This is a genomic window from Terriglobales bacterium (genome assembly GCA_035764005.1).
GTDB lineage: Bacteria > Acidobacteriota > Terriglobia > Terriglobales > Acidobacteriaceae > Gp1-AA112.
This window is the reverse complement of the sequence record DASTZZ010000117.1, coordinates 1-47,267: the sequence shown is the minus strand read 5'-3', so window position 1 is coordinate 47,267 and position 47,267 is coordinate 1. Positions and strand designations below refer to the sequence as shown.

The window sequence follows — 47,267 nt, the reverse complement described above, 5'->3', positions numbered from 1 at the left end:
CGCCGGCGAATATCAACTCTCCAGATCAGATTGTGATTTCCGGCAGCAAAGCTGCGGTGGAGCGCGCGGCAGAATTGGCGAAACAAAAAGGCGCCAAGCGCGCCGTGATGCTGCCGGTCAGCGCTCCCTTCCATTGCTCGCTCATGCAACCGGCGCAGGACCGGCTTGCCCAGGATCTTCGCAATCTGCACTTCGGGACGCCAGCCGTTCCCGTCGCCACAAACGTCGATGCAAAGTTTGTGAAGGGTGGCGATGTGGCTCGCGACGCTCTTATCCGTCAGGTGACTGGAGCCGTGCAGTGGGTGCGCTCCATCCAGCTTCTTATTGGGAGCGGTGTGGAACGCTTCGTGGAAGTGGGGCCAGGGAAGGTGCTAACCGGACTCCTGCGTCAGATCGACAGATCGAAGACGGGACTGAACGTGGACAATGAAGAGTCCTCGCAGAAAACAATCGCTGCTCTGGCTAACTAGGCTGCGTGCTCCTGAAGCAAATAAAAAACCGGCTGCGCCTCCCCCAAAAAGGCACAGCCGGTACAAGCAACCGAGAATGAAACCGTCGAGAAGTTAGTCTCCCGTAGCTGTGGCTGCACGTGACGCAACCACCGCAGGAGCCGGAGCCGTCTCCTTAGCACCACTGAAGTAGTGCTTATAGGAGTGGAAGACTCCGAACATCACAGGCAGCACGAAGAGCGGAACCTGCCAGCCGATCTCCGCCGTAGCTGCGAGCACCAGTCCGGCGATTGCGGCGCTGGCGACGAAGTACGGGAACGAGAGCTGGAAGATGTGTCCCCACACCTTCAGGGCGTTCTTGGCTTCGGTGAGTGAAATTACGATCGCCACCGGCACAGTGTTGACCACGAAGAATCCAGCAGCGGCCAGCGCCAACAATAACGCATGTGACGGGACAGCGTTATTGAAGGGCGGGAAGCCGAAGATGAATCGTGTTGCGGCAACAGCCAGCGCCATATTGGCGAAGTTGAACACGGCCTGAACCGTGTTGAATTTTTGCGTTGCGTGCGGCAAGCACTGCACGAACGTCGAGAAGCAGGCAACTGCTAGCGCTTCCGACGAGCTCATCTCGGCCGCTGCGACCAGGATGAACGGCAGGTTTACCGACATGCGTCCTGTCAGACCCGGCAGCTTAACTTTCAGCCGCGCCGCCAAACACGCCACGATCAGGAATGAAGCAACGCGGACGTGATCAGCCGAGTGTGCATGCAGGACCGCTTCTACCAAAACTGCGAGTCCTGACAGGACGACTAGAGCGACGAAAATCTTAGCTGAGGTTTTCACAGCGTACCTCCCGTCGTGCTCGTAGTCGTGCTCGAATCGGGTGGATTGACTGTGTCGGAATCAGTGATCGTGCCACCTGAGTCCGTAGTATCGGCGTCGCTGGCGTCACCAGGATCGCCATCACTCAGAGCGTTAAGAGCATCGCTGAGCTGACCCCAAACCACGCTCTGGCCCCAAACCATGCTGCAGGCATCGGTGCCGTACTGTCCCCAGACTACCGAGTTGCCCCAGACCACAGCCGTGGCATCAACCGTAAACTGACCCCAAACAACTGAGTCAGCGAACAGCGGGCTTTGGCCCCACACCACGCTCTGTCCCCAAACGACCGAGGTGCCGTTGACCAGCGTCGCGGTCTTGGTGAGCGGGTTGAAGACTACCGTGGGCGAAGTCGCACCACCGTTGGCGACGCTGCTGTCACCCATAGCGGCTTGGATATCAAGATATCCAGAACCGATGGTGAAGGCGTCGTATTGCGATAGGTACGTATTGCCCCATACATCGCGTCCCCAGCTGTTGCCGCGGGCCGGATAGCCCTTCCACGCCGTCTTCATCAAACGCAACTTGATGGTGTCGGGCGTGATATTCGGATTGCTCTGGATCATCAGCGCAGCGCCACCGGCGACTACAGGCGTTGCCATGCTGGTTCCGCTCAACTGCAGATATTGCGGACCAGGCGAAGTTGCGCCGCAACTGGTTTGACCAGTGAATACATCGCAAAGCCACGAGAGCTGCGTCGGCTTAATGACCGCTGTCAAAGGAGCGATCTGGCTCAAGGTCGACCCAGGCGAAAGCAGAGAAGTGATCTTGTTGCCTGGAGCCATAATGTCCGGCTTCAGGATGTGGTCAAGCAACGAGGGACCCTTCGAGCTGTAGCTGGAGACGATGTCGTCAGTGCGCGTCCAGGTTCCCTGCGGGCTCATTGCGCCGACCGTAATCACGTTCGGATCATTGCCGGGCGCTTCGATGGTTGCATAGCCCTGCTCGCCGAAGCTGTTGTCACGACCCATATTGCCGGCCGCTACCACGACGACGATTCCCTGCTGCCAAGCGGCTTCCACTGCCTGGCAGAGAGGATCAAGCGTGTAGGACTCATACACCGGACGTCCGAGTGAGAGGTTGATCACGCGGATGTTGTACTGACCCTTCAACTGGATGGCGCGATTGATAGCCGCAATCACTTGGCTATCGGAGCCGACGCCATTGGCGTCGAGTACGCGCAGGTTGATGATGTTGGCGTTCGGCGCGACACCGAAGAAGCGGCCAGCCGAGTCGTGACCGTCTCCGGCCAGAATTCCGGCGACGTGTGTGCCGTGTCCGTATGCGTCGTTGGTGCTGGGATCTCCCGGCACGAAGCTTTCGCTGTACACGACGCGCGAAGACTTCATGTCCGCGGTCTGCAGATCATCGTGCTGATAGACACCACTATCGATGACCGCGATGCCGATTCCAGTTCCGTCAACGCCGAAGCTTTGGCGCGCCTGCTGGTCGTTAACTGGCTCAGGAGCGTCGTCCCAAGCCGACTTGTTCGGACGGTCGGGCGATACATACTTTACCCAACCCTTAGACAGCAGCTTCTCCAATTCGTCCACCGGGACATTGGCAGCTACTGCATTAATTCCGTTGAGATTTCGGTTGATACTGCGGGCGAATTGCTTGACCTGCCCTGGAGGGGTATTCGGCGCAAGCTGGACGATCACGCTGACTGTACCGTCCGCATTCACCGTAAACCCGTCGAGGTCCGGCGCAGCTTTCGGCCCGTACTTGCCCTTTCCTGGAGCTGCGAACGCTGCTGTCGCGAAAACTAGCAGCATCGCGGCGACCAGGTGCAAGCGCCAGAACTGGCCTACTGCACCTTTCGTTTTCGTATGCGGTTTCATTAGGGTTCTCTTTCTTAAACTCCCTGCAAATTTTGTGAAGCTCTGGGGAGGTTCACTTTCACTTGCTCCGCGCCATTCATCTCTTGCGCGGTTTATCGCAAAGTCCATGCTTAGGAGCCCCACACGGCGGAGGCAACCGTGCTAAGCACGTGCTTTACTTGAGGGGAGGAAAGGTTGAACCCAGCCATGACAGCCATCAGGCTGAGCACGAAGACGATGGTTTTGCTGCACTTGGACATAGTGGTGACTTAACCTCGCCGTCGTATAGTGCACGCCGGAAACCAGACCTGTGGAAATAGATAAGTGGCTTGTTTTCTATCGAGTGACAAAGATTGTCAGGCCACTTAATTGCGACACTTCGTCTGGCCGAACCGTGGGATCAATTGATTAAAGTCGATGTAAGTAGATGAAAATATGAATGTTATTGGGATTTGCGCCGAAAGAGACATTTTGTCTCAGTTTTTTGGCGCAATGAATGCGGCTATACGGTGACGGGATTGCTCCTCAGGGCAAGCTGGGAGGCCGCAAACCAGGCTTTTGGGTAAGGGCCCTTTACACTGTTCTTACCCTGATACCGGAAATTACAGGGTATTGTTCAGCGTAAAAAACAGCGTAACTCCAACGAACGCCCATGTTACATAATTCTGCCCAAAATGGGCAGGTCGAGTTGCCGAGCAGGGAAAGAACAGGGTAAACAACAGGGAATCACACGGATCCTGGCCCTCACTGTGGGTTTGGCTTTTTTTGGGCGCAGCAGGAAGGCTTTCTGAGACAACAACGTGGGTCTTTGAGCCGAGTTGAAGGGCCTCGTCTGGCCCTTGATAGGTTGGCTCCGGCAAGTCCGCCGACAGGATTTCACGGACGGACAGCTAAGTTTCGCAGCCCAACACCTCTGTTCATTTTCGGACATTTTCATTCAGGCGTGAACACAAGCCCCACCCGAAGGCTGCGAAATGCAGGAAATAAGGCAAAAGTTTTCAATTAGTTACAGAAGAAAACCTTTTGGCAGGCGAAGCGCACTAGTAGTGCGTAGTCATGGATATACAGAGATCAGCGAGTGTAGCGGCCGCGAAGCGCAAGCGCCGCATCATTCTTTCAGCATTAGCCATCATTTTTATCGCCGGCGTCACGTTAGGCTTGTCCCGGCTGAAGCCTGCCGCGCCCACCGTCGAGCGCTCCACCATCTGGACTGACACTGTCAAGCGCGGCCCCATGATCCGCCAAGTCCGCGGCCTCGGCACCCTGGTTCCCGTCGATATTCGCTCTATTTCGGCCCTCACGGACGCCACCGTCGAGCGTCGGCGCATTCTCCCTGGCACCCAGGTAAAAGCCGATACCATCATCATGGACCTGAGCGATCCGGTGACGGAACAGGCAGCTAAGGACGCCGAACTCCAGCTTAAAGCCGCCGAAGCCGACTACAAGAACCTGGAAGTAAAGGTCCAAAGCGACCTAATGACTCAGCGCTCCAATGCCGCGACCGTGAGTGCTGATTACAGCGATGCCAAAACTAAAGCGCGAATCGACTCTCAACTGGCCAAGTTAGGCGTGATTTCCGGTCAGGCACTGGAGAGTTCCGAAGGCCATGCCCAGGAGCTGGCTACAAGAAATCAAATTGAAGAAGAAAGAGTTGCTATCAATACCAAGTCTGTCGCGTCTCAATTGGCAGTGCAACAGGCGAAGATCGACGAACTGAGAGCCCTTTACGAGCTGAAGAAGAAGCAGCTCGACGCGCTGCATGTCCGCGCCGGTATCGATGGCGTGCTCACGGAAGTTCCCGTAGTTGAAGGACAGCGCGTCACCGCAGGCACGAACATTGCGAAAGTAGTCGATCCTACCCATTTGAAAGCGGAATTGAAGATCGCTGAGACGCAATCGAAGGACATCACCTTCGGCCAGCCCGCATCGATCGATACGCACAACGGACTGATTGACGGTACGGTCATGCGCATCGACCCGGCGGTGATCAACGGAACGGTTACAGTCGACGTAAAACTCGACGGCCACGCACCGGGCGAGCGTCCCGACCTGAGCGTCGATGGGACCATCGATCTCGATCGCCTCGCGAATGTCGAGTACGTAGGACGTCCGGCCTTCGGCCAGGAAAACAGCACCGTAAGCATGTTCAAGCTCGATCCTGACGGCAAAGGCGCAACGCGCGTGACCGTGAAGTTAGGACGCAGCTCAGTAAATGCAGTAGAAATTCTCGGCGGACTGAACGAGGGCGATCAGGTAATCCTCTCCGACATGTCGCGCTGGGACAACGTAGATCGAATCAGGTTGGAGTAGCTTCGAAGCCGCGAAGCCACGGAGCTTCGAAGCTTGAGTATTTCAGGCCTGTAACTTTGTTTACGTATTTGAGTATTCAAAGTTCTAGCAAAGTTTCTGAAAACGACCGCAAGTCACTTTTCGGCAAGACGCGGTCGAACGGCAAAAAACAAGCTTCGAAGCTTCGCGGCTCCGTGGCTTCGCAGCTCACCCGAGGAGAATACATGGCAACACCGAACGGCCGTCCGCTGATCACGCTGGAGAACGTCACCAAGATCTTCTACACCGACGAAGTTGAAACCCACGCGCTCTCTGGCATTCACCTCGAGATCCGCGAAGGCGAGTATGTCTCGATGGCCGGCCCTTCGGGCTGCGGCAAGTCGACGCTGCTGTCGATTATCGGCCTCCTCGACACGCCGACTGACGGCACCTACATCCTGAACAGCAAGCCGGTGCAGAGCCTCGACTTCGCCGACCGCGCGCGCATCCGCAATCAGGAGATTGGCTTCATCTTCCAAAGCTTCAACCTGATCGGCGATCTCACCGTCTATGAGAACGTCGAGCTGCCGCTCACCTATCGCAAGATGGGCGGCGCCGAGCGCAAGGAGCGCGTCCACGGTGCTCTCGAAAAGGTCGGGATGTCGCACCGCATGCGCCACTATCCTTCACAGCTCTCCGGCGGTCAGCAACAGCGTGTCGCTGTAGCTCGCGCGTTGGCAGGTAAGCCGTCGATCCTGCTGGCGGACGAGCCAACCGGAAACCTCGATTCCCGAAATGGTGAAGCGGTGATGGAACTTCTGCAACAGCTGCACCGCGAAGGCGCAACCATCTGCATGGTGACGCACGATGAGCGCTTCGCCCGCCACGCCGAGCGCACGATTCACCTCTTCGACGGCAAGGTAGTCGAAGAAAGCGTCACTGCGGTCTAAGCGGTTTTCCTGTCATTCCGAACGAAGTGAGGAATCCCTACGGTCGGAGTGTGTCTAGGGTTTGCGAGTTCGTCGCCTTCGCAGGGGCGTCGAGCTGGACGTAGTAGGGATTCCTCGCTGCGCTCGGAATGACACCAACGAAATGGAAACGGTCTTCCAAGACATCCGCTACGCCGTTCGCCAGCTTGCCAAGTACCCAGGCTTCAGCGCCGTTGCAATCCTGACACTCGCTCTCGGCGTTGGCGCTAACACCGCCGTCTTCAGCGTGATTCATGCGCTGCTTCTGCGCCCGCTGCCATACCCCGATGCTGACCAGCTTGTGCGCATCTACGACGCCAACCGCGAGAGCGGTGAGCTTCACGGCGTTTTCTCTCCGCAGGATGTCGATGATCTGAAGCAATCGCAAACTGTCTTTGAGAGCTTTGCTTCGTTTGCGTTCTTTCCCGGCAACTCCGGCGGAACGTTACTCGATGTAGGAGAACCGCACTATCTCTCCACTGCTTACGTCTCCGGTGACTTCTTCTCAACTCTGCAGATGAGTGCCGAATTGGGACGCACACTGCAGCCGAGCGACGATGTAAAAGGCCAAAACGCCCAACTCGTGCTGTCTTATGGGCTGTGGGAGCGCCAGTTCGGGAAAGATCCGAACATCGTCGGCAGAAAAGTCACGGCTGACCGGATCACGTCGAACCGCATGACCTACACGATTGTCGGCGTAATGCCGCCATCGTTCGACTATCCGTCGCCGCAAGTCGAAGCCTGGGCTCCAATTTCGCTCGAAACCGACGATATGGTCCCACACCGCCGCGGCATTCGCTGGATGAACGTCATTGGCAGGCTGAAGCCGGGCGTCACAGTTCAGCAAGCCCACAATGAAACTTCGCTGAAGCTGAAGCAGCTTGAAACGGCTTACCCGGTCACGAACAGCGGGTGGGGATCGTCGACGGTAGTCTCTCTGCGCGATTCGATCGTAGGCAGCGTCCGCCCGGCTCTGCTCATTCTGTTCGGAGCCGTCGCGCTGGTTCTGCTGATCGCTTGCGCCAACATCGCGAATCTCCTCCTGGCGCGCGGCACGTCACGCACCCGCGAGATCGCCGTGCGCAGTGCCTTCGGCGCTGAGCGTGTACGACTCGTGCGCCAGTTGCTGACCGAAAGCCTGCTCCTCGCTCTCCTCGGCAGCGCCGCCGGATTGCTTCTGGGATACGGAATGCTGCAGGTGCTCGTGGCCATGAGCGCGGGCACGATTCCGCACGCGAATCAAGTCAGCATCAATCCGGTGGTCATTGCCTTTGCAGTTGCTGCGGCATTGATCATCTGGCCGATCTTCGGACTGATGCCGGCATGGCGTTCATCTTCGGTGAACATCGTCGACGCCCTGAAAGAAGGCGCTCGGGGTTCGAGCTCCGGACGCCAGCACAAAGGCATGCGCGAGCTGCTCGTGATAGGCGAGACCGCTTTGGCAGCCATGCTGCTGGTCGCCTCCGGCCTTTTGCTGAACAGCCTCTATCACCTGGTCAACGTCGATCCCGGATTCAACTCTGATCGGGTGTTGCGAGTTCATCTCACAGTTCCCACGGGACTCTCGCGGAAGGATCGAGCCGACATTCAATACCGCAACAACATGCTCGATCGAGTCGCCGAAGTTCCCGGGGTAGTTGCCGTGGGCGGCAGCAAGACTGTTCCGCTAAACGGTGGAGGCGAGCCATATGAGTTCGATCTCGCGCCATTCAAGGATCGCGGATCGATTCGTCCTGGCGCGGGCGTGTTCATTGTCACGCCCGGATATTTCGAGGCGCTGCAGGTTCCGATTCGCGCCGGACGGGCATTTTCCAGGCAAGACGAAACCCGCCAGGACTGCCAGTTGATGGTGAATGAGAGTCTGCAGAAGAAAGTCTGGGGATCGGAGAGCGCGCTCGACAAGATTTTGTACCTCGGCACCACGCCATGCCAGGTGATCGGAGTAGCCGCCGACGTGCACAACGAAGGTCTCGCCAATCAGGCGCGCGACACTGTCTACGTCCCCGAACGCATCTCGCCGCGCAGCAGCCTGAACCTGTTTATTCGCACCAATGAAGACCCGCTAACGCTGATTCCGACGATCCGCCAGGCGATCTGGTCCGTCGATAAAGAGCAAGCCGTATCCGACATCGCGACGATGCAGCAGTTGATGCAAGACAACATCGCGCAGCCGCGCTTCTTCACTGTGCTGCTCAGCGTCTTCGGCGCACTCGCAGTCCTGCTCGCTGCGATCGGCGCGTACGGAGTGATCTCATACTCCGTTCGCGAGCGCACACAGGAATTCGGAATCCGCATTGCGCTAGGTGCAGATCGGGCAGAAGTTCTCGGGTTGGTGATTCGCCAGGCAATGGCGCTGGTGGCAATTGGACTCGGTATCGGGCTTGTAGCAGCGCTCGCCAGCACACGAGCACTGAGCAGCCTGCTGTTCGGTGTGAAGCCGCTCGACGTGCCCACGTTCGCCGCAGCAGCGATCGTGCTCATGCTCGTTGCGCTGCTAGCTGCGTATCTGCCGGCCCGAAGCGCGATGAAGGTCGATCCGCTGGTTGCGCTGAGGTACGAGTGAGATCTGTTTTCTGTCATTCCGAACGAAGTGAGGAATCCCTACGGACTGAGGGAATTCTCTGTCCATGGCGAAAAGTAGGGATTTCTCTCTCCGCCTCTCCCAAACACCGGGAGAGGCTCCGCTCGGAATGACATACAAGGAAAACAACAATGGATCAATTCCTCCAAGACATCGCCTACAGCTTCCGCACGCTGCTGAAGACGCCGGGTTTCACTGTTATCGCGGTGCTATCTATCGCGCTCGGTATTGGCGCGAATAGCGCGATCTTCAGTTTGGCCGACGCGCTGCTTTTGCGTCCGTTGCCGGTCTATCAGCCAGGCTCGGTGCTTACCATCAGCACCGATCTTGATGCGGAGACGATGGGCGGAGTTTCGTATCCCGACTATCGCGACTTTCGCGACAAGGCTCGTTCTTTCGACGGCATGGCGGCATTCGATTTCACCGGCGTCAGCGTAGCCAAATCAACCAGGGACGATGCTCATCTACGTGGCGCGCTGCTGGTGAGCGACAACTTTTTCCAGGTACTCGGAGTTCAGCCGACGCTGGGCCGTGGTTTTCTGCCGGAGGAAGGCGCTGTTTCCGGACAGCATCCGGTCGCGGTGCTTGCATATGACTTCTGGCGCACCGAGTTCGGCGCCGATCCCTCTATTCTCGGGCGCACAGTGCGCATCAACGGTTTCGATTTCAACGTTGTCGGGATCGCTCCTGAGAGCTTCACCGGAGTTGACCAGTATGTTCGTCCCAATCTGTACATTCCGGCGGCGATGTCACAGCGCTTGACTGCCAGCCCCGACAATCGAATCGAGGATCGCAGCAATCACGGCTTCAGCGTAAAGGGCCGCCTTAAACCTGGCGTCAGTCTCGAACAGGCGCAGACGGAGCTCACGAGCATATGGAAAGGGCTGGAGCCGCTGCATACCGCGACTGATCGCGGTCGCATCGTCAGACTCCGGACAGAACTTCAGGCGCGCGTGGTGCAGGACACGGAAGATGCCCGTCTCGTCGCGCTCCTGCTGGCACTAGTGGGAGTAGTCCTGATCATTGCCTGCGCAAACGTCGCGAACCTCCTGCTCGGTCGCGCTCGCGGACGCACCCGCGAAATCGCAATCCGCACGGCTCTGGGCGTGACTCGCGCAAGACTTGTTCGCCAACTGCTCACGGAAAGTCTGCTGCTGGCTTTTATCGGAGCGATCGTAGGCCTCGGCTTTGCTTACGCCGCCATTCGCGTCTTCCAGACGCTTCAGATACCGACGGATCTTCCGATCAGCATCACTCCACAGCTGGATACTCGCGTACTGCTCTTCGCTTTGCTTTGCGCGATTGTCAGCGCGATCGTCTTTGGTCTCGCTCCAGCGTGGCAAAGCTCGAAGCCCGATTTGGTACCGGCACTGAAGAATGCCGAATCGGGTCAGCCGACGTTGCGCCGCCTCACCGGTCGTAATGCGCTGGTCATCGCGCAGATCGCCATGTCGATGATTCTCCTCGTAGCTGCAGGTATGCTCCTGGGTGGATTTCGCCACATACGTGTGGTGGATCCCGGGTTTCGCATCGACCACGTTTTGACGATGGGGTTCGATACTTCATTCGGTCGTTACACGCCGCAGCAGACCCACGATTTCTATTACAACCTTGTCGAGAAGGCTCAGGCGCTGCCAGGCGTCCGGGGAGTCGCTCTCGCCAGTTCGGTACCTCTCTCGTCGAATGTGAACATGGACAACTTTGCCCCTGAAGGGCACGTATTTCCCAAAGGCCAGGTGGCGACCGCCGTCTTCGACAGCGTTGTTGATGAGAACTACTTCGATGTCATGCAGACGCCGATTGTTCGAGGACGCGCATTCACCGCACTGGATAAAGAAGGCGCGCCCCTGGTGGCGATCGTGAACGAGCAGTTTGCCAAGACGTACTGGCCCGGCCAGGATGCGATCGGAAAGCGGTTGCGCCTTAACACCAAGAAGAATGAATGGATGCAGGTGGTTGGAGTCGCCAAAACGGGAAAGTATCTCTGGGGCGGCGAGCCGCCAACCTCGTTTGTTTATTTGCCGTTCGCGCAGAATCCCCGACAGTCGATGTCTGTATTTACATACACGTACGGCGACCCGGCTTCTTTAGCCGCGCCGTTGCGGGAAATGGTACACGCCCTCGACCCCGACCAGCCGGTGTTTAACGTGCGCACGATGCGTGACTTTTATCAGGTCCGCGCGATTGCCAACATACGTTTGGTGGTGGAGATGGTCGCGGTAATGGGAGGCGTGGGTCTGACGCTCTCCGTGATCGGTCTATACGGGCTCATCGCGTATTCGGTCGCGCGCCGCACCCGAGAAATCGGCATTCGTATGGCCATTGGAGCGCGCCGAAGCGATGTGCTCGGTATGGTGCTGCGCCAGGGACTCGCGCTATCTCTGGCCGGGATATGTATCGGAGGCCTCGTCAGCATAGCGGTGGCACGAATCTTGACTGCAGGATTCGTGGGGCTTGGCGATCCGAACGCGGCAACATTTTTCATTGTGCCGGTGCTGTTGTTCCTGGTGACGATGGCCTCGTGCTACGTGCCGGCGCTACGCGCGTCGCACGTGGATCCGATGGTGGCGCTGAGGTACGAGTAGGTTTTGCCTTTTTTTGTCATTCCGAACGAAGTGAGGAATCCCTACGGACTCGCAACCCCTTACGTGTCTGGTGAAAGTAGAGATTCCTCTCTCCGCCTCTCCCAAAATGCGGGAGAGGCTCCGCTCGGAATGACACATAGGAGACGACATGGACACTCTCTTCCAGGATCTTCGCTACGCACTGCGCTCTCTGCGCAATAGCCCCAGCTTCACCATTGTCGCGCTGCTTGCTCTCGCACTCGGCATCGGCGCGAACGCGGCGATGTTCACCATCGTCAACGCCGTCGTCCTGCGGCCGCTGCCGTATAAAGACTCCGGCCGGCTTGTCTACTTGATGGAAGCGTTCAAGCACCGCCCCGGAATGTCATTTTCTTATCCTGAGTTTCGGGATTATCACAATCAGAATCACGTCTTCGACAGCATGGCGGCGATTCAGGGCGAAGCCTTCATCCTGAGCGGTGGAAGCACGCCGCAGCATTTGCATGGCAGGAACGTAACCTCCGAATTTTTCGGCACGTTGGGAGTGAAGCCACTGCTTGGTCGCGACTTTGTGGCCTCCGATGACCAGGCCCAATCCGCCCCGACGGCAATCATCGGCTACGGTTTGTGGCAGCGGAGATTCGGCGGGGATCCGCAGATCGTCGGAAAAACGGTCACCATGAACGATCGGGATTACACGATCATCGGCGTTCTTCCGCAAGGCTTCACCTACCGTGACCAGGAATACGATGTGTTTGTTCCGCTGGGTCTCCACGCTGGTGAGGAGGACGCGCATCGTCGCAGCAGCCACGGCGGCATCTACTGCGTTGCCAGGCTGAAACCCGGAGTCAGCCTTAAGCAAGCTCAAGCTGATCTCGACGCCATAGCGGCGGCGCTCGAACAACAGTATCCGCAGTCGAACAAGAACGTCTCCGTCGCCGCACAACTACTGCAGGACCGCGTGGTGGGCGGCGCGCGTCCGGTGCTGCTGATGCTGTTCGGCGCGGTCGGCTTCGTTCTGCTGATTGCCTGCGCAAACATCGCGAATCTCTTGTTGACGCGCGCCAGTTTGCGCGAGCGGGAGTTGGCCATTCGCTCCGCGCTCGGTGCTGCACGTTCTCGGATCATTCGTCAGTTGCTTACGGAGAGCGTTCTCCTCGCCCTCATCGGAGGAGTAGGAGGAATTGCGCTTGCCATTGCGGGTGTGAAGTTCGTTGTCGCTTCCGCACCGGATGCGTTGCCGCGGGTGCAGGAGATTCATGTTGACGCTGCTGTGCTGCTCTTCACTCTGACAATCTCCGTCGTGACGGGAGTCCTGTTTGGAGTGCTGCCGGCGCTGCAAGCGAGCGCTCGGAGGTTTGCCGGGTCATTAAAAGAAGGAATCACCTCTTCCGCAGGAATGCGCAAGCAGCGGTTGCGGAGTGCTCTCGTAATCTCGGAAATTGCGCTGTCGCTAGCGGTGTTGGTAGGCGCTGGATTACTGATTCGCAGCTTCGTGCGCGTCCTTCATGTTGATCCGGGATTTGATTCACGCCAGGTGTTGACGGCAGAGATCGCGCTTCCGGAAAAGAAATATTCGACGCCGGAGCAAACGGAAGTCTTCTTTGACGAGGTCCTTCGCAACCTGCGCACCCAGCCGGGAGTGAAGACCGCGAGCGCCATTTGGCCGATGCCGCTAAGCGGCAATGAATGGGATACGGATTTCTTGCTCGAAGGCAAGCCTGTGCCGTCGGCCGGAGAAATCCCAAGCACGCGCATTTACCATGCCAGCCCAGGCTACTTCACAGCCATGGAAATTCCCATTTTGGAAGGGCGGCAGTTTTTGGAATCGGACAACGATTCGACACTTCCAGTGGCTCTGGTCAGCCGCGAGTTCGCGCGGCGGAACTTCGGCGGCATAGATCCTATCGGACGGAAGTTTCGAATTGGCGGGCCCCCAGAGCTGATGTCTGCTGACCTGAAGAAATCTCCGTGGTTAACGATTGTCGGCGTTGTTGGCGACGTGAAGCACGACAACCTCGAAGCAGCGACCCCGATGGAAATTTACGTTCCCTTCGCGCAGCACACAGGCAGGCACGCATTGAATTACCGCATGTTGATGTTGCGAAGCGCCGGCAGCGATCCGCTCTCGCTCACATCCATCGTACGCAGCGTAGTCATGCATGTAGATCCCGATCAGCCAATCGCTGGGACAGAGACTATGGATCAAATAGTCTCCGATTCGCTGGGATCGCGGCGAATTTCGATGTCACTGTTGATGACCTTCGCCGGCCTCGCTCTGATTCTGGCCGTAATCGGCATTTACGGAGTGATGTCGTACTCGGTCACACAGCGAACGCAGGAGATCGGAATTCGGATTGCGCTCGGCGCCGATCGCGAGCAGGTGATGCTGATGATTGCCAAACAGGCGTTCCGATTGATCGCTGTTGGCCTGGCGGTTGGGATCGTTTTGGCGGTCGGGCTCTCGTTTGGTTTGTCGCGTGTGTTGGCAGATCAACTGTTCGGAATTAAAGCAACCGATCCGGTGACGTTCATGGCGGTCGCGGCGACGCTCGCGTTCGTGGCCTTGCTGGCGAGTGGTGTGCCTGCCCGCAGAGCGACCAGGATCAATCCAGTGCAGGCGTTGAGACACGAGTGAAGGAATCGGGTGAGCGGGCCATCGGGTGATCGGGTGAAGTTGAGGCAACACCCGATGACCCGATGAGGAGCTTATGGAAACTCTTTTCCAGGACATCCGTTACGGATTTCGCATGCTGGCCAAGAGCCCGGCCTTCACTGCAGTTGCGGTGATCACTCTGGCCCTCGGCATCGGAGCGAACACCGCGATATTTACGTTCGTGAATGCGCTCTTGCTGAAATCGCTCCCAGTTAAGTCGCCGGAGCAATTGGTGATCGTCGGCGATCCTGCGCTGGTGAACGATCGCCAGAATGGCACGCCCGAGACAAACTATTTCTCTTATCCGCTATACCGAGAACTGCGCGATCACAACGATGTCTTCAGCGGTCTGCTCGCTGCGGGGACGCAGCACCACATCGAAGTTGATTCAAGCAGCGTGGGTGGTGCTTCCGACGAAGTAATTGCCGGACGACTGGTGAGCGGGAATTACTTTTCCGTGCTCGGCGTCGATGCCGGTGCCGGGCGTCTATTCACAACCGGCGACGACACTGCCGAGAATGCCAATCCCGTTGTGGTACTCGCCTACGGCTATTGGCAGCGAAAGTTTGCTCTTTCGCCGGCAATTATCGGTAAGGAGATTCGCCTGAATGGATATCCATTCACGGTTGTCGGCGTGACTCAGCCTGGCTTCAGAAGCGACGTGGTCGGCGATCAGATTGAGGCCTTCATCCCAATCACGATGCAGCAGGAGATCATCCGCGGAACCAAGCTGCTCAAGAACCCGAACGCATCGTGGCTCTCGGTGATCGGCAGACTCAAACCGGGAATAACCGTAGAACACGCAAAAGCGAATCTTACGGTTGTGCTGCAGCAGGCGTTGAAAGGCAGTTACGGTGCAAGCATCACGGAACAGGACCGCAAAGACATCGCCCAAGAAGGAATCAAAGTCGCAGCCGGAGGAGCAGGGCTGTCGGAATTTCGCGGCGATTACGAGACGCCTCTTCTCCTGTTGATGGGCATTGTTGGGCTAGTACTCCTGATTGCCTGTGTAAACGTCGCTAATCTTCTGCTGGCGCGAGCGACGGCGCGCAGCAAAGAGATCGCGGTGAGGCTGGCGTTGGGAGCAAGTCGAGGAAGGCTGTTGCGGCAGTTGCTGACCGAAAGCATTCTGCTCGCGCTGTGCGGCGGCGCCTGCGGCGCCACGCTTGCGATTTGGGGAGTGCGCCTGCTGGTAAAGGTGTTCGGCTCCGGCGACGCCGCCTCACTGCCGATGTCGCCAGATATCAGAGTGCTGGCGTTCACCTGCGCCGCGTGCATCCTGACCGGCATTCTGTTTGGACTTGTGCCTTCTTTACGCAGTCTCAAGGTGCAGGTCAGTCCCACGCTCAAAGATAGCTCTGCGGCATCGCAGGAGCCGCGCTCGCGTCTTGGCTGGGGAAAAGGATTGGTCGCCGGGCAGGTCGCGCTGTCGCTCCTTGTTCTTTTCGCCGCGAGCCTGCTGGTTCGCAGCCTGCAGAAGCTGCTCACCCAGGATCTCGGCTATGACAGCGGACACATCGTTGTCGCCTCGGTAAGCCCGTCCGCAGTTGGCTACGAAGGTGAACGTTTACGGCAGCTCGCAACCCAACTCGCCGATCGCCTGGCGACGATCCCAAGTGTGCGCGGCGTCAGCTATTCCCGTAATGGAATCCTCGGCGGAGGGGAGACCAACAATCAACTGACCGTTCCTGGCTTTACCTCAAATGAGCGCCAGGGCCGCGACGCAAACGAGGATGAGGTCGGCACTGACTATTTCGCGGTGATCGGCGTTCCGATCTTGCTCGGACGCGCAATCGGCCCTCAGGACACGCTGACTTCCACACGCGTCGCAGTGATCAACCAGGCGATGATGAAACACTTCTTCCATGGCGAGAATCCGCTGGGACGGCAGTTCGAGATCGATGATCCGAAAGAAAAAGGCAAGCCGTTCACGGTGATCGGCGTCTCGAAGAACACAAAGGATCATGGCTACTTCCTCCGTGAAGCGGTGCCGCCGCGCTTTTACTTCGCGTTTCAGCAGGACGCGACTCCCTTGCGGCTTATATATGAGCTCAGCACGCAGGGAGATCCAAATGCGGTGTTGGCGAGTGTGCGCAAAATGATCAAGGAGACCGCGCCAGATTTGCCACTAACTTCGCTGCACACCGTCCGTCAGAATTTGGAGCAGAACCTCGACAGCCAGATCGTTCTGGCGAGGCTCTCGACGTTCTTCGGTGGATTGGCGTTGCTGCTGGCGTGCGTCGGGCTTTACGGAATCATGTCGTACACGGTTGCCGGTCGGACACGAGAGATTGGCGTGCGCATCGCGTTGGGAGCCGCGCGGAATGACGTGCTCGAACTCGTTCTGCGTGAGGGCATGTGGCTGGTTGCCCTTGGTTTGGCGATAGGGATTCCAATATCGCTCGCCAGCGGCCGTTTGCTGCACAGCTTCCTCTTCGAGATGAGAAGTACCGATCCGATTTCGCTGCTGGTTGTGATCGGGCTGTTATCGCTGGTCGCTGCTGCTGCGGCGTTCGTGCCGGCGCGGCGAGCGACCAAGGTCGATCCCGTCGTGGCGCTGAGGTATGAATAAATTCGTCTTGTCATTCCGAGCGCAGCCCTGTCCCGTCTTTTGGGAGAGGCGGAGAGAGGAATGCTATAAGAGCCAGCGCTGGCTGAAATAGGGATTCCTCGCTTCGTTCGGAATGACAACCAGGATGATTATGGAAACGTTATTGCAGGATCTTCGCTATTCTCTGCGCAATCTAGCCAAGTCTCCTCTATTCACCGCCGTCGCGCTGCTCACGCTGGCGCTTGGCATCGGCGCGAATACTGCGATCTTCAGTGTTGTGAATACTGTGCTTCTGCGCCCGCTCCCGTATGCCGATCCAGACCGGCTGGTCACCTTCATTCGCGAAGGACACAGCGGTCAAAGTTCCGCGAATTTTCTCGATTGGAAGCGCGACAACCATGTTTTTGAAAACATGGGCGCGGTCGAGGGTTGGAGTCCAAATCTGACCGGCATCGACAAGCCGGAGCAGGTCAGCGCGATGCACGTCACGTCGGACGTATTTCCCGTCCTGGGAGTTAAGCCCATTTTGGGAAGGACATTTACGCCCGGCGAAGACCGCGTGGGAAACGATCACGAGGTTGTGCTCAGTTATGGATTCTGGCAGCGCCATTTTGGCGGAAGCAAAGATGCGCTTGGCCGCACCCTTGAGTTCAATGGCGAGCCCTATGCAGTGATTGGCGTGATGCCGGCCACATTTCGATTTGCTTTCCCATCATGGGCAAATCGCACCGAATTGTGGGGACCGCTTCCGGTCAATCCGGAAGACCGTGTCGTGAACAGCAAGCGGCTGTTTGCCCGCCTAAAGCCTGGAGTGTCTTTGGAGCAGGCGCGAGCAGAGATGGCTACGATCACAGCGCGGCTGGAAAAGCAATTTCCGGGAACTAACAAGGACTTAATCGTGACGCCTCTTAAAGAGGAGGTAGTTGGCGATCTTCGTCCTGCGCTGCTGGTATTGTTAGGCGCGGTCGGGTTCGTGCTGTTGATTGCATGTGCCAACATCGCCCACATGATGCTGGCGCGCGCCTCTGCTCGCGGGCGGGAGATCGCAGTGCGTACTGCATTGGGTGCAAGCCGAGCGCGGATTCTGCGTCAGTTTCTGACCGAGAGTGCGGTACTCGCGCTGAGCGGCGGTATCATCGGCGTCCTGATGGCGCATTGGGGATTACGAGCTCTGCTCGTTTGGGCTCCGGATGAGATCACCCAGTTCGGCTCCATCACACTTGATGCTCGAGTGCTGGTCTTTGCGATTGCGATCTCGATGGCGACTGGCATTGCATTTGGCCTCGCTCCCGCACTGCAAAGCTCGGCGGTGAACCTGATTGATTCTCTAAAGGAAGGCAGCCGAGGCGCAGGTTCGGGTCGCCACACTAGCCGGGTGCGCAGCTTGCTGGTGACTTCTGAATTCGCCTTGGCCCTTGTACTGCTGGCGGGCGCAGGGCTGATGATTCGGACGTTCGTCGCCTTATCAAACATCGATCCCGGCTTCAATCCTCACCATCTGCTCACCATGATCGTCTCTGTTGCCGGAGCGAAAGATGTTGCCGCAAAAGACCGCAGCGCGTTTTATCAAGGCGCATTGCAGCGGGTGGCGACTCTTCCCGGAGTGGTATCGGCGAGCGCTATTAATCATCTGCCGCTGGCGGGAGATGATTGGGATTTGCCTTTCTTCATCGAGGGTCGACCTACGCCGCGGCGCGGTGAAGGACCTGATGGAGTCTATCGCGTTGTGCTGCCGGGATACTTCCGGACCATGAACATTTCGCTGCTGCGTGGCCGCGATTTCTCTGAACATGACAATCAGAGCGCGCCCGGAGTGATCATCGTCAACGAGTTTCTCGCCAACCGCTATTGGCCGGGAGAAGACCCGATTAGCAAGCGGATCGCCGTGGGCCTTGACCAAAATGGGAATCCGAGCAAAGTCTGGTTCACGATCGTGGGCATCACGCAAAACGTCGTGCGCCATGAGTGGAATGCCCCAGCCGACGGAGAATACTACCTGCCGTTTCTGCAGAGCCCAACGTACAGTGGCGGCGCATCGCCGTTCTCGAAGTACATGACTTTCGTCGTGCGCACCGCCGGTGATGCCGCGGCGCAAACCGCGGCAGTCGAAAATGCGATTCGTACGCAAGATAAAACGGTGACCATCTCGGAAGTGCAGACGATGGAAGAAGTTGTCGCCGAAACGAATGCGCAGCCGCGGTTCTACCTGTATTTGCTTGCGGCATTTGCGGCCGTGGCACTCGTTCTGGCAGCAGTTGGGATCTATGGCGTGATGAGCCACTCGGTCTCGCGTCGCACGCATGAGCTGGCAGTGCGTATGGCTCTTGGCGCGCAGCGAGCAGAGGTCATGCGTATGGTCGTGCGCGAAAGCATGCTGCTGGCGTGCGTTGGAGGGGTGGTTGGCTTGATTGGCGCTCTTGCGCTCACGCCGCTGATGAAGTCGCTATTGTATGGCGTGCACGCTGCCGATCCGGCAACCCTGACAATTGCCGCCGGCGCACTCGCGGTCGTCGCCCTGCTGGCGAGCTACATTCCCGCGAGGCGCACCACCAAGGTCGATCCAATCGTGGCGTTGAGATACGAGTAAAGGTGACAGGGGACAGTCGAGGGAGCGTGTCCTGTTCCCTGTAACCTGTCCCCTGTTCCCTTCGTTACGGAATTCCCGAAAAGAAACTAAGCCTATTTCCTCTTCCGGCTCGATTTCTTCTTCGCTGCGCCGCGCGATGAAGATTTTTTGCGCGCGCCGCCGGAGCTGCGCTTCGACGCCGATTTTTTCTTTCCCGCCGACTTCTTCTTTGCTGATTTGCCTGAACTCTTTTTGCGAGCAGCGCTTTTCTTCTTTGCGCCGCCTTTCTTCTTCGCGGAACTCTTCTTGCGCGCGCCTCCGCCTCCACGCGTGGCTCCTCCGCCACCGCCGCCGGATTCACCGCCGCCACCGGTCTGGCCCCCGAAGCCGCCACTAGCCGTGCCACCGCCTACGGCAGCGCCTTCACCGGCGACTTCTTCTTCCTCTTCTTCCTCGTCGTAGCCTTGATCCATGGACTCTTCGTCCAGGCTCGAATCTCCGTAATCGTCCATCTCATCCTCACTTCGCCCATAGAGTGTCTGATCGTCGAAGCTCATTTTTCCTCCTGAATGTTGAGCCCATCAATGACGTGATGAATGCTCGCGCACCACAAAACAACGCAGGCGCGGATTATAGCAACTCGCGCTGTTCGTGTGTCAAATCGGATTTGATGATGCGCGAAAATTACTTGCTTTCTGGTGACGATACTTCAGCGAAGACCAGCAGCAGCCCGCTCAGATGCGCCACTTGCGGTTGGTACAGAATCGGTCTTGGCCGTGGAAGCCTTGCTTGATTTGGAGTTCGAGGTGGTATGAGTGGAGGCTTTCTTGGCTGAGAGCGAGGTGTGACGTTTGCTGGAATGCCGCGAACGATGACGACTAGGGCTATTGATAACCGGATCGTCCAAGGCCATTACCGGGCGATAGATCACCAGCATTCGCCCTGAGGTCAAGTGATCGCCTTTCAGGCGATTCCAGCGGCGGAGGCGGTCGGCAGGAACGCCGAAATCGTCTGCAACGGAGGACACTGTATCGCCCCGACGAACCTTGTAGCGCGTCGGCTTGCGCGAATAGGCCACAGTGCGCGCCTCCGCGGAGCGGCCGGCGGTGATGGGGATAATGATCTTGCTGTCCGCCTGCAGTTCCTCACCTTGCAGGTTGTTGACCTCGCGAATCGCGCTCGGGCTGGTGTGGTAGTGGCGGGCGATGCTGTCCAGGGTGTCCCCGGCGGCTACATGGTGATACCGCCAGGCCACGCGCTTATCCACAGGAATGGCCGCCATCGCCTGTTCGAACTTATCCTTGGTGCCCAATGGCAGGCGGAGATCATAGGTGGAGTCTTTTGGAGTGGTCAGACGCAGGAGGCTAGGATTGAGCTGAGTGAGCGTCTGCAGGTCAGTATCCACGCACTCGGCGACCAGGCGAAGATCGACTGGGTAGTTAATCCGAACTGTATCGGTTTCCAGTGGGAGAGCAGGCTGAATCTTGTCCAATCCGTATTGTGCCGGGTTCTTTGCCATCACTGTGAAGGCCAGAATGATCGGCACGTAGTTCTTGGTCTCTTTCGGCAGGACATTGCGCTTATAGAGCTCCCAGAAATCGGCGTAGCCGGTCCTGCGGACGGCTTGCTGTACGTTGCCCGGGCCGGAGTTGTACGCGGCCATCGCCAGGTACCAGTCACCGAACTGGTTGTAGAGATCGCGTAGGTGGCGTGCAGCGGCTCGCGTCGACTTCTCGGGATCCTGGCGCTCGTCTATCCACCAGCTTCGCTGGAGTCCGTATCCCTTGGCGCGGCTGCCCATGAATTGCCACATTCCCCGCGCTCCAGCGCGGGACAGCGCGAGCGGCTCAAATCCAGACTCGGCCTCGGCCAGGTAAATCAAATCCTGCGGCACGCCTTCTTCTTTAAGGACGCGCTTAATCATGTCCTGATATCGACCGGAACGTACCAGCGCACGCTCCAGAGTGCCGTGGCCGCGCGTCGAGTAGAAGTTGATATACGAGGCTACGAAATCGTTGATCACCAACGGCAGGTCAGAGCGCGTTTCTCTCACCTGTTGCTCAGCCCGAGCTTTCAGGTTCGGGTCGACTGGGAAAGTAACGTCGTTCGCCTCATCAATCGGCGCCGGCTCGGACTTCTGCTCAGTGAATCCGTCCCCCTGCTGAAGAGCTGCGACTTCGAGCTGGTTCACGCCTTCCGAAATTTTGTCTAGTTCACGCTGGAGGCGTTCGTCTGAGCGGACGTCAATGTCACCCTCAAGCAGTATGTTTACTGCTTGGTCGAAGCTCTGCTTGGCGGCTTCCAGATGGCCAGCCGCGTATTCCTGCTGGCCTTCCTGGTATTGCTTTTCGGCTTCCTCGACCAGCTTGTCGACAGGGTCCGCCTGGTTCGGAGCAGCAGGAACCTTCGCTTGCGCAACCTGGATGGGATCTGATTTTGGATCCGCCGACGATTTGAGAGCCTTAGCGGTTGAGATCGTCGGCGCGTGTGCCTGCGCGACTGGATTGCTGTGGATCTTTTTTTCTGAACTCTCACATGCGGTGGCAAGAAGGGCGAGCGCGCAGCCGCACGCCAGCAAACCGCAGTCGCGAATGATTCTCTGACTCATTCTGCCCGTAGACCGGTCCAGCTTCAGCTCTGTCCAGAGCTGAAATGGTTAGACGCTCAAAACGCGTCAAGGTGCTTCCCTGAGCTCTCAAGAATTCCGAGGCTCACGATACCGTATCGGCCCTTAAAACTACGAACATGAGGCCAAAACAGAGACAACTACGGCTCGGTAAAGTATAGCCCTACTAGCCCTTATTGCTTGTAACGTCAGGACTTGTACTTCCGTCAGTAAATAGACCTACGGGGCTCTAAGGTGTCGATCTGCCCACAGCACCAGGTTTTGTGCATTCAGCAGCCCCGGCATGGTTTATCTCTGCATCCCATTTGTTGAAGAGAGTACGTCTCGCAGGTTCCCTTTATATGCCCAAAATCAAGGTCCTCCGCCCAAGCTGGCGATCGCTGCTGCATCGCCATAAGTTTCTGCAGCTCCCGGCAGCTCACGATGCGCTCAGCGCAAAGCTGATTGAGCAGGCCGGATTTGCGGCCTATCAGGTTGGCGGATTCGCTCTAGAAGGCGCTCGCTTTGGAGTGCCCGACATCGATCTCATCCGCTTCGGCGAGAAGTCGGAAGCAGTGCGCGAGATCGTTAAGGCATCGAGTCTTCCTGTCCTGGTCGACTGCGACGACGGCTACGGCGACGTTAAGAACGTGACGCACACGGTGAACGTGTACGAACAAATGGGAGTCTCTGCCATCTTCATCGAGGACCAGAAAGCGCCAAAGCGCTGCGGGCATATGGCGGGCAAGGAAGTTATCCCTCCCGAGGAGATGACCGGGAAGCTTCGCGCGGCATCAGCTGCGCGGTCCGACAGAGATTCCATGTTCCTGATCGCCCGCACCGATGCAGAAGATCCAAACGGACTCGACGATGCCATGCGCCGTTGCGAGCTGTACCTGAAAGCCGGAGCCGACGCCATTTACATCGAGGCCGAGCACAGCGAGAAGGACTTGAAACGAATCGGAAGGGAGTTCAAGGGCATTCACAAGGTGGTGAACGTTTTCGAAGGTGGCGGTAAATCGCCGTGGATGACGCCAAAACAGCTTCAGGAGCTTGGTTTTGATATGGCCTTGTATCCGACGACGATCTTGTTCCGGATGACCCATGCTATCCAGGATGCGCTCGAGACTCTTCGCTCAGGCAAGCAGATGGACAGCAAGCGTGCCGTGACCATGAAGGAATTCGAGGTAATCGTCGATCTGCCACATTGGGCCCTGGTTGAATCGAGGTTCCGTTCTGGGCCGATGGCGAAAGTGCGCAAGGTCCTGGACAAGATTCGAGCGTGAGGCAAGCGGATTGTAGTGGCGGCTGCATCTCAACTTGAGTCTGCTTGGGCTATATTGCTGCTGAATCGCCTGTCAACGCATCGCTAGGGTGACTACCGTAACTGGTAGCCCGTTCTGAGTTCGCGGAAAATGGGCCCAGAGTGGCCGAGACATCCATAGCGAAGAGCAACAGCCCAGCACAGCCCGGAGACGCGAAGAAAGCAGACGAAGCTCAGCCTGTCGTCGTCAGTCGGTTGCGAAGGGCTTACAACCGATTCATGCGGCTGCCCCGCAATTTTCGGCTTGCCGCGCTCGCTCTGCTGCTCTTTGTGGCGGGGGCAGTACTTTTCGCTCGTCTTTTCTCCAATCCTGCAAAGGTCACAATTGTCTGCCAGCACGGATTTCGCACTGCCGATTTAACAGTTTGGGCCGATGGCGATGTGATCTATTCCGGCACCGTGAACGGATCATCGAAAGGACGTTTAGCTTTTCTGGGGAGCAAGTCGCCGGGACTGTATAAGACGATCGAGGTTCCCGCGGGCCGTCACAGCATCCGCGTTCGCCTGGATGCCGAAAACGACAACTACGACCAAACGAAGCTTGTCTCGGCAAATTTCGGTGAAGGCGGCGACAATTCTGTGAGCATCAGCGCGGGCCGTCATGGCCTGTCTGTCGTGGCTCACGGTGCACCTGAGGCTACGGACGACAACGGCATTGTCTCTTCATCGCGCAGGCTGGCCAGCTCCGTCATGCTGAGCATATTTGGATCAGGAATGTCCGCTGCAATCGCGTTCCTGGTTCAGGAATTTATGCGTGCGCAGAAAGCGCGTCTCGTCAGCCCTCCGACTGAAATTAAGGGCTAGCAGAAGTCAAGAACAGCGAACACGAAGGTCACCAAGGAAAAAGAAGAGGTAACAAAGAACTCTTCGTGACCTCAATCTGTTGCCTCCGTGACCTTCGTGTTCGCTCTTCCCGGATCACTCTCCACCGAATCGAAATCGCAATCCCGCACGGAAATTCGCCTTGAGCGCCGGAAATCCCGCAGCTTCCTCGTAACGCTTATTGAGCAGATTCTCAATCCCCAAGAATGCCGTGACATGCCGCTGAAGCTCATACCATCCGCTTGCGTCAGCGCGGACGTATCCAGCCGCGTGGTCTACATGTGGCACAAGGCCGAGGAAGTCCGAATCGGTCCTTCGTCCAATTCCTACAGCGCTTAAATTTGCACCCCACTTCCGCGAGAAGTAGTTGACGGTCGCCGAACCGGCATGGCGCGGTCGCCGCAGCAATGGCGCTCCTGCTTCGAGCAACGGATCCGTTGCCAGGGGCGATTGCAGGATCTGGCTGGAGGTGTAGGTGTAAGAAGCATCGAAGCTCAGTCTTGCTGCCGGTCGGCCATGGAATTCGACTTCCGCGCCATCCGCCAGCGAGCGATTCAAGTTGATGAATTGACCGACGAACGTGGTGGGATCGGAGGTGAACTCGATCTGATTGCGGAAGAGGTTATTGTAGTAACCCGCCGACAACGAGTAGCGATCGCCGAAGAAATTCTGAACTACGGCAGCTTCGAGGGTGCGGCTCTGCTCTGGCCTCAGGTTCGGATTGGAAATAATAAAGAACGAGCCAATGCCAAAGCTCTCATCAAAGCTCGGTTCCTTGATGCCTTCGCCATAGGCAAAGCGCAGCCGCGTACCGCTGAAGGTTTCCCCTCCGCGCAGTGCGAGGAAGGTAAGCGCTGCACGCGGTACTCCGCGATTCCCGAAGCTCTCGTTGTGAATGAAGCGTCCACCGCCTATCAGAGAAAACCGCGAGAACGTGAAGATCTGCTCGCCGTAAACGGCGTGGTTGCGGCGGAGACCATGCGTTAGCGGTAGGGCGGTTAAATCACCGATGAAGCCGTTCTCATCTTCGAATTCATATCCATAGTTGGTCCGCACCCACAGCCGCGGATCGAATTCGCCGTGATACATGAATCCTGCGCGATTGAAATCGGCATAGCTTGAGAATGGAAAATCGAAATTCCCGAATGGGTTCTCGCGGCCCGGGTCCATTACGCGATCTACGTTCTCGCGCACATGGTGATACTCGTATCCGCTGAAGCTATGCTTCCACTGGTTTGGGGCAGTAACGGTGAGATCGCCGTCGGCGAGGAAGTTATTTTGGCGCGCGAACTGGTCGGTATCAGGAGGAATCAGTTGCTGACCATTAAAGTTGTAGAACGACTGCACTCCACTCCGTTCATTGGAGTGCCGCGTGCGCAGACGAAAAAGTGCTCGAGGCGCAAGGCGCACGCCTACATTCGCGCCCTGGGCAGAGTTCGAGTAATCGTCGTTAATACCTTGTCCCGCGGTGTTGAACTGCTCGCCGAATATGTTGTAGTCAAAACCTCCGTATGCGCCTGCAAGCGCCGCAGATCCCGTTGCGGTGGAGAATGTTCCACCGTCGGCGCTCAGCGTGAGCTCAGGAGTACGCGTCGTGCCCGTGGCGCTGAACATCTGCACCACACTGGTAAGCGCATCCGAGCCGTAAAGCACGCTCTCGGGCCCGCGCACAAATTCGAAGCGGTCGGCACCGATTGTGGGAACGACGCCGAAGTCGAACGTTCCACCGGGTTCGTTTACGGGAACTCCGTCGACAATGACCTTGTTATAGCGCGAGTCTCCACCTCGTACGAACAGCGAAGCGATGCCCCCGCGCCGTCCCGCATCGTTGACGATTGCCCCGGGAAGGAAGCGGATCGCGTCGGCTGCCTCGACCGGCTGACGATTGGTTAGGACGGAGCGATCGACAACCTCCACCGGCGCTCCGGTTTGATCCGCGGTTAGCGGGGTCTCCGTCGCCGTAACTACGACAGTTTCATTTCGGGCTGCAATCTTGAGAGCGACGTTCAGAACCGGCTCGGATTGCTCTCCTGTTTCCCGAATGCTTTCAGCAAATCCCGGCGCAAGCACTTGAATGCGAAGCCGCTCAGGCGGAAGCTTGTGGAACGTCGCGGAACCATCTGGTCCCGAATTGGTACTAGCGAGCTGCGCGCTGTTCGATGCGCGATAGATAGTCACGCGCGCTCCGGCAACGGCGCTGCCGGACGGATCGGTGACATGAACTGTGAAATCGGTGGCTGACGCCAGAACCGGCGAGACCAAGAGCAGAAAAAGAAGGGACTTCCGCACGGCAATCCTCCTGTGCACGCGAGTGGGATTGGTGTTGTACGGTTCGCGCCGGTCTCCTGGCTTACGAGCGGCCCGATGAACCGGGCTCCGGATGACCCACCTTCCCGTCCCGCAAAGCGGGGCAGTGGCGTTCGGGTCTCCTTAACTCGCTAACAGTTGCGCGGCAGCGCGGGATTTTCACCCGCTTCCCTGATCCCGGCACACCGGGATCGCGCGATCCGCGTTGAGTTGTGAAGGTGAATGTATGGCTCGAGTCGACGGGTTGTCAAATGCGCAAACGGGAAAGGCGAACACGAAGATCACGAAAGTTAAAAAAAACGAGAGGTCACGACGGAAGGCCTCCGAGCGAATTGCACCCGTGCAGGGGAAATGTCTCGTTCTTTGGTGAACGGCCCCGACAATGTGCTCAAGCTCCAACCACAAAAGCTCTCACTTTTACTCAAGTTGTTTCTTAAGCTGATCGAGCAAAGTAAGAGCCTCAAGCGGTGTGAGCCGATTCACATCGACTTCCTTCAGCCGGTCCAAAATTTGCTGGGAAAGCGGCGTAAAGATGGCGAGTTGGACGGACTGCGCTTGCTCGCGGTTGCGGTTGTGCTCCAGGTGTTGCACTGATCGTTGCTCCTGCCCTTCGTGTTGGGCCAAAACCTCGCGTGCACGACGAATCACTTCCATCGGCAAGCCGGCGAGCTTGGCAACTTCAATGCCATAGCTCTTATCGGCCGCGCCAGCCTCGACCTTGCGAAGGAAGATGATGCCGGCCGCCGTCTCTTTAATGGACACGCGGCAGTTTTTGATTCCCGGCAAATCGTCAGCCAGTGCAGTGAGTTCGTGATAGTGCGTAGCAAACAAAGTTTTTGCCCGCGTCGCAGAATGCAAATATTCCAGTGTCGCCCACGCTAATGCGAGGCCGTCATAGGTGGCTGTTCCTCGCCCCATCTCATCGAGCAGGACGAGTGACCGTGGCGTAGCTGTATTCAAAATTGCAGCCGTCTCGGTCATCTCGACCATGAAGGTCGAGCGCCCACGTGCAAGGTTGTCGCTGGCGCCAATGCGGGTGAAGATGCGATCGACGATGCTGACGCGCGCTGCGCGTGCAGGTACGAACGATCCCATCTGGGCCATGATCACGATCAGGGCTGTTTGCCGCAGATACGTGGATTTACCTCCCATATTGGGACCCGTGAGGAGCACGATCAGCTCCGATTGAGGATTTAACAGCAGATCGTTTGGAACGAAGCGCTCTGCCCCGCTCATTACCTGCTGTTCCACGACCGGATGCCGAGCCTCAACAAGCTCGATTACTCCTGAGTCATCAACTGCGGGCCGCGTGTATCCGCGCTCCGCACCGATGTGAGCGAGCGCGAGCAGCACATCGACTTCCGCAATCGCGAGCGAGGTTTGTCGTATGCGCCTGGCCTCCGCCGCAATCGACACTCGCAGCTCGGTGAACAAACGGCGCTCGATCTCGACGATTTTTTCTTCGGCTTCGAGCACCTTGGATTCGTACTGTTTCAGTTCGGGAGTGGTAAAGCGCTCGGCATTCACCAGAGTCTGCTTGCGTTCGAAATCTGCCGGGACAAGGTGCAGGTTCGCTTTGGTGACCTCGATGTAGTAGCCGAAGACGGAATTGAACTTGACCTTGAGCGAGTTGATGCCGGTACGCTGCCGCTCACGTTCCTCGATCTGCGCGATGTACTGCTTGCTGTTTCGGCTGAGGTCGCGCAACTCGTCGAGTTCACGATCAATGCCCGCGCGAATCACTCCGCCATCGCTGAACGAGAGAGGCGGCTCTGCCACGACTGTTGTATCGATGCGCTCACACAAATCTTGCAGTGGATCGATCAACAGATTGAGTTGTTCGAGGCGCGCAGCTTTCAATGCGCCCAATCCGCTCTTGATGTGCGGCAAGTTTGCGAATGATGCCGACAGCGCGAGTAAATCGCGCGGATTCGCGGTTTCCAGAGTGACGCGGCTCAGCAGGCGCTCCAGGTCAAGAACGCGCTCCAGCTTTCCCCGCAGCTCTGCTCGATCGATGGTCTGCGCAGCGCCCACGGCAACTGCATCCTGCCGGTGATGAATTTCAGCAAGATCAATCGAAGGCCGCAGGAGCCAGGAACGGAGTAGCCGCTTGCCCATCGGCGTGAGCGTCGCGTCGAGTGTGCGAAATAGAGTGACTTCCGGCCCGGTGCTGAAGAAAAGAGGCTCGACAAGTTCGAGATTTCGAACCGTGACCGCATCGAGCACCAAACAATCCTGCCGATCGTAGAAACCGATGCGATCGACGTGATCGAGAGTGCCTCGTTGCGTGCTGCGGACGTAGTGGAGAATCGCTCCAGCCGCAGTAGCCGGGGCCTGCCGGGTCGCCAGGCCGAATCCTTCCAACGACAGAACTCCAAACTGGTTTTCCAAAAGAGGAATGGCATAATCGGGCGAGAAGGCCCAATCCTCCACTGGAGTTTCCGTGAACCGTGCACCGGCTGTCGAGAACTGTTCTGCCTCAGCAGCTGCGAACAGAGGCAGAGCGGCCGGAAACAGCACTTCGCGCGGACGCATGTGGCTGAGTTCCTCCAGCAAACGAGCACGGTCCTGCGCGGCGAATTCGGTCGCGCGAAATTCGCCAGTGGAAAGATCGAGCGCTGCCAGTCCGGCACGATCGGCAATCTGCGCGATGGCAGCCAGGAAGTTGTTTTCCTCGGAGGCGAGAGTCGCGTCGGCAGCGGTGCCGGGCGTCAGGACGCGCGTTACTTCACGCCGGACCAGCTTCTTTGCAAGCTTGGGATCCTCCATCTGCTCGCAGATGGCCACGCGAAAGCCTTTGCGCAGCAGCTTCGCTAAATATCCCTCAGCGGCGTGATACGGCACGCCGCACATCGGCACCGCAACCTCTTTTTCTTTATTGCGCGACGTGAGCGTAATCTGCAGTTCGCGCGATGCGATCATCGCGTCATCGAAAAACAATTCGTAGAAGTCGCCGAGGCGAAAGAACAGTAAAGCGTTCGGGTGTTGCTTTTTGATTGCGGCGTATTGCCGCATCAGAGGAGTGGACGCTTCGCTCATCACCGTCAACGGACTGTCGTCTTTCCGCTCATCCCCAACTTCGTCGGGGCAGATGGCGCCCTCGCCGGCACGTATGTGAGGAGCATGGCGAAGATTATCCGCTATGGACAGCGCGGTGTCAGCAGAGGATAGCTGTTGAAAACCGGGCTGCCACGATCGAAGAGCACTCAACTTCTCAGTCTGGCCACATGACAGCGTGATCTGTTCGTGCCACGGGCTCCCGGCAACGAGTAAAGATCGGACCTGGCCTGCGAGCGTGCTCCGACACAGGACCGTTGCCAGCTCTCTCATCAAGCTTTTACATCCCTATGACATTTCTGTGACAAACCGGACATCGCGACTGGGTATTTTGCTGGGTAAATACTCAAGTTGTGAGGGAATCGATGCAAGGTTTCAAAGGACAGGCTTTTGCAATGAGCATGGGTGCTTCTGCCGTGAGCGCCGTGAGCACTCACAATGGGAGCGGCGTGAATCCTGCAGTTTTGGATAGCAGGCCTGCGGTTCCGGCACCAAATGGTCCGTCAGTTGTCCAGCGTCGCGACGCCGCCGACGGGAGCGCCCGCCAGCACCTGCGCATAATCTCGCGTGGGCGAATCATCGTTATCCCGATCGCCGACATCGAGTGTTTTACGGCAGCCGCGAACTATGTCGAGATTCATGCTGCTGGCGTGACCTACACCATGAGATCGACGATGAACGATTTGCAGCAGAAGCTCAGCCCCAAGCTGTTCGCGCGGATTCACCGCTCGACCATCGTGAACCTTATGCACGTAAAAGATTGCAAGTCGCTGCGCCGCGGAGACAGCTTAATAAAGCTCTTGAGCGGCAGAGAACTGGTGGCCACGCGCAATCACAAAGACTTTTATCGTGCGCTGCAAGAGGTTTCGTAGCAAGTATTTACAGCGGACTGGGTAGACTCAGTGGACTAGGTGGACGGAATGGGCAAGGGCCATTCTTCATGAGCCTTATCATCCACAAGGTCCACTCAGTCCACAAAGTCCACTTTTTGTCCACGAAGTGAACGCCCCCCATCTAAGTTGACAGACCCGCCCCATTGTGTAGAATCACCTTAACCCGCAGCTAGCGGGAGTGAGCCTCAATGACTCCTCTCACAGGAACCCGAATGTATATGGGCATGTGCACCCCGGGCGGTGACCTGTCCACATCGGGAACGTGAGAGTCGAGCAATAACCTTCCTGACGTGAGCGGCCGCCTGGGGATCCCGGCGGTCTTCGTATTTTCAGCGCAAATTTCATAGCTTACGCAGGAGGATTCATGTCTTCAGACAATCGCGGTCTTTGTACCCGGACCATTCACGGCACGCAGCCCCCCGATTCCGCCACCGGCGCCATCCTTACCCCGATTTATCAATCCACGACATTCGTTCAGGAAGCAGTTGGCGTTCACAAGGGATTCACCTATTCGCGTGCGGCCAATCCGACGGTTTCGGCGCTGGAAGATGTTCTTGGATCGCTTGAGACAGCGCCGACCCTTTGCTTCTCTACCGGCATGGCCGCAATAAGCACGCTCTTCCTTTCCATTTTGAAACAGGGCGATCACGTCATCATTTCCGACGTTGTGTATGGCGGCACCGTCCGTCTCTTTCGCCAGGTGCTCGAAGGGTTTGGAGCGCGGGTAAGCTTTGTCGACACAGCTAACGTTGCCGCAGTTGCCGCCGCGGTGGAGTCTCGGACCAAACTGATCTTCATCGAGACGCCGGCGAATCCCACTCTGAAACTCACTGACATCGCGGCGGTCTCTTCGGTAGCCCGCAAAGCAGACGTGTTGCTGGCCGTTGACAACACCTTTCTCACCGCCGCGCTCCAGCCTGTGTTCGAGCTCGGCGCCGACATCAGCGTGCTTTCGACTACCAAGTACATCGAGGGTCACAACGCCACCGTCGGCGGATCGCTCGCTACGAAGGATGAAGCTCTGCTAGAGCGCTTCCGACTCGTGCGCAAGACCATTGGCTGTATTCAGTCGCCACTCGAATCGTGGCTGACTCAGCGCGGACTGAAGACGCTGAGCATGCGTCTTGAACGCCATTCCCAAAATGCACTCACGGTTGCGAGCTGGCTTGAACAGCACCCAACGGTACAACGCGTCTCCTACCCCGGACTGCGCTCGTTTCCGCAGTACGAGCTAGCTTGCCGTCAGCACGTTGCGCACGGCGGAATGCTCTCCTTCGAGGTGAATGGCGGCACGCCGGCTGCCTTAGAACTGATGAAATCCGTAAAGCTTTGCTCGCTTGCGGAAAATCTCGGCGCGGCCGAGACGTTGATTACGCACCCCGCGAGCATGACTCACGCGGATATTCCGCCAGAGACGCGCGTTGCGCTCGGCATTCCTGACGGACTGATCCGGCTGTCGGTTGGACTCGAAGACGCTTCGGACATCATCGCCGATCTCGAGCAGGCGCTCGAGAAGGCCGAGAGCTGTAGCACCGAGAGGAGCGCGGCATGCGCGTAATTGTCCTCAAGTTCGGCAGTTCGGTGCTGCGCAGCGAGGCGGATCTGCCGCGCGCTGTTCACGAAATCTATCGCTGGCTGCGCGATGGATACTCCGTCGTGGCAGTCGTCTCCGCTTTTGGAAAGACCACCGATCAACTCCTTGCCTCGGCCCGCGAATATTCCGAGCAGCCTCCAGAGGGGGCGCTCGCTCTTCTGCTCTCCACGGGAGAAAAACGCGCTGCGGCGTTGCTCGCTCTGGCACTCGACCGCGCCGGAATTCCCGCGAGCGCGTTTGATCCTTCACGTTTGGGCCTTCGTACTAGCGGCCGCGTGCTCAACGCCGAACCGGTTCGCCTCAATGTCGGCGCGATTCGCAAGGCCCTCGATAACTCGCGTGTTGCCGTTGTGCCTGGTTTCATTGGCCAGATGCAGGATGGACGAACGTCTCTTCTCGGCCGTGGGGGTTCAGACTTAAGCGCCCTTTTTCTCGCTGTTCACCTCCGAGGCGGTTGCCGGCTGCTCAAGGACGTTGACGGCGTCTATGACCACGATCCGCACGTGAGCTCTGCGCGGTGTTATGCCTCTTTGACCTGGGAAGATGCGCTAGCGATCGGCGGGCGCATTATTCAGCAGAAAGCTCTGCGCTTCGCTCGCGAGCATAGTCAGAGCTTCGAAGTAGCGGCGCTCGCATCGGAGCAGGCGACGATTGTTGGAGCTGAGAGCACCAGATTCTTTCCAGCGCGAGCAAAGCGCGATCGCGTGCGCGTAGCGCTATTAGGCTTGGGAACCGTCGGTTACGGCGTGTATCAGGAACTTGCGGCTCAGTCAGAGTTGTTCGACGTTGTAGGGATCGTGGTTCGCAATCTGCATCGCCCTGAGGAGACGGTTCCACAGAGCTTTCTTTCAACCGACGTTTGGGATGTCGTGAATCGCGACTGCGACATCGTTGTCGAAGCCCTCGGAGGTATCGAGCCGGCTGCCGATTGCATTCGCGCGGCGCTGAATGCGGGTAAGCACGTTGTCACCGCAAACAAAGCTGCGTTAGCCAATAATCCTGAGCTGCATCAGATCGCTGAACAGAACGGGGTCGAGCTACTCTGCTCAGCGGCAGTCGGCGGCGCAGTTCCCGTTTTGGAAACACTTCATCGGATCGCTCGTGAGCACGAAATCCAGACCGTAGAAGGCGTGCTCAACGGCACCACGAACTTCATCCTGCACGAGCTTGCTCGCGGTATTCCCTTCGAGCAGGCAGTGGCACAGGCCCAAACGTGCGGACTGGCCGAAGCTGATCCGTCGGCCGATCTCGACGGCAGCGACGTGGCTTGCAAGCTGGTGCTGATCGCGCGCGCCGCATTCGGAGTGGACCTGCCGTTTACATCCGTTCATCGCGTCGGAATCACCGAAATCGACCCGCGACATGTGTTCGATTTATCCAAGTCTGGCTCAGCCGTGCGACTCGTTGGATCGTTGCATCGCGAGGGTGATCGCATCACGGCGGAAGTCAAACCCGTCGTGCTCGAAGCAGGGCATGCTCTGGCGAATACGAATCGCGAAGAGAACTGTGTGGCCGTAACGACCACCGGAGACAAGACTCACATCTTGCACGGCAAGGGCGCAGGCCGCTGGCCGACGACGGAAGCCGTTTTTGGCGATCTGTGGAGCTTGGTTCGCGGACGGCGGCGGATCGCGGATGAGCATGAGCAAGAACACTCAGCAAAGATCGCAGTAGCAGCCGCCGTTGGTGCAGGCGAGGAGGCGTTAGCGTTATGAAAATCGATACGAAATTGGTTCAATCTGCCGGTTGTCCGGGCGACCGGCACCGCGCTATTACGACTCCGATTTACCAGACCGCCACCTTCGAGCAAGAAGGCGCCCTCGAATTCAGCGAGTACGACTATTCGCGAAGCGGCAATCCTACTCGTGCTGTTTTGGAACAGCAGCTCGCGGAGCTCGAACATGGAACCCGCGCCTTTGCCTTTGCCAGCGGTCTCGCGGCGCTTGCCGCCGTGACTCGCCTGCTGCGTCCTGGAGACGAGATTCTCGCGGTAGATGACGTGTACGGCGGGACGTGCCGCCTGTTCTCGAAAATCCTGAAGCGCTCGGAGATTTCTGTGCGATACGTGCAGGGCACAACGGGAGAAGACTTTGTCCGAGCCTTTGGACCGCGCACTCGTCTGGTTCATATCGAGACTCCCACGAATCCGCTGCTGAAGGTCGTCGATATCGCGGGTTTGGCGCATGTTGCCCATCAGCACAATGCTCTACTCTGCGTCGATAACACCATGCTCTCTCCCTACCTGCAAAATCCGCTGACCCTTGGGGCCGACATCGTGGTCCACTCGGCGACCAAGTTCCTCTGCGGACACAGCGACGTGATTGCTGGAGCAGTCATCGTTCGCGACGCGCAGCTTGCGGAAGATCTGTACCTGATTCAAAACGGCGAAGGTGCCGTTTTGGGACCATTCGATTCTTATCTTCTGCTGCGTGGAATCAAGACTCTGAGTGTGCGCCTGGAGCGCCAACAGGCCAATGCCGCTCAGATCGCGCAATTTCTTTGCAGCCATCCCGGCGTGAAGCGCGTCTATTACCCATCGCTGCTGGAGAAGAAGAGCTTCGGAATTCATGTCCGGCAGGCACGCGGAAACGGGGCTGTCGTGAGCTTCGAGACGGGCTCGATCGAAACGTCTCGACAGGTGGTCGAATCGCTTAAGCTGTTTCCCATCACTGTCAGCTTTGGCGGGCTACAATCGTCAGTAAGCTTGCCGGGTCGGATGTCGCATGCGAGCGTGCCGCCGCAGGTTGCGTCACAACGGCAGCTGCCGGTAGATCTGATTCGACTTTCCATCGGGATCGAAAATGCCGACGATCTGATCGCCGATCTCACCGAAGCCCTGGAAGTTGCAGAGAGCGTGCCTGAACTGCGAGCCTCAGCCGGTTGAGCACAGGACGAAGCGCTGCAAATTCTCTGCAGGAACCGGCAGTGGCTTCGTTCATTGACTCAGGAGGCGTGTACCGCGAATGTTGAAGTTGAAAGAAGAAGCTGCGGAGCTGCGCGGCCACGAAGCCGCGAAGCTTGCATTAGCGATAAGACTACTTCGGACAAAACTTCAGTTGGTTGCGCTCTGCGCGATCAGTCTGTTGTTAGTTGGTGCCGCGGGTTGCGGGAAGTTTTTCCCAGACGCCGGCACGCTGGTAGCGATCACAATCTCTCCGAATAATCCGACGATTCAACCCAGCAAAACACAGCAGTTCACAGCTACCGGCACGTTTGGTGACAACAGCACGAAGGATCTTTCATCGACGGTAACGTGGTCATCCTCCTCGGCGAACATCGCGACAATTAACAGCTCAGGCCTTGCAACTGCGGGAACCACCGTTGGAAGTACCACCATCACAGCAAAGTCCGGAAATCAAACCGCAAGCACCACGCTCACGGTCAGCAACCAGACATCGAACGGCCTGACTATTGCATGCGCACTCTGCACGCCGCTGGGATCCGGCACGTTTACCGTTTCGTCGTCAGTGGGTTCGGTGACATTTACTGCGACTGATTCAAACGGACAAGCAGTAACGCCGACGTGGACCTCCAGCAACGCCGCCATTCCCATCGGAAGCAGTACCGGAACTGCAACATTTAACACTTCCGCTACCGGCCAGACTACGACGATCACTGCAACAGCGAGCGGAGCTACAGGATCAGCGACACTTACGGTTCAGTGAGCGAATCGGCCGTTCGCGATTTAGCCATCAGCCGATTCGCCTCAAGTTCCCTACAGGGTGCCCGGCCTTTGATTTTTTCCCAAGCCCAGCACTCTGGAAATCGTTTATTGCGGCCCATTGCCTCGATAGAAGTTAATGGTCTGCGTAAACGTTCCCGTGTCGTAGCGCGGGAGGTTCTTATAGCCCGCCGAACCCCAGGGCACACTCAACTGGAATTGCGACATTACAGGATTGCAGCCCACGATGCTGATCGTGAATGAAGCGCTAGCCGTGCCGCTGGTCGGGATGTCGCCAAGGTTAATCGGAAATGTTCCCGGCTTGATCGCTTGGCCACCTACGGTCACGCCTGTGACAGTCGGGGTACACGGCGGGCCGGAAATCTGCTTCAGGGTGAACCCATTGAGTTGGGTCCCATAAGCCGGCCCAACGTCTCCATCCGTTGCGGTTATAGTCACGGTACGCCTGTCGACTGTTTGAGCGGTTTGGGACGCTGAGAATGTCATGCCGTATCCCGGCAGGTGAGTCGGGTCAACAATGCCCCAGTATGCCGGCTTGGCTTGCAGTCCCATGTCGAACGGCAGTGGATAGTTGGTGCGGGAAACTGGGAAGCCATCGAGCCAGGTGTCGTCATCCGCCATTCCCCAGAACGTCACAGCTTTGAGATTGTCGTTGACCGCCGCTTCCTTGAAGACGTCGAAATACTGCTTATAGAGCCAGCCCTGTTCCGCCAAAATAGCTGGAGGAACATTGAGCCCGTAATTCGACAGATCGGCAAAATCGTAAACGCTCATATCGAGCTCGGTTACCTGTTGATCGAGATCGGGAAACGCTTGATGGACAGTATCGAACGCGTTAGCCATCGCTGCAGGCGACGGGTAGTCGATGGTGTTGTGCGTCTCGTGCCCAATCCCATCGATAGGAATACCGCGCGAGCGCAGATCCGTAATCAGGTTCACAAAGCAGGCAAGACGATTTGGATCATACGAGCTGTAATCATTGATGAAGAGCTTGGTGCCGGCAGGCGCATATTGCCGGGCGGCTTGCAATGCAACATCGATGTAGCTCTTCCCCAGCACCTTATAAAACGGCCCGTGGACTAGACAATCGGGCTGGCTGGGATCAAGTGGCTCGTTGATCACGTCCCATGCATACACTTTATTTCCGAAGTGTTGCACCTCGTTTTTGATGTGCTCCTGGATGTTAGCTATGACGGTCGCTTGGTTTGCGGGCGAGCTGGTGCCGTCCCCAGTTGCGTAGGACGGAGTCTGCGCCCCGGTCGCCCATACCAGGTTGTGTCCGCGCACTTTCATTCCATGGCAGACCGCAACGCCCACTTGCAGGTCTGCATTTGCGTAGTTGAAGGAGCCCTTCGTGCTTTCCACTGAGCTCCACTTCATATCGTTGCCTGACACGATGCTGTTGAAGTGCGTGGTCAGCAGTTGCGCATGCGGACCCGAAACATCTGTCGGATCAACCGCGGCGCCGATCGGGAAGACATTCGCGTAAGTTTGAAAGATTGACGGAATGTCAGTCTGGATCGTTGGCGGCGCGACATAGGTCAGCTGGAAGTCATCGAGATAAAACGACACCAGATCCTCGGGAGCGCTCGAAGGCGTAACTGTCTGGAAGTACAAGTGCGCAGCCCCGGGATCGTACGAGCTGGACATGTTGTAACCCATGACATTGATCTGGTGCCATTGACCGTCCGCAGGCACCGTGATGCCGGGATAAGAAGTTACTGAAGGGTAGTTCGTGTTCCCTTGCAAGGCCACTTCGAGGCTCATGTTTATGGTGTGACTTGAGCCATCGGTGGGCTGCAGCATGATCCAGCCGCTGATGTTATAAACCGATCCGTTATACATTTTGTTACTAACGCTGATCTGAGGGCCATCCCAATTATGGATTCTGCCGGTGGTCAGCAGACTGTGGCTCCCGGTGTGGGCAGCGGCGGTGCTGTTCGCTACCGTGGAACTTCCTGAGCGCGAGCTCCAGCCGTCAACGCCTCCATCTTCAAAGTTGGTGCTGATGCCGGTATTGTCCTGCTGGCTTGGATCCGGTGGAGGCAGCGCAATCTCGCTAATAGTTACATCGCCGATGTAGAAAGAGTCCGTGGCGCTGCTCGACTGGATGTAAAGAGTCAAACCCGTCGGCGCACCCGGCACATCCGTAAAGCTGAAAGTGCCCTGCAATTTAGTCCACGCCGTGCTCGACAACGTCTGCCCGTTTCCAACGTTGCTGTAAGTCCCGTTGGTCGAGCAGTCTTTCCGTTGAATTGTCATCGTGGCGGTGGGATTGCTGCTGTCGGAAGCCGCCAACAATACGTACGCGGTAACCTGATAGGTTGCTCCGGCTTTCAGGTTAAGGCTCAGCAAATTCAGTGCCGGTCCCATGAAGCCTGCCGTACGGTTCGAGATGAGCAAGTCGCGTGCATCGTTATTCGGATCGGCAAGCGGAGAGGCAACATTCGAGAGAATTGGCGAGCCAAACGGGAACCATCCATCAGTACCGCCATCGGCGAATGTGTATTGGGCGATAGTGTTCCCGCTCGGCGGCGGCGCCGTCTCAGTAATGACGACGTGATCCAGATAAAAAGACTGCGTCGTGGTCGGGCCTACCAACTGGGCGTAGAGACGCACCCCCGTTTCCGTCGCAGACGCCTTGAATGTTCCGCCTATTTGTGCCCAACTGGAATCATTTACCGGGACCTGATAATTGCCTACGGTGTCGTAGCACGTCCCGCCCGAGCAATTGGGATCGCTGCGCTGAATCGTGAAGTTCGCATTCGTGGCGGCTTCGCCACTGGTCAGCATCACGTAACCGGTGATCGTGTACGTGGCCCCGGCTTGCAGGACGCCGTTTAACGAAATACTCGGCCCGCTGCTCGCTCCACTGGTATTCGTCGTTGTCAGCAGACTATCCGATCCGCTGTATGCCGCCGCGTTCGACGCGACCGGCGTACTTGCTCCGTTAAATGAAACCCATCCGTCGGCTGTTCCGTCATCGAAGTCGTAAGTGCCTACAACCTGCGCGAGGGCAGTTCGGCACGTCAACGACAGAATGAATGCAAACGTCAGTGCAAAAGATAGGAGTGAGCGACGACGAGAACACGACATGGTGACCTCTCCGGCTGTGGAGATTTTGCAACGACTGCGGAGGTCGAGCCCGCAGGCGCTGACCCTTTCGAAGGCGCGTCTAAATCGCTTTAGCCGCTGTTCGCCTCGCGAACAAAATCCGGGATACAGTAAATATCACTGGTAGAACTCGGAAGTCAACACTTGCCGCGAACTGCCATTTCGACACGCGAATTCAGCCGTTGTTTTCACAGGCAGGAGAGGTAACCTCACCGGAATGAATCGACCCAACGCGCGGGCTCTCGGATTTGCGGTGGTTTTCCTTTTGGTTATGCAAGTTTTTTCCGTCGCACAAGACCAGGTTTGGGCAAAGCGTGTGGCGGATGCCGCCATCCTTCGGTGGCCCGAGGGCAAGGTCGCGCGAGGCAATGAAAAGCTCAGTGATTGGGCATACGACAAGAGCGTTCTTTTTTCCGGCCTCATTCAGGTATCGCGCCTTACTTCGGATGAGCGCTACCTGGCGTATGTCGAACGCGCACTCGATCGATTGGTTGGTCCTGACGGGACAATTGCTTCGTACAAGCCAAACGAGCTCAGCCTGGATGAGTTGGCCCTCGGACGCCAGGTGCTCTTTCTATACGAACGCGAGCACAAGGCCAAGTACTACAAAGCAGCACAGATGCTGCGACATCAACTTGATCTTCAGCCGCGCACTCCTTCCGGCGGTTTCTGGCACAAACAGCGCTATCCCAACCAGATGTGGCTCGACGGTCTCTACATGGCAGAACCGTTCTATGCGCAGTACTCGGCGATGTTTCACGACAAGAAAGCTTTCGACGACATTGCGCATCAGTTCATCCTGGTCGAGGAACACACACGCGATCCCAAAACGGGACTGCTTTACCACGCTTGGGACGAGTCCCGCCAGCAGAAGTGGGCCGACAAAACGACGGGCGATTCTCCGAACTTCTGGTCGCGAGCGATGGGCTGGTATGCGATGGCTCTGGTCGATACCTTGCCCTACTTCCCAAAAGATCATCCCGGACGTGCACAACTGATCGCGATTCTTGGTCGATTGGCCGATACGATCGCCAAATATCAGGATCAACAGACCGGCCTCTGGTATCAGGTGACCGATCGCGCTGGAGCGCCTGGCAACTATCTGGAGCCATCGGCAGCGTGCATGTTCACCTACGCTCTGGCCAAAGGCGTTCGACTCGGCTATCTCGACTCGAAGTACAGAGCTAACGCCTCGCGTGCCTATCAAGGAATCCTGCATCGCTTCGTTCGGCAGGATGCCAGCGGTCGCTGGACTCTAATTGACACTGTGTACAGCGCCGGCCTCGGAGGCACTCCTTACCGCGATGGCAGTTACGAGTACTACATTCATGAGAAGGCGGGTCCAGACGATCCGAAAGGCATTGGAGCCTTTCTGCTCGCCAGTTCTGAAATGGAACAGGTCCGCAATTCCCGCTAGTTGCGCGTTCGTGCGTTCACATTCGACTCCACCTCCGACCGCGAGCTTCGCAATTTCGCGATTTCCTGATTTCGCGATTATTTCTGGTTCTAAATCGCGAAATCGCGAAATCACGCAATCGCGAAATTGCCACTGGCCCGAGGGTCGGCGATCAGATGCATCCTCCTCACCAGTTCACGATGGCGGCAAACGACTTCGGATCGAGGCTGGCGCCGCCTACCAATGCTCCATCAATTTGCGGCTGCGACATGAGCGCGTGCGCGTTGTCCGGTTTCACACTGCCTCCGTACAGTATGCGGAGCTTCTGAGCGGCATCTTCACCGATTGCCTTTCCTGCTTCACCGCGAATGAAGACGTGGGCTTCCGAAGCGATCTCCGGGGTCGCTGTCTTGCCGGTACCAATGGCCCAGACCGGCTCATAGGCAATGCAGAATTTGTCGACGTCTGCGCCCGAGATCTCGCGTAGAGCCGCGCCCACCTGACGCCGCAAGACATTCTCGGTCAAACCGGATTCGCGTTCTTCAAAGAGTTCGCCGATGCAGACGATCGACTTCAATCCATCGGCCAGCGCGCCGCGCAGCTTGCGATTCACGCCGATGTCGGTCTCGCCAAAGTACTGTCGGCGCTCGGAGTGGCCGATGATCACCTGCTTGCAGCCGATTGCGATCAGCATCTCTGCGGAGATCTCTCCGGTAAACGCTCCCTGTTTCTCAAAGTGCATGTTCTGCGCCCCGACTTCTACTCGGCTGCCTCGAGTCGCCTCAACAACAGTAGGAATGCTGATGAATGGTGGGAACAACGCGATCTCGTCGCGATCATGATTGGCGACCATCGGCAGGAAATCGCGCACAAAGGCGCGGGCTTCGTCGGGCGTTTTGTACATCTTCCAATTGGCGGCTATCAGTTTCTTTCGCATGCGATAAAATCAGAGCAGCTCATATCCGAAGTGCAATGCAGGATTCCCTCGGTAATTTCCCTTCTGAAGATTCTCCCCGGCGCTCGTGGACCATCGTAATCCTGGTCGTGCTTGCGGTTGCCGTGGTCGGTATCGCCTTTGATCGCTTACTCATCAGAGAAGGCGTTTCTCGTTACGACCTGCTGGCGATTTCCAATCTGCTGACCGGGTTCGTTGCCGGCGCCTTCTTCTGGGAGGCGCGGCGGCGCGACAGCGAGCGTCGCAAGTTCATTCGCGAACGCCTGCGCACTATCTCAGAGATGAACCATCACATTCGCAACGCCCTCCAGGTGATCTCCCTCTATTCGTACAAACAGCGCGACGAGAAGACAATGAAGGATCTCGGGCACGCCGTGAACCGGATCGAGTGGGCGCTCAGCGAAGTACTGCCGGCTGAACTCCTCGGCCATCCCCCTGTATCGGAAGAGCGGCCGTGGGAAGCGGAGTCGCATAGCGCGAAGCAGTAGTTTTTCGTTTCTGTCATTCCGAACTACAACATCAGGACTGGCTGCTCAATACAGCGTGGCTCCGATAGGGATTCCTCTCTCCTGCTCACGCGAACTGCTCGCGTGAGCATCCGCTCGGAATGACAAGACAAAGAACCTAGCGATTACTCAGTGCCTCCACTCCCGGCAACTTCTTGCCTTCCAAGAATTCCAGCGAAGCGCCGCCGCCAGTTGAGATGTGCGAGATCTTCTCCGCCACCCCTGCCTGGTGCACCGCGGCGACTGAATCTCCTCCGCCAACGATTGACGTTGCGTCTTCGTTACTCGCGATTGCCTTCGCAACCTTCTTCGTTCCGGTAGCAAAGGTTGGCGTCTCGAAGACGCCCATTGGACCATTCCAAATGATGGTGCACGCATTGGCGATCTCGTCGGAATACAGCTTTACCGTTTTGGGACCGATATCGAGCCCCATGTAACCCTCGGGAATCGGTTGATTCGCATCGATGGTCTTCGTCGGAATGTCGTTCTCGATCTTCATCGCGACGACATCGTCAACCGGCAGCAGAAGGCGAACGTTGCGTTCCTTGGCTTCGCGCAGCAGATCCGACGCAAGCTGAAGCTTGTCGTTCTCGACCAGCGACTTGCCCACTTCGCGTCCCTGAGCTTTCTGGAAGGTATACGCCATGGCGCCTCCGATAAGCAGGGCGTCCACCTTGCCCATCAGGTTCTTAATCACGCCGATCTTGTCGGAGACCTTCGCGCCGCCAATGATAGCGATGAACGGCCGCGCCGGATCGTGCAGCGCCTGACCCATGTAGTCGAGTTCCTTCTGCATGAGGAACCCGGCAGCGGATTTCTCGACAAACTTGGTGATGCCCGCCGTCGAAGCGTGCGCGCGATGCGCGCTGCCGAAGGCGTCGTTCACGTAGTAGTCGGCGAGCTTCGCCAACGATCGCGCAAATGCCTCGTCGTTAGCTTCCTCTTCAGGATGAAAGCGCAGATTCTCGAGCAGCAGAGTCTGTCCGCTTTCCAGGCGCGTAGCCAGCTCTTCCGCTTCGATTCCAACACAATCGGGCGAGAAGCCGACGTTGCAACTGCTCTCGAGCACGTTGTCGAGCAGCATGCGCAGACGCTCGGCTACCGGCTTGAGGCTCATCTTGGGATTCGGCTTGCCCTTCGGCCTGCCCAGATGAGAGGCAACAATCACCTTCGCGCGATTGCGAATGGCATATTCCAAAGTGGGAAGAGTTTCGCGAATGCGCGTGTCGTCGGTAACGCGTCCCTCCTCCGAAAGGGGAACGTTGAAATCGACGCGCACGAATACGCGCTTGTCTCTTATCGGCAGATCTTTAAGCGAAAGTTTCTGCATACCGGGCTCCGAACTAGAGGCCCTTTTTACCCATGAAGTCGATGAGGTCGCGGACACGGCAGGAGTACCCCCATTCATTGTCGTACCAGGAAATGACTTTCACACAGTTTCCGTTGACTACGCGCGTCATCGGCGAATCAACAATCGATGAGCGCGAATCTCCACGATAATCCATCGAGACCAGCTCGCCGTCTTCCACGCCGAGAATGCCTTTCATGGCGCCACCCGCCGCCGATTTGAACGCAGCGTTTACTTCCTCCGGCGTGGTCTTCTTGTCGGTAAAGGCGACGAGATCGACGACAGAGACGTTAGGCGTTGGGACGCGCATGGCAAAGCCGTCGAGCTTGCCTTTCAATTCGGGAATTACGAGGTGGAGGGCCTTGGCAGCTCCAGTCGAAGTCGGAATCATCGACAACGCGGCAGCGCGTGCGCGGCGAAGATCCTTGTGCGGGAAGTCGAGAATGACCTGGTCATTCGTGTAGGAGTGAATCGTCGTCATCGTTCCGCTCTGGATGCCGAACGAGTCGTGCACGACCTTCGCGATCGGTGCAAGGCAGTTCGTCGTGCAGGAAGCATTGGAAACGATGTGATGTTTCGCTGGATCGTACTTGCCTTCGTTCACGCCAAGCACGATGGTGATGTCTTCGTTCTTGGCCGGAGCGGAGATGATTACCTTTTTCACCGTTCCGCGAAGGTGCTTGCGTGCAGCTTCGGCGTCAGTGAACTTACCGGTGGATTCGACGACCACCTGCGCGCCGACTGATTCCCAGTTCAGATTGCCGGGATCGCGTTCCGCAAAAACCTTGATCTTCTTGTTGCCGATCTGGATCGAATCGCCGGTAGCGCGAATGTCTTCTTTCAGATTGCCGAGAACCGAGTCGTACTTCAGCAGATGCGCGAGCGTCTTCGCGTCGGTGAGGTCGTTGACGGCGACGAACTCGATGCCCGGATGATTCAGCGCGGTACGGACAACGTTGCGTCCGATGCGCCCGAATCCATTGATGCCTACTTTAATTGCCATTAAGTGCTCTCCTGTATCCGCCACGCCGGCGGTAAAAATGAAATGAGTTAGAGAGAAAACCTGCGGTCAGGCTCCTGCGATGACCGCACGCGCAAGGTGAATTAAAAATCGTAAATCACCGAGGAGTGCAGGCGCAATGGAAGCGAGTGATCATTTCACCTGGGGCGAATTCGCTGAGAGAACCGGGAGCGCACGCGAACTCCAGCAGCCGATTGAAAGCGCAGCGCGAACTTCGGTCAGGATTTCTGTTGCCTCTTCGTTCACAAATATTTTTTCCAGCTTTCATTGATGTGAAATGACTTAGCAGCCGAGATCCCATCCGATCTCGATGAGATATCTCATGTTTTGCCATGAGATATCTCATCTCGATCTCATCAGGGTCTCTAGAGATCGCATGGGATATCTCATCACCTCCGTGAGATTGTCACTGCAAGGATGTCGAACACCGCTTCGCGCCTGTCCCGCGCAGTGTGCTTGGATAATGGTCCGACTTTGGAGTTCGTGCGCCAGATCGAATTCGCGAGATTTGCATGCAATCGGCACTTCTGCGACTAAGAATGAGACGGTACTCACAGCGACGGTTCCGCTATCTTCATGAAAAGATGCGATCTTCTCTGGCTGTTGAGCCGTCTTTCCCCGCAGATTCGAGCGATTTAGTTCCGGGGTTAACCCCACTTTTTCCACGGCGTTAACCCCAGTTTTCCACGGCGTTAACCCCGAAATTTCCACGGGGTTAACCCCAGCCGTTTCGGCGTTAACGCCGAGCTCCATGTGAGGAGCCTGTCTGGCCCCAGTTAGCGTTCCGGATTCGGGAAAATGACCCATACTCCTGTGCTATCCCGGATTTCGCCAAATGTCAAGAGGAAGTTCAGACCCAAAATGGAACTAGATTCTAACGGTGGTGTCTTGTCTGGAACTGATGCAAGAAGGGGACAGCGGTTGCGTTGGGAAATATAGCTGCGGTCCCCGAATTAGGTATCGACCCAAAGCCCGGCGCGTGAGGGTCATTCATTCAGGTTGCGGAGAAGTCCCGCCCATCGGCGGGACGCATGAGAGTAGCCCACTATGTAGCGAAGCGGAATGGTGGGTGAAATGAAAGAACGGATCGAGTCCGGCTTCCAGCCGGACGATTGAGAGTCTCGGGGTTCGATTGGGGAATGATTTAATAACTCAAGATTTTCAATCGTCCGGCAGGAAGCCGGACTCGAATCGCAACGAACGTTACCCCACCATTCCGCTTCGCTACATGGTGGGCTACTGTCGTTCGTCCCGCACAAGACGCGGGACTCGGGGTAGGTAGAGACTTTGCCAGTTCAGGTTCGGAGATGAACTAATGCGCCTGTCAGCTTACGCCAACGCGCCGGCCAGCTGTCCGCTCTTCCTGGGCAGCATCTCGCCGATGCGCTTCATCTGCGCGCCGACTCCGCGCAGCTTTTCTTCGATGCGCTCGTAGCCGCGGTCGATGTGATAGACGCGGTCGATGATGGTCTCGCCATCCGCAACCAGCGCAGCGAGCACGAGCGATGCCGACGCGCGCAGATCGGAGGCGAGCACTGCGGCGGCGCTCAGTGGAGTCTTGCCGCGAACAATGGCGCGGCGTCCTTCAATCTTGATGTTCGCGCCCATGCGCACAAGCTCCTGCGCGTGCATGAAGCGGTTTTCGAAAATGTTTTCCGTAACGACCGAGGTTCCTTCTGCCTGCGTAGTGAGCGCCATGTATTGCGCCTGCATGTCGGTGGGGAATCCAGGATGTTCTTCGGTGACGACGTCGGCAGCAGTGAGATTGCCGTCGCTCTGGACCCGGACTGAATCTTCGGTGGCGCGAATCTTCACTCCGCATTCCTGCAGCTTCGCGAGCAGCGCGCCCATGTGCTTGGGCTCGCAGCCGGCGACGATCAAATCTCCGCCGGTAATTGCCCCGGCGACGACAAAGGTTCCCGCTTCGATGCGGTCGGGAATGATGCGATGCTTGGCGCCACCGAGTTTCTCAACACCTTTTACGCGAATCGTCGATGTGCCCGCGCCTTGAATCTTCGCTCCCATTTTGTTAAGGAGGTCGGCGAGATCGGCAACTTCCGGCTCGCGGGCGCAGTTTTCCATCACGGTCTCTCCCTCAGCGAGTGTGGCGGCCATGAGCAGGTCTTCGGTGCCCGTAACGGTGATCTTTTCGAATACGATGTGCGCGCCTTTCAGGCGATCGGCTTTGGCTTCGATGTAGCCGTGCTCCTGGGTGATCAGTGCTCCCATCTTCTCGAGACCTTTGATGTGCAGGTCGATAGGGCGCGCGCCGATGGCGCATCCGCCAGGCAGCGAGACGCGAGCGATCCCCATGCGCGCAACCAGCGGACCAAGCACGAGCGTGGAGGCGCGCATCGTCTTGACGAGTTCGTACTTCGCTTCCGGACTGCTCAAGTTGCGGCAGCAGATACTGGTGCGATGCGATGCGCGACCGTATCCGAGCTCGACTTCGGCGCCCATCGACTCGAGCAGTTTGCGCTCGGTTTGAATGTCGCGAACGTCAGGAATGGCTTCGAGGATGACCGGCTCTTCGGTGAGGAGCGCGGCTGCCATGGCCGGCAGTGCCGCATTCTTTGCGCCGCTGACGCGCACGGTGCCTACCAGCGGATTACCGCCACGAATTACGAACTTATCCATTGGGGGATTCGCCTCTGATGCAGTGTTGTGCTGCGGATGATTAGATTCTACCCGCTAGGCGCGGGACTCACATCCGATGTTCACCTCATGAGAGGCTGTGGTTTCATACGGAAGGCTTAGCACTTCCGGTGGAATCGATGGCTTTGCGAACATTTCCCTTCGCAGCCTTCAGTCGACGAGCAGCCTCGACGCGGCTGGCTCCGGTCTTGAGCATGATCAGCGCGACGGGAACGCTCTTTCCTGAGCGCTCGATGGCTCGAGTTGCCTGCTCGCGATCGACACCGGCAGCCTTGCTGAGAATGCCAACGGCACGCTCGTAGAGCTTGGTGTTCTTCAGAGATACATTGACCATTAGATTGCCGTAAACATATCCGAGCCTGGTCATCGCGCCGGTCGTGATCGTGTTCAGGATCATCTTCTGCGCCGACCCGGCCTTCATGCGAGTTGAGCCGGATAGAACCTCGGGCCCGACTTCGGCGACGATGGCTGTCTCGGCGGCGTCACCCAGCGGCGTACCTGCGTTGCAGACGACGGCAAAGGTCTTCGCGCCTTTCTTCTTCGCATATTCGACTGCGGCGATGGTGTAAGGAGTGCGTCCGCTGGCGGCTATCCCGATCACCACATCCTTCTTGCCTGGCCTGAGCTTCGCGATGTCTTTCTCGCCGAGTCTGACGGAGTCCTCGCTTGCCTCTGTCGCGTGCGCC

The 47,267-nt window shown here is 57.5% G+C and carries 30 protein-coding genes and 1 riboswitch; of the genes, 17 read left to right on the top strand and 13 right to left on the bottom strand.

Features of this window, described 5'->3' with window-relative positions; translation table 11 throughout:
• Positions 1–470, top strand: a 470-nt coding sequence (locus VFU50_19930) for an ACP S-malonyltransferase (protein ID HEU5235138.1), incomplete at its 5' end; no start/stop codon positions are given.
• Between the two features lie 93 nt (positions 471–563).
• Here the strand turns inward: VFU50_19930 and VFU50_19925 are convergent.
• The 3 genes from VFU50_19925 to VFU50_19915 form a co-directional block, all read right to left on the bottom strand.
• Complete coding sequence (locus VFU50_19925; protein ID HEU5235137.1) at positions 564–1,292, bottom strand: hypothetical protein; 729 nt, start codon at positions 1,290–1,292, stop codon at positions 564–566.
• Positions 1,289–3,169, bottom strand: a complete 1,881-nt coding sequence (locus VFU50_19920) for a S8 family peptidase (protein ID HEU5235136.1) — start codon at positions 3,167–3,169, stop codon at positions 1,289–1,291. Before VFU50_19920 ends, VFU50_19925 begins: the two co-directional genes overlap by 4 nt.
• A 110-nt stretch (positions 3,170–3,279) precedes the next feature.
• Complete coding sequence (locus tag VFU50_19915) at positions 3,280–3,408, bottom strand: hypothetical protein (protein HEU5235135.1); 129 nt, start codon at positions 3,406–3,408, stop codon at positions 3,280–3,282.
• Between the two features lie 796 nt (positions 3,409–4,204).
• Between VFU50_19915 and VFU50_19910 the strand changes: the two genes are divergently transcribed.
• The 7 genes from VFU50_19910 (at position 4,205) to VFU50_19880 (ending at position 19,323) form a co-directional block, all read left to right on the top strand.
• The gene (locus tag VFU50_19910) at positions 4,205–5,458 is read left to right on the top strand and encodes an HlyD family efflux transporter periplasmic adaptor subunit (protein ID HEU5235134.1); all 1,254 of its coding nucleotides are present in this window, start codon (positions 4,205–4,207) and stop codon (positions 5,456–5,458) included.
• Positions 5,459–5,661: 203 nt separating this feature from the next.
• Complete coding sequence (locus VFU50_19905; GenBank protein ID HEU5235133.1) at positions 5,662–6,366, top strand: ABC transporter ATP-binding protein; 705 nt, start codon at positions 5,662–5,664, stop codon at positions 6,364–6,366.
• A 142-nt stretch (positions 6,367–6,508) separates the two neighbouring features.
• The gene (locus VFU50_19900) at positions 6,509–8,947 is read left to right on the top strand and encodes an ABC transporter permease (protein ID HEU5235132.1); all 2,439 of its coding nucleotides are present in this window, start codon (positions 6,509–6,511) and stop codon (positions 8,945–8,947) included.
• A gap of 149 nt (positions 8,948–9,096) precedes the next feature.
• Positions 9,097–11,550 carry an ABC transporter permease gene (locus tag VFU50_19895; protein ID HEU5235131.1) on the top strand — a complete coding sequence of 818 codons (2,454 nt, stop codon included), beginning with the start codon at positions 9,097–9,099 and terminating at the stop codon, positions 11,548–11,550.
• 148 nt (positions 11,551–11,698) lie between these two features.
• Positions 11,699–14,167 carry an ABC transporter permease gene (locus VFU50_19890; protein HEU5235130.1) on the top strand — a complete coding sequence of 823 codons (2,469 nt, stop codon included), beginning with the start codon at positions 11,699–11,701 and terminating at the stop codon, positions 14,165–14,167.
• A gap of 73 nt (positions 14,168–14,240) precedes the next feature.
• A complete protein-coding gene (locus VFU50_19885) occupies positions 14,241–16,757 on the top strand; it encodes an ABC transporter permease (GenBank protein ID HEU5235129.1) in 2,517 nt (838 codons plus the stop codon).
• A gap of 130 nt (positions 16,758–16,887) precedes the next feature.
• A complete protein-coding gene (locus tag VFU50_19880; protein ID HEU5235128.1) occupies positions 16,888–19,323 on the top strand; it encodes an ABC transporter permease in 2,436 nt (811 codons plus the stop codon).
• Between the two features lie 92 nt (positions 19,324–19,415).
• On the opposite strand, the gene VFU50_19875 is transcribed toward VFU50_19880, so the two are convergent.
• Positions 19,416–19,859 (bottom strand): hypothetical protein, encoded by a 444-nt coding sequence (locus VFU50_19875; protein HEU5235127.1) that lies wholly within the window; start codon positions 19,857–19,859, stop codon positions 19,416–19,418.
• Positions 19,860–20,011: 152 nt separating this feature from the next.
• On the bottom strand, positions 20,012–21,910 hold the full coding sequence (locus VFU50_19870; protein ID HEU5235126.1) for a transglycosylase SLT domain-containing protein: 1,899 nt from the start codon (positions 21,908–21,910) through the stop codon (positions 20,012–20,014).
• Between the two features lie 359 nt (positions 21,911–22,269).
• Here VFU50_19870 and VFU50_19865 point away from each other — a divergent pair, with 359 nt between their 5' ends.
• Together VFU50_19865 and VFU50_19860 are read left to right on the top strand one after the other, a co-directional pair.
• The gene (locus VFU50_19865) at positions 22,270–23,193 is read left to right on the top strand and encodes an isocitrate lyase/PEP mutase family protein (protein ID HEU5235125.1); all 924 of its coding nucleotides are present in this window, start codon (positions 22,270–22,272) and stop codon (positions 23,191–23,193) included.
• 140 nt (positions 23,194–23,333) lie between these two features.
• Positions 23,334–24,035, top strand: a complete 702-nt coding sequence (locus VFU50_19860) for a hypothetical protein (GenBank protein ID HEU5235124.1) — start codon at positions 23,334–23,336, stop codon at positions 24,033–24,035.
• Positions 24,036–24,149: 114 nt separating this feature from the next.
• Here the strand turns inward: VFU50_19860 and VFU50_19855 are convergent, their stop codons facing one another.
• A complete protein-coding gene (locus tag VFU50_19855; GenBank protein HEU5235123.1) occupies positions 24,150–26,342 on the bottom strand; it encodes a TonB-dependent receptor in 2,193 nt (730 codons plus the stop codon).
• Between the two features lie 28 nt (positions 26,343–26,370).
• Positions 26,371–26,574: riboswitch (cobalamin riboswitch) on the bottom strand.
• 203 nt (positions 26,575–26,777) lie between these two features.
• Positions 26,778–29,570: a DNA mismatch repair protein MutS gene (mutS, locus tag VFU50_19850; GenBank protein ID HEU5235122.1), complete on the bottom strand. Its 2,793-nt coding sequence runs from the start codon at positions 29,568–29,570 to the stop codon at positions 26,778–26,780.
• Between the two features lie 212 nt (positions 29,571–29,782).
• Between mutS and VFU50_19845 the strand changes: the two genes are divergently transcribed.
• The 5 genes from VFU50_19845 to VFU50_19825 all read left to right on the top strand — a co-directional run bounded on the left by VFU50_19845 (position 29,783) and on the right by VFU50_19825 (position 35,569).
• Entirely contained in the window at positions 29,783–30,289 is a 507-nt protein-coding gene (locus tag VFU50_19845; GenBank protein ID HEU5235121.1) for a LytTR family DNA-binding domain-containing protein, read from the top strand.
• A 385-nt stretch (positions 30,290–30,674) separates the two neighbouring features.
• Entirely contained in the window at positions 30,675–31,868 is a 1,194-nt protein-coding gene (locus tag VFU50_19840; protein ID HEU5235120.1) for a PLP-dependent aspartate aminotransferase family protein, read from the top strand.
• Complete coding sequence (locus VFU50_19835; protein HEU5235119.1) at positions 31,859–33,619, top strand: homoserine dehydrogenase; 1,761 nt, start codon at positions 31,859–31,861, stop codon at positions 33,617–33,619. Before VFU50_19840 ends, VFU50_19835 begins: the two co-directional genes overlap by 10 nt.
• Positions 33,616–34,788: a cystathionine beta-lyase gene (locus tag VFU50_19830; GenBank protein ID HEU5235118.1), complete on the top strand. Its 1,173-nt coding sequence runs from the start codon at positions 33,616–33,618 to the stop codon at positions 34,786–34,788. The genes VFU50_19835 and VFU50_19830 overlap by 4 nt, the downstream gene beginning before the upstream one ends.
• Positions 34,789–34,867: 79 nt before the next feature.
• Positions 34,868–35,569 carry an Ig-like domain-containing protein gene (locus VFU50_19825; protein HEU5235117.1) on the top strand — a complete coding sequence of 234 codons (702 nt, stop codon included), beginning with the start codon at positions 34,868–34,870 and terminating at the stop codon, positions 35,567–35,569.
• Positions 35,570–35,673: 104 nt separating this feature from the next.
• Here the strand turns inward: VFU50_19825 and VFU50_19820 are convergent, their stop codons facing one another.
• The gene (locus VFU50_19820) at positions 35,674–38,682 is read right to left on the bottom strand and encodes an endo-1,4-beta-xylanase (protein HEU5235116.1); all 3,009 of its coding nucleotides are present in this window, start codon (positions 38,680–38,682) and stop codon (positions 35,674–35,676) included.
• A gap of 235 nt (positions 38,683–38,917) precedes the next feature.
• On the opposite strand from VFU50_19820, the gene VFU50_19815 reads away from it, so the two are divergent.
• A complete protein-coding gene (locus tag VFU50_19815) occupies positions 38,918–40,117 on the top strand; it encodes a glycoside hydrolase family 88 protein (protein ID HEU5235115.1) in 1,200 nt (399 codons plus the stop codon).
• Positions 40,118–40,283: 166 nt separating this feature from the next.
• Here the strand turns inward: VFU50_19815 and tpiA are convergent, their stop codons facing one another.
• Complete coding sequence (tpiA, locus tag VFU50_19810) at positions 40,284–41,033, bottom strand: triose-phosphate isomerase (GenBank protein HEU5235114.1); 750 nt, start codon at positions 41,031–41,033, stop codon at positions 40,284–40,286.
• 35 nt (positions 41,034–41,068) lie between these two features.
• Between tpiA and VFU50_19805 the strand changes: the two genes are divergently transcribed.
• Positions 41,069–41,539: a hypothetical protein gene (locus VFU50_19805; protein ID HEU5235113.1), complete on the top strand. Its 471-nt coding sequence runs from the start codon at positions 41,069–41,071 to the stop codon at positions 41,537–41,539.
• Between the two features lie 136 nt (positions 41,540–41,675).
• Here the strand turns inward: VFU50_19805 and VFU50_19800 are convergent, their stop codons facing one another.
• From VFU50_19800 to VFU50_19785, 4 genes are all read right to left on the bottom strand, one after another.
• Positions 41,676–42,887, bottom strand: coding sequence for a phosphoglycerate kinase (locus tag VFU50_19800; protein HEU5235112.1), 1,212 nt, complete (start codon positions 42,885–42,887; stop codon positions 41,676–41,678).
• Between the two features lie 13 nt (positions 42,888–42,900).
• The gene (gene gap / locus VFU50_19795; GenBank protein HEU5235111.1) at positions 42,901–43,908 is read right to left on the bottom strand and encodes a type I glyceraldehyde-3-phosphate dehydrogenase; all 1,008 of its coding nucleotides are present in this window, start codon (positions 43,906–43,908) and stop codon (positions 42,901–42,903) included.
• Positions 43,909–45,255: 1,347 nt separating this feature from the next.
• Positions 45,256–46,563, bottom strand: a complete 1,308-nt coding sequence (murA, locus tag VFU50_19790; GenBank protein HEU5235110.1) for a UDP-N-acetylglucosamine 1-carboxyvinyltransferase — start codon at positions 46,561–46,563, stop codon at positions 45,256–45,258.
• 103 nt (positions 46,564–46,666) lie between these two features.
• On the bottom strand, positions 46,667–47,267 hold a 601-nt coding region (locus VFU50_19785; protein HEU5235109.1), incomplete at its 5' end, for an N-acetylmuramic acid 6-phosphate etherase.

Bases quoted from the DNA above. Each gene is read 5' to 3' on its own strand.
- VFU50_19865 (HEU5235125.1), top strand. From the start codon at position 22,270: ATGCCCAAAATCAAGGTCCTCCGCCCAAGCTGGCGATCGCTGCTGCAT.
- VFU50_19900 (HEU5235132.1), top strand. From the start codon at position 6,509: ATGGAAACGGTCTTCCAAGACATCCGCTACGCCGTTCGCCAGCTTGCC.
- VFU50_19800 (HEU5235112.1), bottom strand. From the start codon at position 42,887: ATGCAGAAACTTTCGCTTAAAGATCTGCCGATAAGAGACAAGCGCGTA.
- gap (HEU5235111.1), bottom strand. From the start codon at position 43,908: ATGGCAATTAAAGTAGGCATCAATGGATTCGGGCGCATCGGACGCAAC.
- VFU50_19830 (HEU5235118.1), top strand. From the start codon at position 33,616: ATGAAAATCGATACGAAATTGGTTCAATCTGCCGGTTGTCCGGGCGAC.
- VFU50_19815 (HEU5235115.1), top strand. From the start codon at position 38,918: ATGAATCGACCCAACGCGCGGGCTCTCGGATTTGCGGTGGTTTTCCTT.
- VFU50_19805 (HEU5235113.1), top strand. From the start codon at position 41,069: ATGCAGGATTCCCTCGGTAATTTCCCTTCTGAAGATTCTCCCCGGCGC.
- VFU50_19910 (HEU5235134.1), top strand. From the start codon at position 4,205: ATGGATATACAGAGATCAGCGAGTGTAGCGGCCGCGAAGCGCAAGCGC.
- VFU50_19835 (HEU5235119.1), top strand. From the start codon at position 31,859: ATGCGCGTAATTGTCCTCAAGTTCGGCAGTTCGGTGCTGCGCAGCGAG.
- VFU50_19905 (HEU5235133.1), top strand. From the start codon at position 5,662: ATGGCAACACCGAACGGCCGTCCGCTGATCACGCTGGAGAACGTCACC.
- VFU50_19915 (HEU5235135.1), bottom strand. From the start codon at position 3,408: ATGTCCAAGTGCAGCAAAACCATCGTCTTCGTGCTCAGCCTGATGGCT.
- VFU50_19870 (HEU5235126.1), bottom strand. From the start codon at position 21,910: ATGAGTCAGAGAATCATTCGCGACTGCGGTTTGCTGGCGTGCGGCTGC.
- VFU50_19885 (HEU5235129.1), top strand. From the start codon at position 14,241: ATGGAAACTCTTTTCCAGGACATCCGTTACGGATTTCGCATGCTGGCC.
- VFU50_19845 (HEU5235121.1), top strand. From the start codon at position 29,783: ATGCAAGGTTTCAAAGGACAGGCTTTTGCAATGAGCATGGGTGCTTCT.
- VFU50_19895 (HEU5235131.1), top strand. From the start codon at position 9,097: ATGGATCAATTCCTCCAAGACATCGCCTACAGCTTCCGCACGCTGCTG.
- VFU50_19890 (HEU5235130.1), top strand. From the start codon at position 11,699: ATGGACACTCTCTTCCAGGATCTTCGCTACGCACTGCGCTCTCTGCGC.
- murA (HEU5235110.1), bottom strand. From the start codon at position 46,563: ATGGATAAGTTCGTAATTCGTGGCGGTAATCCGCTGGTAGGCACCGTG.
- VFU50_19920 (HEU5235136.1), bottom strand. From the start codon at position 3,169: ATGAAACCGCATACGAAAACGAAAGGTGCAGTAGGCCAGTTCTGGCGC.
- VFU50_19825 (HEU5235117.1), top strand. From the start codon at position 34,868: ATGTTGAAGTTGAAAGAAGAAGCTGCGGAGCTGCGCGGCCACGAAGCC.
- tpiA (HEU5235114.1), bottom strand. From the start codon at position 41,033: ATGCGAAAGAAACTGATAGCCGCCAATTGGAAGATGTACAAAACGCCC.
- VFU50_19820 (HEU5235116.1), bottom strand. From the start codon at position 38,682: ATGTCGTGTTCTCGTCGTCGCTCACTCCTATCTTTTGCACTGACGTTT.
- VFU50_19840 (HEU5235120.1), top strand. From the start codon at position 30,675: ATGTCTTCAGACAATCGCGGTCTTTGTACCCGGACCATTCACGGCACG.
- VFU50_19875 (HEU5235127.1), bottom strand. From the start codon at position 19,859: ATGAGCTTCGACGATCAGACACTCTATGGGCGAAGTGAGGATGAGATG.
- VFU50_19880 (HEU5235128.1), top strand. From the start codon at position 16,888: ATGGAAACGTTATTGCAGGATCTTCGCTATTCTCTGCGCAATCTAGCC.